The organism is Streptomyces sp. NPDC048604, assembly GCF_043199435.1.
Classification (GTDB): Bacteria; Actinomycetota; Actinomycetes; order Streptomycetales; family Streptomycetaceae; genus Streptomyces.
In genome coordinates this window covers 512,255-568,160 of record NZ_JBICVX010000002.1, presented here as the reverse complement: position 1 = coordinate 568,160, position 55,906 = coordinate 512,255, and the positions used below count along the sequence as shown (strand labels likewise).

The 55,906-nt window shown below is 71.5% G+C and carries 52 protein-coding genes and 5 tRNA genes (2 of these 57 cut by a window edge); 18 read left to right on the top strand and 39 right to left on the bottom strand.

Annotated features, from left to right (window positions below; all coding sequences use genetic code 11):
- The 9 genes from mutM to ACGFMM_RS06395 all read right to left on the bottom strand — a co-directional run.
- Positions 1–487 carry the 5' portion of a bifunctional DNA-formamidopyrimidine glycosylase/DNA-(apurinic or apyrimidinic site) lyase gene (mutM, locus tag ACGFMM_RS06435; protein WP_393643663.1) on the bottom strand. It extends 365 nt beyond the left edge of the window, so only the first 487 of its 852 coding nucleotides appear in the window; its start codon is at positions 485–487; the stop codon falls past the left edge of the window.
- A 111-nt stretch (positions 488–598) separates the two neighbouring features.
- On the bottom strand, positions 599–1,402 hold the full coding sequence (rnc, locus tag ACGFMM_RS06430) for a ribonuclease III (protein ID WP_393643661.1): 804 nt from the start codon (positions 1,400–1,402) through the stop codon (positions 599–601).
- Between the two features lie 19 nt (positions 1,403–1,421).
- The gene (gene rpmF / locus ACGFMM_RS06425) at positions 1,422–1,595 is read right to left on the bottom strand and encodes a 50S ribosomal protein L32 (RefSeq protein WP_030496967.1); all 174 of its coding nucleotides are present in this window, start codon (positions 1,593–1,595) and stop codon (positions 1,422–1,424) included.
- A gap of 2 nt (positions 1,596–1,597) precedes the next feature.
- Complete coding sequence (locus ACGFMM_RS06420) at positions 1,598–2,251, bottom strand: YceD family protein (RefSeq protein WP_393643773.1); 654 nt, start codon at positions 2,249–2,251, stop codon at positions 1,598–1,600.
- Between the two features lie 135 nt (positions 2,252–2,386).
- Positions 2,387–3,406, bottom strand: coding sequence for a cell division initiation protein (locus tag ACGFMM_RS06415; protein WP_393643659.1), 1,020 nt, complete (start codon positions 3,404–3,406; stop codon positions 2,387–2,389).
- Between the two features lie 110 nt (positions 3,407–3,516).
- Positions 3,517–4,008 (bottom strand): pantetheine-phosphate adenylyltransferase, encoded by a 492-nt coding sequence (gene coaD / locus ACGFMM_RS06410; protein WP_393643772.1) that lies wholly within the window; start codon positions 4,006–4,008, stop codon positions 3,517–3,519.
- Positions 4,009–4,034: 26 nt separating this feature from the next.
- A complete protein-coding gene (gene rsmD, locus ACGFMM_RS06405; RefSeq protein WP_393643657.1) occupies positions 4,035–4,616 on the bottom strand; it encodes a 16S rRNA (guanine(966)-N(2))-methyltransferase RsmD in 582 nt (193 codons plus the stop codon).
- A gap of 50 nt (positions 4,617–4,666) precedes the next feature.
- The gene (gene recG / locus ACGFMM_RS06400) at positions 4,667–6,784 is read right to left on the bottom strand and encodes an ATP-dependent DNA helicase RecG (protein WP_393643771.1); all 2,118 of its coding nucleotides are present in this window, start codon (positions 6,782–6,784) and stop codon (positions 4,667–4,669) included.
- Positions 6,785–6,919: 135 nt separating this feature from the next.
- The gene (locus ACGFMM_RS06395; protein WP_393643655.1) at positions 6,920–8,524 is read right to left on the bottom strand and encodes a DAK2 domain-containing protein; all 1,605 of its coding nucleotides are present in this window, start codon (positions 8,522–8,524) and stop codon (positions 6,920–6,922) included.
- Between the two features lie 250 nt (positions 8,525–8,774).
- On the opposite strand from ACGFMM_RS06395, the gene rpmB reads away from it, so the two are divergent.
- Positions 8,775–8,960, top strand: a complete 186-nt coding sequence (gene rpmB, locus ACGFMM_RS06390) for a 50S ribosomal protein L28 (protein WP_003957616.1) — start codon at positions 8,775–8,777, stop codon at positions 8,958–8,960.
- A 104-nt stretch (positions 8,961–9,064) separates the two neighbouring features.
- Here rpmB and thiD read toward each other — a convergent pair whose 3' ends face one another.
- A complete protein-coding gene (gene thiD / locus ACGFMM_RS06385; RefSeq protein ID WP_393643653.1) occupies positions 9,065–9,883 on the bottom strand; it encodes a bifunctional hydroxymethylpyrimidine kinase/phosphomethylpyrimidine kinase in 819 nt (272 codons plus the stop codon).
- Positions 9,880–10,842 carry a thiamine-phosphate kinase gene (locus tag ACGFMM_RS06380; RefSeq protein WP_393643652.1) on the bottom strand — a complete coding sequence of 321 codons (963 nt, stop codon included), beginning with the start codon at positions 10,840–10,842 and terminating at the stop codon, positions 9,880–9,882. The genes thiD and ACGFMM_RS06380 overlap by 4 nt, the downstream gene beginning before the upstream one ends.
- A 260-nt stretch (positions 10,843–11,102) precedes the next feature.
- On the opposite strand from ACGFMM_RS06380, the gene ACGFMM_RS06375 reads away from it, so the two are divergent.
- Positions 11,103–11,336 (top strand): Lrp/AsnC ligand binding domain-containing protein, encoded by a 234-nt coding sequence (locus ACGFMM_RS06375; RefSeq protein WP_318102882.1) that lies wholly within the window; start codon positions 11,103–11,105, stop codon positions 11,334–11,336.
- A 23-nt stretch (positions 11,337–11,359) separates the two neighbouring features.
- Entirely contained in the window at positions 11,360–11,842 is a 483-nt protein-coding gene (locus ACGFMM_RS06370) for a DUF3515 domain-containing protein (RefSeq protein WP_393643769.1), read from the top strand.
- Positions 11,843–11,868: 26 nt separating this feature from the next.
- Here the strand turns inward: ACGFMM_RS06370 and ACGFMM_RS06365 are convergent, their stop codons facing one another.
- The 3 genes from ACGFMM_RS06365 to ACGFMM_RS06355 form a co-directional block, all read right to left on the bottom strand.
- Positions 11,869–13,008 (bottom strand): D-alanine--D-alanine ligase family protein, encoded by a 1,140-nt coding sequence (locus ACGFMM_RS06365; protein ID WP_393643650.1) that lies wholly within the window; start codon positions 13,006–13,008, stop codon positions 11,869–11,871.
- A gap of 74 nt (positions 13,009–13,082) precedes the next feature.
- The gene (locus ACGFMM_RS06360; protein ID WP_393643649.1) at positions 13,083–14,093 is read right to left on the bottom strand and encodes an NAD(P)H-dependent glycerol-3-phosphate dehydrogenase; all 1,011 of its coding nucleotides are present in this window, start codon (positions 14,091–14,093) and stop codon (positions 13,083–13,085) included.
- Positions 14,090–14,842, bottom strand: coding sequence for a lysophospholipid acyltransferase family protein (locus ACGFMM_RS06355; RefSeq protein ID WP_393643648.1), 753 nt, complete (start codon positions 14,840–14,842; stop codon positions 14,090–14,092). The genes ACGFMM_RS06360 and ACGFMM_RS06355 overlap by 4 nt, the downstream gene beginning before the upstream one ends.
- A gap of 138 nt (positions 14,843–14,980) precedes the next feature.
- Between ACGFMM_RS06355 and cofC the strand changes: the two genes are divergently transcribed.
- Together cofC and ACGFMM_RS06345 are read left to right on the top strand one after the other, a co-directional pair.
- Entirely contained in the window at positions 14,981–15,628 is a 648-nt protein-coding gene (gene cofC, locus ACGFMM_RS06350; RefSeq protein ID WP_393643646.1) for a 2-phospho-L-lactate guanylyltransferase, read from the top strand.
- Between the two features lie 10 nt (positions 15,629–15,638).
- Positions 15,639–15,842 carry a hypothetical protein gene (locus ACGFMM_RS06345; protein WP_393643645.1) on the top strand — a complete coding sequence of 68 codons (204 nt, stop codon included), beginning with the start codon at positions 15,639–15,641 and terminating at the stop codon, positions 15,840–15,842.
- A gap of 103 nt (positions 15,843–15,945) precedes the next feature.
- On the opposite strand, the gene ACGFMM_RS06340 is transcribed toward ACGFMM_RS06345, so the two are convergent.
- The 4 genes from ACGFMM_RS06340 to leuC form a co-directional block, all read right to left on the bottom strand.
- Entirely contained in the window at positions 15,946–16,599 is a 654-nt protein-coding gene (locus tag ACGFMM_RS06340) for an HU family DNA-binding protein (protein ID WP_393643644.1), read from the bottom strand.
- Between the two features lie 143 nt (positions 16,600–16,742).
- Positions 16,743–16,970: a hypothetical protein gene (locus ACGFMM_RS06335; RefSeq protein ID WP_393643642.1), complete on the bottom strand. Its 228-nt coding sequence runs from the start codon at positions 16,968–16,970 to the stop codon at positions 16,743–16,745.
- A 104-nt stretch (positions 16,971–17,074) separates the two neighbouring features.
- Positions 17,075–17,668, bottom strand: a complete 594-nt coding sequence (leuD, locus tag ACGFMM_RS06330) for a 3-isopropylmalate dehydratase small subunit (protein WP_393643640.1) — start codon at positions 17,666–17,668, stop codon at positions 17,075–17,077.
- A gap of 6 nt (positions 17,669–17,674) precedes the next feature.
- A complete protein-coding gene (gene leuC, locus ACGFMM_RS06325; RefSeq protein ID WP_393643639.1) occupies positions 17,675–19,099 on the bottom strand; it encodes a 3-isopropylmalate dehydratase large subunit in 1,425 nt (474 codons plus the stop codon).
- Positions 19,100–19,240: 141 nt separating this feature from the next.
- Here leuC and ndgR point away from each other — a divergent pair, with 141 nt between their 5' ends.
- Complete coding sequence (ndgR, locus tag ACGFMM_RS06320; protein WP_393643637.1) at positions 19,241–19,957, top strand: IclR family transcriptional regulator NdgR; 717 nt, start codon at positions 19,241–19,243, stop codon at positions 19,955–19,957.
- Positions 19,958–20,095: 138 nt separating this feature from the next.
- Here ndgR and ACGFMM_RS06315 read toward each other — a convergent pair.
- The 9 genes from ACGFMM_RS06315 to ACGFMM_RS06275 all read right to left on the bottom strand — a co-directional run bounded on the left by ACGFMM_RS06315 (position 20,096) and on the right by ACGFMM_RS06275 (position 23,974).
- Positions 20,096–20,171 (bottom strand) — tRNA-Glu (locus ACGFMM_RS06315).
- A gap of 43 nt (positions 20,172–20,214) precedes the next feature.
- Positions 20,215–20,286: transfer RNA gene (locus ACGFMM_RS06310), tRNA-Gln, on the bottom strand.
- Positions 20,287–20,304: 18 nt separating this feature from the next.
- A tRNA-Glu gene (locus ACGFMM_RS06305) sits at positions 20,305–20,380 on the bottom strand.
- 61 nt (positions 20,381–20,441) lie between these two features.
- Positions 20,442–20,514, bottom strand: a tRNA-Glu gene (locus tag ACGFMM_RS06300).
- A gap of 41 nt (positions 20,515–20,555) precedes the next feature.
- Positions 20,556–20,627 (bottom strand) — tRNA-Gln (locus ACGFMM_RS06295).
- A gap of 93 nt (positions 20,628–20,720) precedes the next feature.
- Positions 20,721–21,443 carry an HAD family hydrolase gene (locus tag ACGFMM_RS06290; RefSeq protein ID WP_393643635.1) on the bottom strand — a complete coding sequence of 241 codons (723 nt, stop codon included), beginning with the start codon at positions 21,441–21,443 and terminating at the stop codon, positions 20,721–20,723.
- A gap of 10 nt (positions 21,444–21,453) precedes the next feature.
- Positions 21,454–22,926 (bottom strand): glutamate--tRNA ligase, encoded by a 1,473-nt coding sequence (gene gltX, locus ACGFMM_RS06285; RefSeq protein ID WP_393643633.1) that lies wholly within the window; start codon positions 22,924–22,926, stop codon positions 21,454–21,456.
- Complete coding sequence (locus tag ACGFMM_RS06280; RefSeq protein WP_393643631.1) at positions 22,919–23,695, bottom strand: fumarylacetoacetate hydrolase family protein; 777 nt, start codon at positions 23,693–23,695, stop codon at positions 22,919–22,921. The genes gltX and ACGFMM_RS06280 overlap by 8 nt, the downstream gene beginning before the upstream one ends.
- Positions 23,696–23,788: 93 nt before the next feature.
- Positions 23,789–23,974, bottom strand: coding sequence for a hypothetical protein (locus ACGFMM_RS06275; protein WP_393643630.1), 186 nt, complete (start codon positions 23,972–23,974; stop codon positions 23,789–23,791).
- A gap of 551 nt (positions 23,975–24,525) precedes the next feature.
- Between ACGFMM_RS06275 and ACGFMM_RS06270 the strand changes: the two genes are divergently transcribed.
- The 8 genes from ACGFMM_RS06270 (at position 24,526) to ACGFMM_RS06235 (ending at position 34,785) form a co-directional block, all read left to right on the top strand.
- Positions 24,526–28,104: a nitrate- and nitrite sensing domain-containing protein gene (locus ACGFMM_RS06270; protein WP_393643628.1), complete on the top strand. Its 3,579-nt coding sequence runs from the start codon at positions 24,526–24,528 to the stop codon at positions 28,102–28,104.
- Between the two features lie 5 nt (positions 28,105–28,109).
- Positions 28,110–28,523, top strand: coding sequence for a roadblock/LC7 domain-containing protein (locus ACGFMM_RS06265; protein WP_393643627.1), 414 nt, complete (start codon positions 28,110–28,112; stop codon positions 28,521–28,523).
- 130 nt (positions 28,524–28,653) lie between these two features.
- On the top strand, positions 28,654–29,061 hold the full coding sequence (locus ACGFMM_RS06260) for a DUF742 domain-containing protein (RefSeq protein ID WP_393643626.1): 408 nt from the start codon (positions 28,654–28,656) through the stop codon (positions 29,059–29,061).
- Entirely contained in the window at positions 29,042–29,632 is a 591-nt protein-coding gene (locus ACGFMM_RS06255; protein WP_393643624.1) for an ATP/GTP-binding protein, read from the top strand. Before ACGFMM_RS06260 ends, ACGFMM_RS06255 begins: the two co-directional genes overlap by 20 nt.
- A gap of 337 nt (positions 29,633–29,969) precedes the next feature.
- Complete coding sequence (locus ACGFMM_RS06250; RefSeq protein ID WP_393643622.1) at positions 29,970–33,140, top strand: nitrate- and nitrite sensing domain-containing protein; 3,171 nt, start codon at positions 29,970–29,972, stop codon at positions 33,138–33,140.
- Positions 33,141–33,150: 10 nt separating this feature from the next.
- The gene (locus ACGFMM_RS06245; RefSeq protein WP_148006640.1) at positions 33,151–33,564 is read left to right on the top strand and encodes a roadblock/LC7 domain-containing protein; all 414 of its coding nucleotides are present in this window, start codon (positions 33,151–33,153) and stop codon (positions 33,562–33,564) included.
- A 110-nt stretch (positions 33,565–33,674) separates the two neighbouring features.
- Positions 33,675–34,223: a DUF742 domain-containing protein gene (locus ACGFMM_RS06240; RefSeq protein WP_393643621.1), complete on the top strand. Its 549-nt coding sequence runs from the start codon at positions 33,675–33,677 to the stop codon at positions 34,221–34,223.
- A complete protein-coding gene (locus ACGFMM_RS06235) occupies positions 34,204–34,785 on the top strand; it encodes an ATP/GTP-binding protein (RefSeq protein WP_017235983.1) in 582 nt (193 codons plus the stop codon). The genes ACGFMM_RS06240 and ACGFMM_RS06235 overlap by 20 nt, the downstream gene beginning before the upstream one ends.
- A gap of 68 nt (positions 34,786–34,853) precedes the next feature.
- Here ACGFMM_RS06235 and ACGFMM_RS06230 read toward each other — a convergent pair whose 3' ends face one another.
- A complete protein-coding gene (locus tag ACGFMM_RS06230) occupies positions 34,854–35,729 on the bottom strand; it encodes a sigma-70 family RNA polymerase sigma factor (RefSeq protein WP_393643619.1) in 876 nt (291 codons plus the stop codon).
- A gap of 84 nt (positions 35,730–35,813) precedes the next feature.
- On the opposite strand from ACGFMM_RS06230, the gene ACGFMM_RS06225 reads away from it, so the two are divergent.
- The gene (locus tag ACGFMM_RS06225; RefSeq protein ID WP_393643617.1) at positions 35,814–36,272 is read left to right on the top strand and encodes a carboxymuconolactone decarboxylase family protein; all 459 of its coding nucleotides are present in this window, start codon (positions 35,814–35,816) and stop codon (positions 36,270–36,272) included.
- A gap of 56 nt (positions 36,273–36,328) precedes the next feature.
- Here ACGFMM_RS06225 and ACGFMM_RS06220 read toward each other — a convergent pair whose 3' ends face one another.
- The 5 genes from ACGFMM_RS06220 to ACGFMM_RS06200 all read right to left on the bottom strand — a co-directional run bounded on the left by ACGFMM_RS06220 (position 36,329) and on the right by ACGFMM_RS06200 (position 45,228).
- The gene (locus tag ACGFMM_RS06220) at positions 36,329–36,529 is read right to left on the bottom strand and encodes an acyl-CoA carboxylase subunit epsilon (protein WP_393643615.1); all 201 of its coding nucleotides are present in this window, start codon (positions 36,527–36,529) and stop codon (positions 36,329–36,331) included.
- A 15-nt stretch (positions 36,530–36,544) separates the two neighbouring features.
- A complete protein-coding gene (locus tag ACGFMM_RS06215; RefSeq protein ID WP_393643613.1) occupies positions 36,545–38,128 on the bottom strand; it encodes an acyl-CoA carboxylase subunit beta in 1,584 nt (527 codons plus the stop codon).
- 152 nt (positions 38,129–38,280) lie between these two features.
- Positions 38,281–40,623, bottom strand: a complete 2,343-nt coding sequence (locus tag ACGFMM_RS06210) for a polysaccharide lyase 8 family protein (protein ID WP_393643611.1) — start codon at positions 40,621–40,623, stop codon at positions 38,281–38,283.
- Between the two features lie 97 nt (positions 40,624–40,720).
- Complete coding sequence (locus tag ACGFMM_RS06205) at positions 40,721–44,587, bottom strand: endo-alpha-N-acetylgalactosaminidase family protein (RefSeq protein WP_393643609.1); 3,867 nt, start codon at positions 44,585–44,587, stop codon at positions 40,721–40,723.
- A 131-nt stretch (positions 44,588–44,718) separates the two neighbouring features.
- Positions 44,719–45,228, bottom strand: coding sequence for a hypothetical protein (locus ACGFMM_RS06200; RefSeq protein WP_393643608.1), 510 nt, complete (start codon positions 45,226–45,228; stop codon positions 44,719–44,721).
- 269 nt (positions 45,229–45,497) lie between these two features.
- Here ACGFMM_RS06200 and ACGFMM_RS06195 point away from each other — a divergent pair, with 269 nt between their 5' ends.
- Positions 45,498–46,109 (top strand): YceI family protein, encoded by a 612-nt coding sequence (locus ACGFMM_RS06195; protein WP_393643606.1) that lies wholly within the window; start codon positions 45,498–45,500, stop codon positions 46,107–46,109.
- A 175-nt stretch (positions 46,110–46,284) separates the two neighbouring features.
- Positions 46,285–46,725, top strand: a complete 441-nt coding sequence (locus tag ACGFMM_RS06190) for a hypothetical protein (protein WP_393643604.1) — start codon at positions 46,285–46,287, stop codon at positions 46,723–46,725.
- On the opposite strand, the gene ACGFMM_RS06185 is transcribed toward ACGFMM_RS06190, so the two are convergent.
- Both ACGFMM_RS06185 and ACGFMM_RS06180 read right to left on the bottom strand, forming a co-directional pair.
- Positions 46,722–47,003, bottom strand: coding sequence for a hypothetical protein (locus ACGFMM_RS06185; RefSeq protein WP_393643602.1), 282 nt, complete (start codon positions 47,001–47,003; stop codon positions 46,722–46,724). The two genes, ACGFMM_RS06190 and ACGFMM_RS06185, sit on opposite strands and share 4 nt — an antisense overlap.
- A complete protein-coding gene (locus ACGFMM_RS06180; RefSeq protein ID WP_393643601.1) occupies positions 47,000–47,554 on the bottom strand; it encodes an RNA polymerase sigma factor in 555 nt (184 codons plus the stop codon). Before ACGFMM_RS06180 ends, ACGFMM_RS06185 begins: the two co-directional genes overlap by 4 nt.
- Positions 47,555–47,803: 249 nt before the next feature.
- Here ACGFMM_RS06180 and dnaN point away from each other — a divergent pair, with 249 nt between their 5' ends.
- Positions 47,804–48,901, top strand: coding sequence for a DNA polymerase III subunit beta (gene dnaN, locus ACGFMM_RS06175; protein WP_393643599.1), 1,098 nt, complete (start codon positions 47,804–47,806; stop codon positions 48,899–48,901).
- 23 nt (positions 48,902–48,924) lie between these two features.
- Here dnaN and ACGFMM_RS06170 read toward each other — a convergent pair whose 3' ends face one another.
- The 4 genes from ACGFMM_RS06170 to ACGFMM_RS06155 form a co-directional block, all read right to left on the bottom strand.
- Positions 48,925–50,277 carry a hypothetical protein gene (locus ACGFMM_RS06170; protein ID WP_393643597.1) on the bottom strand — a complete coding sequence of 451 codons (1,353 nt, stop codon included), beginning with the start codon at positions 50,275–50,277 and terminating at the stop codon, positions 48,925–48,927.
- 57 nt (positions 50,278–50,334) lie between these two features.
- Positions 50,335–52,671 carry a glycoside hydrolase family 3 N-terminal domain-containing protein gene (locus ACGFMM_RS06165; protein ID WP_393643595.1) on the bottom strand — a complete coding sequence of 779 codons (2,337 nt, stop codon included), beginning with the start codon at positions 52,669–52,671 and terminating at the stop codon, positions 50,335–50,337.
- A gap of 65 nt (positions 52,672–52,736) precedes the next feature.
- The gene (gene cimA / locus ACGFMM_RS06160) at positions 52,737–54,353 is read right to left on the bottom strand and encodes a citramalate synthase (RefSeq protein WP_393643593.1); all 1,617 of its coding nucleotides are present in this window, start codon (positions 54,351–54,353) and stop codon (positions 52,737–52,739) included.
- Between the two features lie 283 nt (positions 54,354–54,636).
- Positions 54,637–55,906: the 3' portion of an MFS transporter gene (locus ACGFMM_RS06155; RefSeq protein WP_393643591.1), read on the bottom strand. It continues 62 nt past the right edge of the window; only the last 1,270 of its 1,332 coding nucleotides appear in the window; its start codon lies off the right edge, out of view; it ends in the stop codon at positions 54,637–54,639.

Sequence of the window (55,906 nt, the reverse complement as noted above, 5' to 3'; positions counted from 1 at the left end):
TCGTACGCCGCGCGCGCAGCGCGGTCTGGAACGCGCCGTCGTCGAACGCCGGGTCCAGCGGGTCGCGGGCGATGTGCGCGATGACGTCCGGCAGTCCGTCCGGGGTGTTGTCGTGCAGGGAGAGCCCGCCGAACGTCCGCTGGTCGACGAAGCGCAGCTCCGTGCCCCGGTCGTCGTCGAACCGCACCCTGATCCGCAGGTGCTTCTCGTCGGGCGCGTCGTGCGGCTGCACCAGCAGCTGGCCGCTCATGCCCAGATGTCCCAGCACGGAGGCGTCCGTGTCCGCCAGCGGGATCCACAGGTACTTGCCCCGGCGCATCGCCGTCCCGAGCCGGTGGCCGGTCAGCCGGGCCGCGAAGTCCACGCCGCCCGCCGGATGCCGGCGCACCGCGCGCGGGTGCAGGACCTCGACCTCGGCGACGGTCCGTGCGGCGACCCAGCGTTCGAGCCCCCGGCGGACGACCTCGACCTCGGGCAGCTCGGGCACGACACACTCTCCTCACCGGGGAACGGATGTCCGCAGCCTACCGCCGCCCCGCGAGCCCCCGGAAACGAGTCCGCCCGCCCCTCGGAAGGGGCGGGCGGATGGTTCGAAGGATCAGGCCGAGGGAAGGTCGGCGGGCTTCGGCGCCCCGCCGTCCTGCTCCGGCCCGGCGGACTCGGCCGCGGCCTTGGCCGCCGCCTCCCGCTCGGTCGCGGCGGCCTTGATGGCCGTCCAGGCCGACTCTGCGGCCTGCTGCTCCGCTTCCTTCTTGCTGCGGCCGGTGCCGGTGCCGTACGAGACACCACCGACGCGGGCGGCAGCAGTGAAGGTCTTCTCGTGGTCCGGACCCTCCTCGCTGACGAGGTACTCGGGAACGCCGAGACCCTCCGCGGCGGTGAGCTCCTGGAGGCTGGTCTTCCAGTCCAGGCCGGCACCGAGGTTCGAGGACTTCTCGATCAGCGGGTCGAAGAGCCGGTGGACCAGCTCGGACGCCGCGTCGAGGCCCCGGTCGAGATAGACCGCGCCGATCACCGCTTCGAGGGTGTCGGCGAGGATGGACGCCTTGTCCCGGCCCCCGGTGCCCTCTTCGCCCCGGCCGAGCCGGATGAAGGAACCGAGATCGAGGCCGCGGCCGACCTCCGCCAGCGCACGCGAGTTGACCACCGCGGCCCGCAGCTTGGCCAGCTGGCCCTCGGGCAGGTCGGGGTGGGTCTGGTACAGCGTGTCCGTGACCACCAGGCCGAGCACGGAGTCCCCGAGGAACTCGAGACGCTCGTTGGTGGGCAGACCGCCGTTCTCGTACGCGTAGGAGCGGTGCGTCAGCGCACGCACCAGAAGGGCGGACTCGAGCTGATACCCGAGCCGCCCTTCCAGAAGCGTGTGGGACGAGGCGTGGTCCGTCTTGTCGGACTCAGACATCGTGCCTCTCACCAGCCACTCAGACCGAGAGGACCTGGCGCTTGTTGTAGGTGCCGCAGCTCGGGCACGCGATGTGCTGCTGCTTCGGCTCCTGGCAACGCTCACACGAAACCAGGGTGGGGACCGCAGCCTTCCACTGCGACCGGCGGTGGCGCGTGTTGCTGCGCGACATCTTCCGCTTCGGAACAGCCACGGCTACTTCTCCTGCTTCTCGGCGGCGCTTCGGACGTCCCCGTCAGAGGCTTTGCCGCTCATGTTGTCCTTCTCATCGGTTCCCAGCGAACCGGCGAGTCCCTGCAGTGCCGCCCAACGGATGTCGACGGCGTCGTGGTGGTGGTCCGGGTTGTCGTTCAGGTTGATTCCGCATTCGGAACACAGACCTTCACAGTCCTCCCGGCACACCGGCTGCATCGGCAGTGCGAGCACCACCGCATCGCGCAGCACGGGTTCGAGGTCGAACATGCCGTCCTCGAGGGGGATCATGCTCTCGTCGTCCTCGGTCTCCTCGTCCGCGGCCGCCCTGGAGCGGCCCCGGTCGTCGGAGTCCGGGTACGAGAACATCTCCTGGAAGTCCACGTCGAGGTCGAGCTCGACGGGCTCCAGACACCTTACGCACTCCCCCTCGGCCGATGCACGGGCGGTGCCTGTGACGAGCACCCCTTCCATGACCGACTCCAGGCGGAGTTCCAGCTCGACGGGCGTGCCCTGCGGCACCCCGACGACTCCTTCGACACCGAGGTCGCGAGGGGCCTCGACCGTCCGCGAGAGCCGCTGCAGGGCACCAGGACGCCGCCCCAGCTCGTGTGTGTCGAACACGAGGGGGTTGCGGTGGTCGAGGCGCGTGCTCAGGGCTCTTCCTGCTTTCGGTTCGTGAGGAGACTGCCGCGTTCGAATCCGGGGACGAAGCGGGCAGCGCGGATCGCGGGCATACGCGCGACCGAACAGCCAGGATACTGGACGCTTCGCTCAGGGCCCAATCCGGGCTCAGTGCCCCTGTTCGTAACGGCGCAGCTGCTCCAAGTCGATCATGCTCGTGTCGAAGAAGCTGGTCTCGTCGAGCGCGGCGGGCTGCTGCTGGGGCTGCTGGTAGTACTGCTCCGGCTGCTGCTGGTACGCGTACGGGTCCGCGGTCTGCTGCTGGTACGCATAGGGGTCCTGCTGGTACCCGTACTGGGGCTGCTGCTGGTAGCCGTACGGATCGGCCTGCACGGGGATCTGCGCCACGGGCTGAGGCTGCTGCTGTGACTGAGGCTGCGGCTGCGACTGCGGCTCCGGGTCGGCCAGCTGGGCGAGCTGCGACAGATAGTCCGCGTCGCTCGTGTGCACCGGGTTCCCGGCCGCGTCCTGCAGGGCGATGTGCTCGCCGAGCGCGTCCGTGGCGATCCGCCCGTGCAGCTTCTGCCGGCCCCGGCCGACCGCCTCCAGGGTCTTGCTGAGCACCGCCTCGAACGCGGCCAGCTTGGCGTCCACGTAGTCGTCCGCGCGCTGGATCAGCGTCTGCGGGTCGGAGCTGTACTCGGGGGCGTCCTCGTCGGCGTACCCGTGCTCGTCGAGGCCCGGGCCGCGGCCGAGCAGCTTCTCGCGGCCGCGGTCGACGGAGCCGATGGTCTTGTTGAGCACGACCTCGAAGTTGGCCAGCTTGGAGTCGACGTAGTCGTCGGCCTCGGTGCGGATCTCCTCGGCCTCCCGGCGGGCCTCGGTGAGGATCCGGTCGGCCTCGCCCTGGGACTCCCGGGCGATGTGGGTGTCGGAGACGAGCGAGCCGCGCTCGGCGTGCGCCGCCTCGATGATCCGCTCGGCCTCGTGACGGGCCCGCTCGACCATCAGCGCGCTGTCGCCGATGACCTCCTGGGCCTGCGCCAGGGAGTTCGGCAGGGCCTCCCGCACCTCTTCGAGCATGGCGAGCAGTTCGGCGCGGTTGACCACGCAGGACGCCGACATGGGCATGGAGCGGGCGCTCTGTACCGCCGAGACGATCTCGTCGAGCTTCTTCTGCACGTCCACCTGGTGCTCGCCATTCTCTACAGCCGGTTGGAGACGGACGGGACGACTGTAAGCGCAGTCGCCGCCGCTCCGACACCGAGTGACGGACTGTCAGCGTCCGTGGCGCAAGGTCACTCCTGCGAGCGCCGCTCGGCGAGCCGCGCGGTGAGCCGCGAGAGCACGGCCGGCGGGACCAGGTGGGCGACGTCGCCGCCCCAGGCCGCGACCTCCTTGACCAGCGACGACGACAGGAAGCTGTACGTCGGGTTGGTCGGCACGAACAGGGTCTCGACGCCCGTGAGCCCGTTGTTCATCTGCGCCATCTGCAGCTCGTAGTCGAAGTCGCTGACGGCCCGCAGTCCCTTGACGATGGCGGGGATGTCGCGCTGCTTGCAGAAGTCGACGAGCAGTCCGTGGAAGGCCTCCACCCGGACGTTGCCGAAGCCGGCGGTGACCTCACGGATCAGCTCGATCCGTTCGTCGACCGTGAACAGGCCCTTCTTGGACTGGTTGATCATCACGGCCACGTACACCTCGTCGTACAGCTTGGAGGCGCGGGCGATGATGTCGAGATGTCCGTTGGTGATGGGGTCGAATGACCCCGGACAGACGGCGCGGCGCAACTTGGGTCCCTCGCTCTCCGGTCCGGTCATGGCGCGTCTTCGCACGTGGCGGCGGCGCGACCGTACCAAAACGTTCCCTCGCCGTAGCGACGGGACCGCAGCGGCTCGAAGCCGGCCGGCCAGACGAACTCACCGCCCCTGGTGCTGCGCTCCACGGTGACGAGAGCATCTTCCGTGAGCCAGCCCCCCGAGCGCAGTGTGAGCAGAATCTCTCGAAGATCGTCGTCCGAGACGGCGTACGGCGGGTCGAGGAACACGACGTCGTACGGCTCTCCCGGGGCCCCGGCCACGACCTGCTCGGCCTTCCCGGCCCGTACGTCGGCCCCCGGAAGCCCGAGCGCCCGCACGTTCTCCCGCACGGTCCGCACGGCCCGCTGGTCGGCCTCCACCAGCAAGGCGTGCGACGCGCCCCGCGAGAGGGCCTCGAGGCCCACCGCACCGGACCCGGCGTACAGATCGGCGATCCGCGTCCCGGCGAGGCTCCCCAGGAACGACTCCCAGGTGGAGAACAGGCCCTCACGCGCACGGTCGGAGGTGGGCCGGGTGCCGTTGCCCGGGGGCACGGCGAGGCGGCGTCCGCCGGCGGCGCCGGCGATCACGCGGGTCATCTGGGGGTCCTGTCCTTCGCGGCGGTCTGTGCCTCAACGATAGGACGAGGTCACCCCTTGTCCAGGTACTCCTCCCGCTCCTTGTCCAGCAGCGCGTCCAGCGCGACCCGTAGTTCGGGGTGCCGGTCGAGCTCCGGGTCCGCCTCGACGACCGCCGTCGCCTCCTCGCGGGCGGCGGCGATGACCTCCTCGTCGTCGATCACGGCCAGCATCCGCAGACTGGACCGCACCCCGGACTGGGCCTGCCCCAGCACATCGCCCTCCCGCCGCTGCTCCAGGTCGATCCGCGACAGCTCGAACCCGTCCAGAGTGGCGGCGACCGCGCTCAACCGCTGCCGGGCGGGGGTGGCCTCGGGCATCTCGCTGACCAGCAGACACAGCCCGGGCGCGGATCCACGGCCGACCCGCCCCCGCAGCTGGTGCAGCTGGGAGACGCCGAACCGGTCCGCGTCCATGATCACCACGGCGGTGGCGTTGGGCACGTTCACGCCCACCTCGATGACGGTGGTGGCGACCAGCACGTCGACGTCCCCCGCGGCGAAGCGCCGCATCACCGCGTCCTTGTCGTCGGGATGCATCCGCCCGTGCAGCACCTCGACCCGCAGCCCGGCCAGCGGGCCTGCGGAGAGCTTCTCCGCGACCTCCAGGACGGCCAGCGCGGGCCGCTTCTCGGCCTCGTCCTCGGCGGACTTCTTCTTCGGCTCCTCCTCGTCGCCGATCCGCGGGCACACCACGTACGCCTGATGCCCGCCCTCGACCTCCTCCCGCACCCGCTCCCAGGCGCGGGCGAGGAAGTGGGGCTTGTCGGCGGCCGGGACCACATGACTGGCGATGGGCGACCGGCCGGCCGGCAACTGGTCGAGCACGGAGGTCTCGAGATCGCCGAAGACGGTCATGGCCACCGTCCGCGGAATGGGCGTCGCCGTCATCACCAGCAGATGCGGCGGCTGCTTCCCCTTGCCCCGCAGCGCGTCCCGCTGCTCCACACCGAACCGGTGCTGCTCGTCGACGACGACCAGCCCCAGGTCGTGGAACTGCACCTTGTCCTCGATGAGCGCATGGGTGCCGATGACGATCCCGGCCTCACCGGTGACCAGATCGAGCAGCGCCTGCCGCCGCGCGGCGGCTCCCATGGACCCGGTCAGCAGTACGACCTTGGTCGCCTGCTCCGCGCCCCCCAGCATCCCGCCCTCGGCGAGCTCCCCCATCATCTCGGTGACGGACCGGTGGTGTTGCTGCGCGAGCACCTCGGTGGGCGCCAGCATCGCGGCCTGCCCCCCGGCGTCCACCACGGCGAGCATGGCCCGCAGCGCAACCAGGGTCTTGCCGGAGCCGACTTCTCCCTGGAGCAGCCGGTGCATCGGGTGCTCGGCGGCGATTTCGTCGAAGATCTCCCGGGAAACCCTCTGCTGTCCCTCGGTGAGGGTGAACGGCAGCTTGGCGTCGAAGGCGTCGAGCAGTCCGCCCTCGACCGGGCGACGGGCCACGGCGGGCAACTGCCCGTCGGCATGCCGACGTCGCGCCAGCGCGACCTGGAGCACGAAGGCCTCGTCCCACTTCAGCCGCTGCCGGGCGTCCTCGATGTCGGCCTTGGTCCGCGGCCGGTGGACCTTCTGCAGCGCCTCGCTCAGCCCCACAAGACCCCGCCCGTCCCGCAGCGCCTCGGGCAGCGGGTCGACGGCCTCGACGGCGCTGGGCAGGGCGGCGTCCACGGCCTTGGCGATCTTCCACGACTCCAGCTTGGTGGTGGCGGGATAGATCGGAATGAGGGCCCCGGCCCAGGCGTCCACGGCGTCGTCCCCGTCGCCCCGGAGCAGTTCGTACGCGGGATGGGCGAGCTGGAGCTTGCGGTTGAACAGCGACACCTTGCCGGCGAACATGGCCCGCGTCCCGGGCAGCAGGTCCTTGTGCGGTTTGTGGACGCCCTTGCCGAAGAAGACGAGCTGCAGCCGCCCGCTGCCGTCGGTGATGGTGACCTCGAGCCGCTGCCCGCGCCCCTTGGCCGAGTTGAAGGTGTGGACCCGGGCGTCGGCGACCTGGGCGACCACGGTCACGTGCTCGTCCAGCGGCAGCTCGGACAGGGCGGTCAGCTCACCGCGCTCCGCGTACCGCCGCGGATAGTGGTGCAGCAGATCGCCGACCGTGTGCAGATCGAGAGCCTCGGCCATGACCTTGGCGGTAGGCGGGCCGAGGACCTTCTTCAGGGGTTCGTCGAGCGCAGGCACGGATCCATTGCACACCACGGCACCGACAAGGGCGTACGGCGGCGCGGCCGACGGCGGACTGCTCCCGCCCCTGCCCGGCTACTCGACCCCGATCAGCAGCGGCGCCCCGCCGGCCCCGGCGTCGTACACGGCCGTGTCGACGGCCAGGTAGCGGCGCCGCACATGGGCCTCCAGGGACGCGGCCAACTCCTCGGGCGCGTTCTCCCCGACGATCAGCGTCACCAGCTCGCCACCCGCCGACAGCATCCGGTCGAGGACCGTCACCGCCGTGGCGCCCAGCTCCTGCCCGATGACGGCCACGTCGCCCTCGATGAGCCCAAGCACGTCCCCGGCCTGGCACACCCCCGCCGAGGTGAACGACTGCCGTTCCGCCACGGCGAGTTCGGCGTACCGCGTCGCGCCCGCGGCCGCCGTCATCGCGACCACGTCCTCGTCGAACCGCCGGTCCGCCTCGTGGACGGCCAGCGCCGCGATGCCCTGCACGGCGGCCCTTGTCGGGATCAGCGCGACCCGCACGCCCTCCGCCCGCGCCCGCTCGGCGGCCGCGGCCGCGGTGGGCCGCAGGTCGGCGTCGTTGGGCAGCAGCACGACCTCGCGCGCGTGCGCCCGCAGGATCGCGTCCACCAGTTCGCCGCTCGCCGGCGGCCGCCCGGCCTTCGCCAGGACGGTCGTCGCCCCGGCCTCCCGGCACAGCTCGGCCAGTCCCTCGCCGGGCAGGACGGCCACGACCGCCCGCTGGACCTGCTCCACCCGACCCGCGTCCCCGGCCGCGAAGTGCGTGATCCGGATCCGGTACGGCCGGCCCGCCTCCACGCCCGCCTCGACCGCGGCGCCCGCGTCGTCGACGTGCACGTGGACGTTCCAGAGCCCGTCCCCGCCCACCACGACCAGGGACTCGCCGAGCCCGTCCAGCCGCTCCCGCAGCCGCGCGACCGCAGCATCCTCGGCCTCCAGGAGGTAGATCACCTCGAACGCGGGCCCGCCCTCCTCGGTGCAGGCGTCGTCGTCGGCGGCCGCGACCGGCCGGTGCAGCGCCGCGAGCGGGCTCTGCGCCTCGCCCGACAGCGCCTCGACCAGCGCGCCGAGCACCATGACCAGACCGCGTCCACCGGCGTCCACGACCCCGGCACGCTCCAGCACGGCCAGTTGTCCGGGCGTCGCCTCCAAGGCCGTCCGCGCCCCCTCGTACGCCCTCCTGGCCACCGCCACGAGGTCCCCGCCCCCCTCGGCCGCGTGCGAGGCGGCGGCCGACGCGGCCGTGGCCACGCTCAGGATCGTGCCCTCGACGGGATGCGCCACGGCCTGCCGGGCCGCGTCCGCGGCGCTCGTCAGCGCCTGCGCGAGGTGACGTCCGTCACGCCCGCCCGCCAGCACGGAGGCCATGCCACGCAGCAGCTGCGACAGGATGGTCCCGGAATTCCCCCGCGCCCCGATCAGCGCCCCGTGCGCCATGGCCTTCACGGCCTCGGGCGCATCGGGCACGTCGCCGTCCTCGAACGCAGCGTCCAGCGCACGGGCGGCGGACTCCACCGTCAGATAGAGATTGGTCCCGGTGTCCCCGTCCGCCACGGGATAGACGTTGATCGCGTCGATCGCCTCGCGCTCGCGCCCGAGCGCCGCCAGTGACAGGGAGCACCAGGTCCGGACCGCTGCGGCGTCGAGGTTCTGCGCGGTCTGCGGCACCTGGTGATCCTCCTGCTGGGTGGCCTGGGGCGGCGGCGGGGCTGCACCGCAGGTTAGACCCGGCCGCCGAGGAGACCGGGGGCGGGGCCCGGGGACGACATGGTAGTTTCGTTCCACGGGAGCAGCCGTTGTATGCTGCTTCGGTTGCCCGGCACCGTCCGGGCCATTCCCCCGGCAAGCCACTTCAGATCACTGATCCGATTCCGGTGCGCCGGATTTCACTGTAAATCTGAAGTCTTTGGAGTGACCCGTGGCTGCCAACTGCGACGTCTGCGGCAAGGGGCCGGGCTTCGGCAACAACATTTCGCACTCGCACCGCCGCACGTCCCGTCGCTGGAACCCGAACATCCAGCGCGTGCGTGCCGTGGTCGGTCGGACGCCGAAGCGGCTCAACGTCTGCACCTCGTGCATCAAGGCCGGCAAGGTCTCGCGCTAACGCCGACGTTTCGTCGTAGCGCAGCCCCTGCGGTTGCCTTGAAGGCCGGTTCACCTCGGTGAACCGGCCTTTCGCCATGTCCGGGACGGGTTCGGCGGCGCGGTTCAGCGGCGCAGTTCCCACCCGTGGTCCACGGGGCCGATCCCGCCGCCCAGTGCGAAGCCGGCCGCGATCGCGCCCGTCACGTACTCCTTGGCCTCTCGTACGGCCTCCGGCACGGTCAGGCCCTTGGCCAGCCCCGCCGCCACCGCGGAGGCGAGCGTGCACCCGGTCCCGTGGGTGTGCCGGTTGTCGTACCGGGGCGCCCGCAGCCAGTGCTCCTCGGCCCCGTCCGTCAGCAGGTCGACGGCCTCGGCGGCGCCGGGCAGATGCCCGCCCTTGATCAGCGCCCACCGCGCCCCGTACGCCAGCACGGCGTCGGCCGCGGCCCGCATGTCGCCCTCGTCCCGCACCCGCACCCCGGTGAGCTGTGTCACCTCGTCGAGGTTGGGCGTGGCGACGGTGGCGAGCGGCAGCAGCTTCGTCCGCACCGACTCCAGCGCGGACGCGGCCAGCAGGGCGTCCCCGTGCTTGGAGACGCCCACGGGATCGACGACCACCGGGGCGGAGCCGGCCGCGAGCAGCTCGGCCACCGTCTCGACCAGCACCGCCGACGCCAGCATGCCGGTCTTCACGGCCTGGACGCCGATGTCGTCGACGACGGCACGGTACTGGGCCCGTACGGCCTCCTCGGGCAGCTCCCACGCGCCCTGGACGCCCAGCGAGTTCTGCGCGGTGACGGCGGTGATCACGCTCATGCCGTGCGTTCCCAGCGCGAGCATGGTCTTGAGGTCGGCCTGGATCCCGGCCCCGCCGCCGGAGTCGGACCCGGCGACGGTCAGCACGAGCGGCAGCGGGCCCGCGCCGGGGGGACGCGAGGTCACTCCGTTCCCCCGAAGTGGTCCCAGCCGCCCTTCGTGTGCCACGGCGCGCCGTCCACCGTCACCTGCGGCAGCGCGGACGGGTTGAGGACCTCGCCGATCACCTTCCACCGCGCCGGCAGCTTCACGTCCGGCGGGAAGGTGGCCACGATGGCGTGGTCCTCGCCGCCGGTGAGCACCCACTGCAGCGGGTCGACGCCGACGGCCTGGCCGATGTCGTTCATCTGGCTCGGGATGTCGATGAGCCCGGACCGCAGGTCGATCCGGACCTTGCTGGCCTCGGCGATGTGCCCGAGGTCGGCGATGAGCCCGTCGCTGACGTCGCACATGGCGGTCGCGCCGAGCCCGGCCGCGGCGGGGCCCGCGTGGTACGGCGGCTCGGGCCGCCGGTGGGCCTCGACGAAGGCCCGCGGCGAACGGAAGCCCCGGGAGAGCACCGCGTAGCCGGCGGCGGACCAGCCGAGCCATCCGGTGTACGCGACGACGTCGCCGGGCTGGGCGCCGCCGCGGGTGACGGGCTCGTGGTTGCGCAGGTCGCCGAGCGCGGTGATCGACACGGTGATCGTGTCGCCCCGGACGACGTCGCCGCCCACCACGGCCGCGCCCGCGACCTGGCACTCGTCCCGCAGCCCGTCCATGAGCTCGACCGGCCAGGTCACCGGCAGTTCGGCCGGGACGACGAGCCCGAGCAGCAGCGCCGTCGGCACGGCGCCCATGGCCGCGATGTCCGCGAGGTTCTGCGCGGCGGCCTTGCGGCCGACGTCGTAGGCCGTCGACCAGTCGCGGCGGAAGTGCCGTCCTTCGAGCAGGATGTCCGTGCTGGCCACCACGCGCCGGTCGGGCGCGGAGACGACGGCCGCGTCGTCGCCGGGTCCGATCCGTACCGCCGGGGTGGCGGTGAGCCGCGAGGTGAGCTCCTTGATGAGCCCGAACTCCCCCAGCTCGCCGACTGTGCCCTTCACCGCGCCTCACCTCGTGTCGTCGTGCTCGTGTCCCCCGCGCCCGTACCGGGGCCGAAATTGGGGTCGCGAGCCGTCACTGCCATGGGTACGGTCGAGTAGACCGTCAACTTCTGTCGTGCGTACGCCACACCGCGCGCCCCCACGGCCGCGCGGGTCTCCCCGCTGCGCTCGGGGACGCGGTAACGTGGCGAACCTTTACATCGGGTTCTGCTCCCCGCAACGAGCCTCGTCATCATTTTCGCGGCCGCCCTGGAGGTTCCGTGGTACAGGCGTACATCCTCATCCAGACCGAGGTGGGCAAGGCGTCGCTCGTCGCCGCAGCCATCTCCGAGATCCCGGGGGTGATCCAGGCAGAGGACGTGACGGGCCCGTACGACGTGATCGTCCGCGCGCAGGCCGACACCGTCGACGAGCTCGGCCGGATGGTGGTGGCCAAGGTCCAGCAGGTGGAGGGGATCACCCGTACCCTGACCTGTCCGATCGTGCATCTGTAGCCCCCGTCTACCCTTGGCCGGTGATGACTTCCCACCGGCCCTTCGCTCTGCCCGTCGCCGCGCTGGCCGCCGCCGTGCTGCTGCCGGCCGTCGCGGGCTGCTCCCCGACGGACGCGGCGGCGTCGGTCCCGGTTCCCAGCCCGCCGGCCGAGGAGGCCGGCTACTGCCGTGCGCTGCACGACGCGCTTCCGCAGACCCTGTCGGGTTTCGACCGGAGCGAAGCGGAACCGGAGTCGGACCTGACCGCGGCCTGGGGGGACGGGGCGATCGTACTGCGCTGCGGGGTTCCGCGGCCCGAAAAGATGAGCGATCCCCAGGCGTCGGGTCTCGACGTGAACGGGGTCGGCTGGCTGCTGGAGGTGCAGCGGTCCGGTGCTCCCCGTTTCACCTCGACGTACCGGAAGACGTACGTCGAGGTGACGCTGGACGAGCGCTTCACCCATGACTCGGGCCCGCTGATCGGTCTCGCGGAACCGGTCGCGAAGACGGTTCCGAAGAGCCTGTAACTCCCCCCGCGGGCCTTCTCGCGGCTCTAGCGCAGTCCGGTGGACCGCGTCAGCGCCGCCTGGATGAGGCGGTCGACGAGCTCCGGGTACGAGACCCCGCTCTCCTGCCACATCCGCGGGTACATGGAGATCGGCGTGAAGCCCGGCATCGTGTTGATCTCGTTGATGACGAACTCGCCGTCCTCGGTGAGGAAGAAGTCCGCACGGACCAGGCCCTCGCAGGACACGGCCTCGTACGCGGCGACGGCGAGACGCTGGATCTCGGCGGTGGCGTCGTCGCCGATCGGCGCGGGGACGATGCCGGAGGCCGAATCGATGTACTTGGCCTCGAAGTCGTAGAAGTCGTGGTCGGTGACCGGCGGGATCTCGGCGGGCACACTGGCGCGCGGGCCGTCCTCGAACTCCAGGACGCCGCACTCGATCTCACGGCCGCGGATCAGCGACTCGACGACGACCTTCGGGTCGTAGCGGCGGGCCTCCTCGATCGCCTCGTCCAGGCCGCCCAGGTCGTCGACCTTGGTGATGCCCACGGACGAACCGCCGCGGGCCGGCTTCACGAAGAGCGGCCAGCCGTGGTCGGCGGCGAACTCCACGATCTTCTTCCGCGCCGCGGCCGGGTTCTGCTCCCATTCGCGCGGCCGCACCACGACGTACGGGCCGACCGGCAGGCCGAAGGAGACGAAGACCCGCTTCATGTACTCCTTGTCCTGGCCGACGGCGGAGGCGAGCACGCCCGCGCCGACGTACGGGACGCCGGAGAGCTCAAGCAGGCCCTGCAGGGTGCCGTCCTCGCCGTACGGGCCGTGCAGCATCGGGAAGACGACGTCGACCTCGCCGAGCGCCTTCGGCACGGTGCCGGGCTCGGTGAGCACGACCTCGCGGTCGGCCGGGTCGACGGGCAGGACCACGCCGCCGGTCTCGGACTCGGCGAGTTCGCCGACGCTCGGCAGCTTGCGGTCGGCGATGGCCATCCGCTCGGGGGCGTCGGCCGTCAGGGCCCAGCGCCCCTCCGTGGTGATGCCGATGGGCAGCACGTCGTACTTGTCCCGGTCGATGGCGCTCAGGACGGCGCCGGCGGTGACGACGGAGATGGCGTGCTCCGAGCTGCGGCCGCCGAAGACGACGGCCACGCGCGGCTTGCGGGGGCTCTGGATGTTCTCGCTCATAACGCGATGAGCGTACCTTGACGGTCCTCCCCCGGCCGAGAAGGCCGTGCGAGCCTCCACGACCCCTCCCCCGGTCAGCGCCTTTCGGCCTTGGCGCTGCGGGACATGAGCTCCTTGAGGCCGACCACCGGCGGCTTGCCCTCGTGGACGATGGAGACGACCGTCTCGGTGATCGGCATGTCGACGCCGTGGCGGCGGGCCAGATCGAGCACGGACTGGCAGGACTTGACGCCCTCGGCGGTCTGCTTGGTGACCGCGATGGTCTCCTCCAGGCTCATCCCGCGCCCCAGGTTGGTGCCGAAGGTGTGGTTGCGGGAGAGCGGCGAGGAGCAGGTGGCGACGAGGTCGCCGAGGCCGGCCAGTCCGGAGAAGGTCAGCGGGTCGGCGCCCATGGCGAGGCCGAGCCGGGTGGTCTCGGCGAGGCCGCGGGTGATGAGCGTGGCCTTGGAGTTGTCACCGAGGCCCATGCCGTCCGCGATGCCGACGGCGAGGCCGATGACGTTCTTGACCGCGCCGCCGAGTTCGCAGCCGACGACGTCGGTGTTGGTGTACGGGCGGAAGTACGGGGTCATGCAGGCGCTCTGGAGCCGCTGGGCGACCGTCTCGTCGGCGCAGGCGACGACCGAGGCGGCGGGCTGCCGGGCGGCGATCTCCTTGGCCAGGTTGGGGCCGGTGAGCACGGCGACGCGCTCGGCGGGCACCTCCGCGACCTCCGTGATGACCTCGCTCATCCGCTTGGCGGTGCCGAGTTCGATGCCCTTCATCAGGGAGACGAGCACGGTGTGCGGGGCCAGCTTCGGCGCCCAGTCGGCGAGGTTGGCGCGCAGGGTCTGCGAGGGCACGACGAGGACGGTGAAGTCGGCGTCGCGGGCGGCCTCGGCGGGGTCGGTGGTGGCCCGCAGGTTGGCCGGGAGGGCGATGCCGGGCAGATAGTCCGGGTTCATGCGGGTGGTGTTGATCGCGTCGACGGGCTCGGCGCGGCGGCCCCAGAGGACCACCTCGCAGCCGGCGTCGGCGAGGACCATGCCGAACGCGGTGCCCCACGAGCCCGTGCCGAAGACCGCCGCCTTGACGGGACGACTCACTTGCTTCCCTCTCCTGCGGCCTTGCGCCGCTGCTCCAGCCTGGCCTGGCGGTGGTCGTACGGGCTCTCGGGCGCCTGCTCGCCGCGGACCTCCTCCAGGAGCGCGGTGATCGCGGCCATGATGACCTCGGTCGCCTCCCGCAGGACCTCCGGCGTGGGCTCCTCGCCGTAGAACCGGGAGAGGTCGACCGGGGGTCCGGCCTGCACGATCAGCGTCTTGCGCGGGAAGAAGTTGAACTTGTCCTCCCTGGCGTACGGCGGCATCGCCAGGTTGGCGCCCCACTGGGCGACCGGGATCACCGGGGCCTTGGTCATCAGCGCGACGCGGGCGGCGCCGGTCTTGCCGGCCATGGGCCACATGTCGGGGTCGCGGGTGAGGGTGCCCTCGGGGTAGAAGGCGACGCATTCGCCGCGCTCGATGGCGTCGACGGCGGCGCGGAAGGCGTCGAGGGCGTTGGTGGTCTCCCGGTAGACGGGGATCTGGCCGGTGTTGCGCAGCATCATGCCGACGAACGAGCCCTTGAAGAGGGCGGCTTTGGCGAGGAAGCGCGGGACCCGGCCGGTGTTGTACTGGTAGTGCGCGTAGGAGAGCGGGTCCAGATACGAGTTGTGGTTCACCGCGGTGATGAAGCCGCCGTCGGCGGGGATGTGTTCCGTTCCGCGCCAGTCCCGCTTGAACAGAACCACCAGCGGCGGTTTTGCGATGGCCGCCGCCAGGCGGTACCAGAAGCCGATTCTGCGGCGGGACACTCGAACACCTTCCTCTGGGACTGGGCGTGCAGGGGGTCAAGTGTCGCCCCATGCTCCTGGTCTGTCGAGAACACCGTACGCCCCGGTTCGGAGCCCGGCCCTCCGGGTCACGCGGCCGTCGCGACAGAATGGACGGCGATGAACACCGATCCGGACGGGGGCTGGTCCCTGGTCGTGCCGTTGAAGCCCCTTGCGCTGGCGAAGAGCAGGCTCGCCGCGGTGTCCGGGGAGCGGCTGCGGCCGCGGCTGGCGCTGGCGTTCGCGCAGGACACGGTGGCGGCGGCGCTGACCTGCCCGCGGGTGCGGGATGTGGTGCTCGTCACGGACGACCCGGTGGCCTCGGTGGCGCTGGCGGCGCTGGGCGCGCGGATCGTGCCGGACTTCCCCGGGGCCGGGCTCAACGCGGCGCTGGCGCACGGGGCGCGCGAGGTGCGGCGGGGGCGGCCGGGTGCGCGGGTGGCGACCCTCAACGCGGATCTGCCGGCGCTGCGGCCGGCCGAGCTGGACCGGGTCCTGGCGGCGGCCGAACAATTCCCCCGGGCATTTCTCGCGGACGCCGCGGATATCGGTACGACTTTCCTTTCGGCCGATTCCGGGTTCGAATTGCGGCCCGCTTTCGGGGGTGCGTCGCGCCGCCGGCATTTGTCGTCGGGGGCGGTGGAAATCCGGCTCGCGGGGGTGGATTCGGTGCGCCGGGACGTGGACACCGGCGAGGATCTGGCGGCGGCGCTCGCACTGGGCGTCGGCCCGCGGACGGCGGCCCGCTGGGCGCCGACGAACGGTTAGGCTGCGGCCCATGCAGGCGACCGCGTACACGTACGACCCCGAGACCCACAGCGGCAGTGTGCTGCTGGACGACGGCACCCCGGTGGAGTTCGGCGCCGCGGCCTTCGAGGCGGGCGGCCTGCGGCTGCTGCGTCCGGGGCAGCGGGTCCGGATCGAGACCGAGGGCAAGGGCGCGGGGCTGCGGATCACGCTGGTGACGCTGCTGACGTTCTGACGCGTCCACCCGTCCTGACCTGCGAGTCTTCGGACGCGCCGCGGGCCGGGCTCCCAGAGGGAGCCCGGCCCGGCGCGTGAGTGGCCTGGTGCCGCTGTGCCGCTTACTTCCTGGCGGCGGTCTTCTTGGCGGCGGTCTTGCGCGCCGTCGCCTTCTTGGCGGGCGCCTTCTTCGCGGCGACCTTCTTGGCCGGCGCGGTCTTCTTGGCGGTGGCCTTCTTGGCCGCGGCGGTGGTCTTCTTCGCCGGGGCGGCCTTCTTGGCCGTGGTCTTCTTGGCGGCCGCGGTCTTGGCGGCGGTCGTCTTCTTGGCGGCGGTGGTCTTCTTCACCGCCGCCTTCTTGGCGACCGTCTTCTTGGCGGCGGCCTTCTTGGCGGCGGTCGTCTTCTTGGCCGCGGCCTTCTTCACGGTGGCGGAAGCGCCGCCGGTCAGGCTGCCCTTGGGGGCCTTCTTGACGGAGACCTCGCCGCCCTTGGGGAGCTTCTTCGAGCCGCTGACCAGGTCCTTGAAGCCCTGACCGGCCCGGAAGCGGGGCACGGAGGTCTTCTTGACCCGCACCCGCTCACCCGTCTGCGGGTTGCGGGCGTAGCGGGCCGGGCGGTCGACCTTCTCGAACGACCCGAAGCCGGTGACCGAGACCCGGTCGCCGCCCACCACGGCACGCACGATGGCGTCGAGCACGTGGTCGACGGCCTCGGCGGCCTGCTGGCGACCGCCCACCTTGTCAGCGATCGCTTCTACGAGCTGCGCCTTGTTCACGTCTTCCCCTTCGGAGACATTGCCAGAACGAAAGTGTTCAAGCGTTTTCGCACGTTAGGCAGATATATACCGCAAATCAAACACGAAACGGTCTAATCACCCTAGTGCCGCAACGCTGTGCAGATGTTGCGGAGTTCCGGTGGTCAGTCGCCTTCAGGGAATCGGCCCTCGTCGAGGTCCTTCATCAACCGGTCGAGACGCGCTGCCGCGTCCGCGAGATCGTGCTTCGCCGCGGCCGTGACGACCAACAGCTTCCGGGACAGCGCCATCCTTACGCCCTCCGGGACTTGCAGTTCGCGCACTTTCGTGTGCGCTTCCTTCAATCGGTCGGCGACTGCCTCGTAGAGCTCGAGTTGGCTGTCGCGTTCCATGCACCGATTGTGCCATCTAGGGCGAGTTGTCGCCCGACGGGGGCTCAACATGGCACTGCGCCCCCCACCCGGAGGTGGAGGGCGCAGTGCTGGAAAACCGCTGCTCAGGCCGTAATTGTGCGGGGCTTGAAGGACGGCCGGGCGGCCTCGTAGGCCGCGATGTCGGCTTCGTTCTGAAGGGTGAGGCTGATGTCGTCCAGGCCGTTCAGGAGCCGCCAGCGGGCGTTCTCGTCCAGCTCGAAGTCGGCGTCGATCCCGGCCGCGAGGACCTTGCGGGCCTCCAGGTCGACGGTGACCTCGGCGGTCGGGTCGGCCTCGGTCAGCTCCCACAGGGCGTCCACCGTCTGCTGCGGCAGGACGACCGTCAGCAGGCCGTTCTTCAGCGAGTTGCCGCGGAAGATGTCGGCGAAGCGGGAGGAGATCACGGCCTTGAAGCCGTAGTTCTGCAGCGCCCAGACGGCGTGCTCGCGGGAGGAGCCGGTGCCGAAGTCGGGGCCGGCCACCAGGACCGAGGCGCCCTGCCGCTCGGGGCGGTTGAGGACGAACTCGGAGTCCTTGCGCCAGGCCTCGAAGAGCCCGTCCTCGAAGCCGTCGCGGGTGACCTTCTTCAGCCAGTGGGCCGGGATGATCTGGTCGGTGTCGACGTTGCTGCGGCGCAGCGGGACGGCACGGCCGGTGTGCGTGGTGAAAGCTTCCATGGTTCCTCAGACCCCCGCGGTGGTGGCGACGTCGGACAGATCGGCCGGGGAGGCCAGGTGGCCCAGTACGGCGGTGGCGGCGGCGACCTGCGGGGAGACCAGGTGGGTGCGGCCGCCCTTGCCCTGCCGGCCCTCGAAGTTGCGGTTGGAGGTGGACGCGGAGCGCTCACCGGGAGCCAGTTGGTCGGGGTTCATGCCCAGACACATCGAGCAGCCCGCGTGCCGCCATTCGGCGCCGGCCTCCTTGAAGACCTTGTCCAGGCCCTCCTCGACCGCCTGCAGGGCGACCCGGACGGAGCCCGGGACGACCAGCATGCGGACGCCGTCGGCGACCTGGCGGCCGTCCAGCAGCGCCGCGGCGTTGCGCAGGTCCTCGATGCGGCCGTTGGTGCAGGAGCCTACGAAGACGGTGTCGACCTTGATGTCGCGCAGCGGCTGGCCGGCGGTCAACCCCATGTACTCCAGGGCCTTTTCGGCGGCCAGGCGCTCCGAAGCGTCTTCGTACGAAGCCGGGTCGGGGACGTTCGCCGAAAGCGGCGCGCCCTGGCCGGGGTTGGTGCCCCAGGTGACGAACGGCGCCAGCGCGGCGGCGTCGACGACGACCTCGGCGTCGAAGACGGCGTCCTCGTCGGACTTCAGGGTCTTCCAGTACGCGACGGCGGCGTCCCAGTCCTCGCCCTCGGGGGCGTGGGCGCGGCCCTTCAGGTACGCGAAGGTGGTCTCGTCGGGGGCGATCATGCCCGCGCGGGCGCCGGCCTCGATGGACATGTTGCAGATGGTCATCCGGGCCTCCATCGAGAGCTTCTCGATGGCGGAGCCGCGGTACTCCAGGATGTAGCCCTGGCCGCCGCCGGTGCCGATCTTCGCGATGATCGCCAGGATCAGGTCCTTGGCGGTGACGTCCTCGGGCAGCTCGCCGTCGACGGTGATCGCCATGGTCTTCGGGCGGGCCAGCGGCAGCGTCTGGGTGGCCAGCACGTGCTCGACCTGGCTGGTGCCGATGCCGAAGGCCAGCGCGCCGAACGCGCCGTGCGTGGAGGTGTGCGAGTCGCCGCAGACCACGGTGGTGCCGGGCTGGGTCAGGCCCAGCTGCGGTCCCACGACGTGGACGACGCCCTGCTCGACGTCGCCCAGCGGGTGCAGCCGGACGCCGAACTCGGCGCAGTTCTTCCGCAGGGTCTCCAACTGGGCGCGGGAGACCGGGTCGGCGATCGGCTTGTCGATGTCGAGGGTCGGGGTGTTGTGGTCCTCGGTGGCGATGGTGAGGTCGAGGCGGCGGACCTGGCGGCCGTTCTGGCGCAGACCGTCGAAGGCCTGCGGGCTGGTCACCTCGTGCAGCAGGTGCAGATCGATGAAGAGGAGGTCGGGCTCGCCCTCGGCGCGCCGGACGACGTGGTCGTCCCAGACCTTCTCCGCGAGTGTCCTACCCATCGCTTTCCCTCCGGCCGGCGAGCTGCACCGGCACTGCTAGAGACCCGTTTCGCGGGCCGTTGTGCGGCCGCTCCACCAGAGTGGCAAGTTCCTCGGAAAATTGAACTTGCGTTTCACAGAGTGAGACGCGAATATCGTTGCATGGACAACTCTAGCGGCGTGGGCGTTCTCGACAAGGCAGCCCTTGTCCTGAGCGCCCTGGAGTCCGGTCCGGCCACCCTCGCAGGTCTGGTCGCGGCGACGGGACTCGCACGACCCACGGCACACCGACTGGCCGTGGCACTGGAACACCACCGGATGGTGGCCCGCGACATGCAGGGCCGGTTCATCCTCGGACCGCGGCTGTCGGAGCTCGCCGCCGCGGCCGGCGAGGACCGTCTGCTCGCGACCGCCGGGCCGGTGCTGACGCATCTGCGCGACGTCACCGGCGAGAGCGCGCAGCTCTACCGGCGCCAGGGCGACATGCGCATCTGCGTGGCGGCCGCCGAGCGGCTGTCCGGCCTTCGGGACACCGTCCCGGTCGGCTCCACGCTGACCATGAAGGCCGGCTCCTCGGCGCAGATCCTGATGGCCTGGGAGGAGCCCGAGCGGCTGCACCGCGGCCTCCAGGGCGCCCGCTTCACGGCGACGGCCCTGTCGGGCGTACGACGCCGCGGCTGGGCCCAGTCGATCGGCGAGCGCGAGCCGGGCGTGGCGTCCGTCTCGGCGCCCGTACGGGGCCCGTCGAACCGCGTGGTGGCCGCCGTCTCGGTCTCCGGACCGATCGAGCGCCTCACCCGCCACCCGGGGCGCATGCACGCCCAGGCGGTGATCGACGCGGCCGGCCGCCTCACCGAGGCCCTGCGCCGCAACGGCTGACGCTGTTCAGTTCTCTCCATCCGTTCATCCCGGCCCACCGCTCCAACGCCGCAGCGGTGGGCCGGAGTTGTGTCCGGACACGGGAGCACGGGACGAACAGCGAAGAAGCCCTCCCCCGAAGGGAAGGGCTTCTTCGTTTGGTACCCCCGACCGGATTCGAACCGGCGCTACCGCCTTGAGAGGGCGGCGTGCTAGGCCGCTACACAACGGGGGCAAGATCAAAAGCCACGCGACGGTAGTCGCATGTCTCACAGTCGCTGGCCTACCTGGACTCGAACCAAGACTAACTGAACCAGAATCAGTCGTGCTGCCAATTACACCATAGGCCACTGGTGGTATAGACCAGTTGGTACCCCCGACCGGATTCGAACCGGCGCTACCGCCTTGAGAGGGCGGCGTGCTAGGCCGCTACACAACGGGGGCCCTAGCGATCCTGCATCGAGTTCACCGGGTGCGACCCTGGTGATCCCGCGGGAAGGATCTGTACCCCCGACCGGATTCGAACCGGCGCTACTGCCTTGAGAGGGCAGCGTGCTAGGCCGCTACACAACGGGGGCTTTGCGGATCAGATCCGCGAGTTGCAGATGAGCTCTGCGAGCTGGCCTACCTGGACTCGAACCAAGACTAACTGAACCAGAATCAGTCGTGCTGCCAATTACACCATAGGCCACCAAAACTCGATCCCCGTCGAGGGGATCTTGTTCGGGTTGTGCTCCGGTGGGTCTCGGCCTTTCGGCTTGCTCCCCTCGGCGCAGGAAGAACATTACCCGAAGGTGTCCGGCGCTCCAAAACGGGTATCCCCGCGCAGCAACGCGGGGAGCTGGTGGAGGTCGGTGATGCGGGTCAGCTCCGGCCGTCCGCCCACCTCGGAGCGGTCCAGCCAGATGCCGGCGAGCCCCGCCTCGTCGGCCCCGCGGGCGTCGATGTCCGGGTGGTCGCCGACGTACGCGACCTCGGCCGGGGGCAGGCCCAGGGCAGCACAGGCGGCGTGGAAGGCCTCGGGGGCGGGCTTGGCGACGCCAAGCTCCACGCAGCACAGGACGGCCTCGAAGCGGTCCCGTACGCCGAGCGCCCGCAGCTTGGGCTCCTGGACGCGGCTGCTCGCGTTGGACAGCACGGCGTGCCGGTACTCCCCCGCGAGCAGGTCGAGCACCGGCAGGGCGTCCGGGAACAGCTCCCAGGCGGCCTCGTAGTGGGCCACGTACCGCTGCAGCCAGCCGTCGACCGCGGCCCGGCCGAGTTCCGGTTGCCCGAGGAAGTCCCGCACCCGCTCGCGCCGGTGCTCCTCGTAGTCCCCGCCCTGGGCCTCGAACCGCCGCCAGTGCAGCGTGGTGAGCTCCTGCCAACGGCGAAGGGCCTGGTCGACGGAGTCGAATCCGTCCACCAGGCCCTCGACCGTGAGATGGTCCCGCATGCCGGCCAGATCGGCCGTGGCGTAATCGAAGATCGTGTCGTCCACATCCCAGACCACGGCCCTGATCGTCATGGGGCCGACCCTACGCCGCCAGCTTCTCCAGGGTGGCGTCAATGCGGGAAAGCGTCTTCTCCTTGCCCAGGATCTCCAGGGACTCGAAGAGCGGCAGGCCCACCGTGCGGCCGGTGACGGCGACGCGGACCGGGGCCTGGGCCTTGCCGAGCTTCAGGCCGTGCTCCTCGCCGGCGGCCAGGACCGCGTTCTTGAGGGACTCCGGGTCGTTCCAGTCCGCGGCCTCCAGGGTGGCGCGGGCGGTGCGCAGCAGGGCGTCGGAGCCCTCCTTCATCGCCTTCTGCCAGGAGGCCTCGTCCGCGACCGGCTCCTTCAGGAAGAGGAAGTCGACGTTGGCCGTGATGTCCGAGAGGACGGTGAGGCGGGTCTGGGCGTACGGGGCGATCCGCTCCCAGGCGGCGCGGTCGAAGTCCTCGGGCGCCCAGTTCGCGTGCGGGGCCTGCAGCCAGGGCTCGCAGGCCTCGGCGAAGGTCTTCACGTCCAGCATGCGGATGTGGTCCGCGTTGATGGACTCGGCCTTCTTGAGGTCGAAGCGGGCCGGGTTGGCGTTGACGTCCGCGATGTCGAACTTCTCGATCATCTCGGGGATGGTGAAGATGTCCTGGTCCGCGGAGAACGACCAGCCCAGGAGGGAGAGGTAGTTCAGCAGGCCCTCGGGCAGGAAGCCGCGCTCCCGGTAGAGGTTGAGAGAGGCCTGCGGGTCGCGCTTGGAGAGCTTCTTGTTGCCCTCGCCCATCACGTACGGCAGGTGGCCGAACTGCGGGATCTCCTTGGCGACGCCCAGCTCGATCAGCGCCTTGTAGAGCGCGATCTGGCGCGGGGTGGAGGAGAGCAGGTCCTCGCCGCGCAGGACGTGGGTGATCTCCATCAGGGCGTCGTCGACCGGGTTGACCAGCGTGTACAGCGGGGCGCCGTTGGCGCGCACGATGCCGTAGTCCGGGACGTTGTCCGGGGTGAAGGTCAGCTCGCCGCGGACGAGGTCGGTGAAGGTGATCGGCTCGTCGGGCATCCGGAAGCGGACGATCGACTCGCGACCCTCGGCGCGGTAGCGCTCGATGCGCTCGGCGCTCAGGTTGCGGCAGGTGCCGTCGTAGCCGGAGGGCTTGCCGGCCAGGCGGGCCGCGTCGCGGCGGGCCTCCAGCTCGACCGCGGTGCAGAAGCAGTGGTACGCGTGGCCGCCGGCGAGCAGCTTCTCGGCGACGTCCCGGTAGATGTCCATCCGCTGGGACTGGCGGTACGGGGCGTGCGGGCCGCCGATCTCCGGGCCCTCGTCCCAGTCGAGGCCCAGCCAGCGCAGCGAGTCGAGCAGCTGGCCGTACGACTCCTCGGAGTCGCGGGCCGCGTCGGTGTCCTCGATGCGGAAGACCATGGTGCCCTGGTTGTGCCGGGCGAAGGCCCAGTTGAACAGGGCGGTGCGGACCAGGCCCACGTGGGGGTTGCCGGTCGGGGACGGACAGAAACGGACGCGGATCGCGTTAGCCACGCTTGATCACCTTGTTGGTGAGAGTGCCGATGCCTTCGATGGTGACGGCGACCTCGTCGCCGACGTTGAGGGGGCCGACCCCGGCGGGGGTGCCGGTGAGGATGACGTCGCCCGGGAGCAGCGTCATGGCCTCGGTGATGTGGACGACCAGGTCCTCGATGGAGCGGATCATGTCGCTCGTACGACCCAGCTGGCGTTGCTCGCCGTTGACGGTGCACTGGATGGTGACGTCGGCGGGGTCGAGGTCGGTCTCCACCCAGGGCCCGAGGGGGCAGGAGGTGTCGAAGCCCTTGGCGCGGGCCCACTGCTTCTCGCGCTTCTGGACGTCGCGGGCGGTGACGTCGTTGGCACAGGTGTAGCCGAAGACGACGTCCTTGACCCGCTCGCGGGGCACCTCGCGGCACATGCGGCCGATGACCACGGCCAGTTCGGCCTCGTGGTGCAGCTCGTCGGAGAAGGAGGGGTACTCGATGGCGTCACCGGAGCCGATCACCGAGGTGGTGGGCTTGAAAAAGGTGATCGGCGCCTCGGGGACCTCGTTGCCGAGTTCGGCGGCGTGCTCCGCGTAGTTGCGGCCGATGGCCACGACCTTGTTGGGGAGCACGGGAGGCAGAAGCCGTACCTTGTCGAGGGGGACCTTGGTCCCGCTGAGCTCGAAGTCGGTGTACGGGATGCCCTTGATGATGTCGAGAACGAGGCCGTCCGGGCCCTCGCCCTCGACGGCGCCGAAGGCGACATTGCCGTCGATGGAGAATCTGGCGATGCGCACGAGTGCTGTCGCCCCTCACTGATGCTGGCTGGAGTCTGACGCTCCAGGCTAACGCGGCGAGAGGGGCGGCCTGCTGAAATACGGCGCTGCGGACTACTCCGCGACGGCGGGCACGGGCGCGACCATCAGGACGGTGCGGCGCGGGTTGGCGGTCTGGGTCGGCAGCTCCGCGGCGTACTCGGACTGTGCGCCCCGCTCCAGCTGCTCGGCGTCCTCCAGGTGCGCCAGCGTGGTGCGGCGGGGGTTGGCGATCTTGCGCAGCAGCGTGGTGGTCTTCATCGCGGGTGTCAGGCCCTCTACAGAGTCGCGTCACTTGTAAAGCGTCAGGCTAAACACTCGCTTCCCTTCGAATACATGGAAGAGACACCGATCAAGGTGTGAGTTTGCTCACCACTCAAGGGATGATTCCGGCATTGCGGACCACTATCCAGGGCCCATGAAACGGACATCTCGTACGTGAATGCGTTATTCCGCTCCTGATCATGGCGACTGGGACACTCGCCCACCGTCGCCACTTGATAGGGAAAAGTCCGGTTCGCCCCTGATCATCTTCTACGGCCGGTGACGTATCGTGCACACGTTGTCATGCGCTCCGGCACGCGAGACGCGGCTCTTGTTGGAGATCCGGCACTGTGCTGGAATTCCACGCACCGCCGCGGGTTCGCAGGACCGGCGCGCAGGGTGGCGCATCACCGCGCCGAGCGAGCGGCGGGGAAGGGGGAACTGCGCCGGTCGAAGACGACCACCATGGGGTGCATCTGCATCTCACGACGCCCGACACCGTCCGTCCGTTCGCGCGGGGGACGCCTGGTCCAGAGGTTGCGACGCTAGTGCAGGGACGATTCAAGAGGGATGGCAGCAGCGCGGCGGAACAGGAGCCGCGCGGCGGGAACGACCGTGGCTCCTCGCCCCAGCACACTCCGAACCCGGCTCAGGGTGCGGCCGGTGAGGGCGGTGACTCCGCGGTGCGCAGCACGTCCGCCGGCGGCCCGGCGCCCGAGCCCGCCGCCGCACCGAAGGCCAAGTCACCCAACGATGCCGGGCCGCGAATAGCCCTGCGGAACTGGCGCATCTCGACGCGTCTGGTCTCGCTGCTCGCCCTGCCCGTGGTCGCGGCCACCACCCTGGGCGGGATTCGTATCAACGAGTCCCTCCAGGACATGGAGCAGCTGGAGCACATGCAGCTGCTGACCAAGCTCACCAAGGAGGCCACGGACCTCGCCGAGGCCCTCCAGGCCGAGCGCGACCTCTCCGCCGGCCCCCTGTCGAACGGCGCCTCGCCCAGCGAGTTCAAGGTCGCCGACCCCCGCAAGAAGACCGACCGTGCCCGCACGGCCTTCCTGGACGCGACCGGTGCCATCGGCGACACCATGGGCGACGACGCCCTGGAGAGCATCCGCACCAACGCCAACCAGATCGCCCAGCAGGTCGTCACGCTCGACACCCTGCGCCAGACGGCGTACAAGGGCAACGAGCCGACCTCGCAGACGGTCGAGCAGTACAGCCGCATCATCAACTCGCTGCTGAGCCTCTCCCAGGACATGGCGCAGGCGACCAGCAACCCCGAGATGATCAAGCGGACGCGTGCCCTCGCCGCGTTCTCGCAGGCCAAGGAGTACGCCTCCATCCAGCAGGCGATCATCGCCGCCTCGCTGCCGCCGACCGACCAGCAGCTGGGCAAGCTGGACCGGCAGGACCGGCTGTACGCGGAGGCCGCGCGCAGGGCGGAGAAGACGGCCCGCACCCGCTTCGAGACCATCTACGAGTCCACCGGCGGCAACGCGCAGGAGCTCACCGAGTCGCTGGAGTCCGGCAACTCGTCGGTCGAGGCCGCGAACGCCTACGCCGAGCGCGTGCTCAGCACCGACTCCGGCCTGTCGACCTCCGCCAAGCGCGGTTACCTCGACTTCACCGACGAGTACGGCACCAAGATGCAGGCCATGAGCCGCATCGAGGGCGACCTGCTCGGCAAGATGGAGACCGAGGCCCGTGAGCTGAAGCAGGAGTCGCAGCGCGACGCGCTCATCAACGGTGCGCTGATCCTGCTCGTCCTCGGCGTCTCCCTCGTCGGCGCGTTCGTCGTGGCCCGGTCCATGATCCGCTCGCTGCGCCGGCTCCAGGACACCGCGACCAAGGTCGCCCAGGAACGCCTGCCCGAGCTCGTCAAGCAGCTCTCCGAGGCCGACCCGCAGGACGTCGACACCTCCGTCGAGTCCGTCGGCGTCCACTCCCGCGACGAGATCGGCCAGGTGGCCGAGGCCTTCGACGAGGTGCACCGCGAGGCGGTCCGCCTCGCCGCCGAGCAGGCCATGCTGCGGGGCAACGTCAACGCGATGTTCACCAACCTCTCGCGCCGCTCGCAGGGTCTCATCCAGCGTCAGCTCTCGCTCATCTCCGAGCTGGAGTCCCGCGAGGCCGACCCGGACCAGCTGTCCTCGCTGTTCAAGCTCGACCACCTCGCCACCCGTATGCGCCGGAACGGCGAGAACCTCCTCGTCCTCGCGGGCGAGGAGCCCGGCCGCCGCTGGACCCGCCCGGTCCCGCTGGTCGACGTGCTCCGCGCCGCCGCGTCCGAGGTGGAGCAGTACGAGCGCATCGAACTGGCCGCGGTCCCGGCGACCGAGGTCGCCGGCCGTGTCGTCAACGACCTCGTGCACCTCCTCGCCGAGCTGCTCGAGAACGCCACCTCGTTCTCCTCGCCGCAGACCAAGGTCCGCGTCACCGGTCACGCGCTGCCCGACGGCCGGGTGCTCGTCGAGATCCACGACACCGGCATCGGCCTCTCCCCCGAGGACCTCGCCGCGATCAACGAGCGGCTCGCCTCGCCGCCCACCGTGGACGTCTCGGTCTCCCGCCGCATGGGTCTGTTCGTGGTCGGCCGTCTGTCCCTGCGACACGGCATCCGCATCCAGCTGCGCCCGTCCGACTCCGGCGGCACCACCGCGCTCGTCATGCTGCCCGTGGACGTCGCCCAGGGCGGCCGGAAGCCCGCGCCCAAGCAGGGCGCCGGCGGCCAGGGCCAGGTCCCGCAGGGCCAGGGCGCCCCGGGCGGCCGGCTGGCCGCCGGTCCCGGCGCCGCCGCGGGCCTCGGCGGGGCGGGCCGGCTCGGTGCCGGCTCCGGCCCGCGCGCCGCGCTGCCCGGCCGGGACGGCGCGCGTCCGAACGGTCCGCAGAACCCGCAGAACCCGCAGGGCCAGTCGCCGCAGGCGCCCCAGGCCCCGCAGCGTCAGGGCGCCGGCTTCGGCGGCGGCGCGAAGAGCGCCATCCCGTCCCGTACGGACGTCTGGCAGAACTCCGGCCCGGGCCAGAACGCCCCGGCCGCGCCGAACCCGCAGGCGCCCCAGGCTCCGCAGCCCGCGCACAACGGTTTCCAGGCCCCCGCGCCGGCCCGCCCCGACCAGGGCCGGCCGCAGCAGGGCCAGGGCGGTCCCGCCGACGGCGGTCGCCGTCCCGGCCTCCCGGGCGGCCCGCGCGCCGAACTCCCGGGCGCCGGGCAGCCGCAGCGTCCGCAGACCCCGAGCTGGGGCAACGACCGGACGCAGCCGCCGCAGCGGCAGTCGACCCCGCTGGACGCCCCGCGCGGTCACGAGGAGCCGGAGACCACGGGTCCGTACACCCGCTCCGCGGCCCCTCAGGGCCCGCACGCCACCGGGCAGTTCGCCCGTCCCGAGCTCCCGCAGCCGCAGGGCTACCAGACCGGCCGGCAGGACCCGGCGGCCACCGCCGCGTTCCAGCGCCCGGACTTCAACGCCCCGCAGCCGCCCGCGCCGCGTCAGCGCGCGCAGGAGGCGGACTTCGGCGCACCGCGTCCGGCCGCCGGTCTGCCCGCCGCGCCGCAGCCCGAGGCGCTGCCTCCGGCGAGCGGCGGCGGTGACGGCCGTACGCCGCTGTACGACACCCTGGAGACGAACTGGTTCCGCGGCCAGCAGGCCGAGGCGCAGCGCGTCCCCGAGGTCGAGCAGACGATGCCGACGCCGGTGGTGCCGCAGCAGCCCCAGCAGCAGCGCCAGGCCCCCGCGGCCCCGCGCCGCCCGGCCGCGCCGCAGCAGCAGGCGCCGCAGTCCGCCCCGCAGCAGCAGGCGCCTCAGGGCACCCCGCAGCAGCAGGCGCAGTGGCGTACCTCGCCCAACGACGACCTGGTGCGTCAGGCCGAGCGGGCCCGCAAGCCCTCGGCCGGCGGCGTCACCACCTCCGGGCTGCCGCGACGGGTACCGCGCGCCAACCTCGTGCCCGGGACCGCGCAGGAGCAGGCCCAGACGGCCGGCCCGCAGGTCTCCCGTGCACCCGACGACGTCCGCGGCCGACTCACCAACCTGCGCCGCGGCATCCAGCAGGGCCGACAGGCGGGCAACTCGAACACGGGTAGCTTCAACATAGGCCCCACTCACCAGCAGGAGCGTGAGTTTTGAGCGCCATGAGCCAGGCTGCACAGAATCTCAACTGGCTGATCACCAATTTCGTGGACAACACCCCCGGGGTGTCCCACACCGTGGTGGTCTCCGCCGACGGACTCCTGCTGGCGATGTCCGAAGGATTCCCCCGCGACCGCGCCGACCAGCTGGCGGCGGTCGCGTCCGGACTGACCTCGCTGACCGCGGGCGCGTCCCGGATCTTCGAGGGCGGTCCGGTCGCCCAGACGGTGGTGGAGATGGAGCGCGGCTTCCTCTTCATCATGTCGGTCTCGGACGGCTCCTCGATGGCCGTGCTCGCACACCCCGAATGCGACATCGGCCTCGTCGGCTACGAGATGGCGCTGTTGGTCGACCGGGCCGGCACCGTTCTCACCCCGGACCTCCGCGCGGAGCTCCAGGGCAGCCTGCTCCACTGATCCGCCCAGCACGCCGAGCGGTGCGCCCCTCCGCACCGCTTAGTCCCACCTACCGTCCGGCCGCTCCACGGCCCCCCCACCGGCCCCACCAGACGGCAGTCGACCGCTTGCTGTCCCGCCCGGAGGATTCATGACCCCGCCCACCGCCTCTCACGATCCGTACGGCGCCTCCCTCGACGAGCCGTACGGACATGAGGGCGACCAGCCGCTGGTGCGTCCCTACGCGATGACCGGCGGCCGGACCCGGCCGCGCTACCAGCTCGCCATAGAGGCGCTGGTCAGCACCACGGCGGACCCGGCGAACTTCGCCAGTCTGCTCCCGGAGCACCAGCGCATCTGCCACCTCTGCCGTGAGGTGAAGTCGGTGGCGGAGGTCTCGGCCCTGCTGTCGATGCCTCTGGGCGTGGCCCGGATCCTCGTCGCCGACCTGGCCGAGGCCGGCATGGTGGCCATCCACCAGCCGGGCAACGGCGAGGCCGGCGGCACGCCGGACGTGACTCTGCTCGAAAGGGTGCTCAGTGGACTTCGCAAGCTCTAACGGAGGGGCCGGCGCCTCCGGTCGTTCCACCACCAGCGCGAAGATCGTGGTGGCGGGCGGCTTCGGCGTGGGCAAGACCACGTTCGTCGGCGCCGTCTCCGAGATCAACCCGCTGCGCACCGAGGCCGTCATGACGTCCGCCTCGGCGGGCATCGACGACCTGACCCACACCGGGGGCAAGACCACCACCACGGTGGCGATGGACTTCGGCCGCATCACCCTGGACCAGGACCTGATCCTGTACCTCTTCGGTACCCCGGGCCAGGACCGCTTCTGGTTCATGTGGGACGACCTGGTGCGCGGTGCCATCGGCGCCGTCGTCCTCGTCGACACCCGCCGCCTCGCCGACTGCTTCCCCGCCGTCGACTACTTCGAGAACAGCGGCCTGCCGTTCGTCATCGCCCTCAACGGCTTCGACGGAGATCAGCCGTATCAGCCGGAGGAGGTCCGCGAGGCTCTCCAGATCGGGCCGGACACCCCGATCATCACGACTGATGCCCGCCACCGCGCGGACGCCAAGAGTGCGCTCATCACGCTCGTCGAGCACGCACTCATGGCACGACTCAAGTAGAAATGCGCCTACGGCAGTTGTCGTAGAGATCTTGGGGGCGGCCTGTGTCCTTTGACACGGTCCGCCCCCGTGTTCATAACATTTCGACAGAGAATCGGGGCCCTTCGGACACCCGACGCATCCGCCCGGTGTCGCTGCGCTCACATGAGCCCCGCCTTTTGACGGGGCTCGCTCTTTATGCCCGTTTTATCAACGGTCCCGACCACGAAAAAGCGGCCGCTCAGGCTGTTTGGAACGGACACCCATCACGTGCTGCAATTCATGAACTCCCGAGTAGTACGGCCCTGAACGAAACACGGCACAACGTAGGTGCCGACGCCGAGAGGTTGTTGGTCGAGTGAGGCGAAGCAACGAAAGCTCCGCAGAGCTGCAGGCGCGGGGCAACTTCACCCCGCCGCCGCGCGCTGCGGCATCGCCTGCGGACGAGCCCGGAACTCCCCAGTCCGGCACCGGCAGGGCCGGCAGCTCCAGCAAGCTGTCCCCGCGCAACTGGCGGGTGCCCACCCGCCTGAACGCGATCCTGCTCATACCCGTGCTGGTCGGCCTCGTCATGGGCGGCTTCCAGGTCAAGGGTGCGATCGACACCTGGCAGGAAGCCCAGGACGCCGAGAAGACGGCGCTCATCGTGCGCGCCGCCACCGAGTACGGCAACGCGCTCCTCAACGAGCGCGACCTGACTGCCGGCCCGATGCTCGCCGCCGCCTCCCCCGAGGCCGGCGCGGAGCACCCGCAGGTCAAGGAAGCCCACGCGGCGACCGACGCGGCCAAGGTCAAGTTCGACGAGGCCATCAAGGACCTCCCCTCCGGCCAGGGCCTGGAGCGCCGCCTGGACCTGTTCCAGCGCGAGGAGCCCAAGCTCCAGGAGCTGCGTCAGAAGGCCTACGCGAAGGCCCTCGACCCGGTGCAGACCGAGCTCGCGTACGTCGGCGTCCAGCACTACCTCATGGAGTTCTCCAACGAGCTCGGCCTGGGCACCGGCAACGTCACCAGCTACGGCCGTACCGTCTACGCCGTCTCGCTGGGCAAGGCCGCCTCGTCGCTGCAGCGCTCCATCGGCACCCACCTCCTGGTCCGTCCCAGCAAGGACAAGGCCAAGTTCGCCGAGCAGTCGGTGGCCTTCAAGTCGTACAACTACCTGGAGCAGATCGCCCTCGGCGAGTTCCAGTCCGGCGGCACCGAGGCGGACGTGCAGCGCCTGCGGGAGCTCATGACCAAGGCGGCGAAGGACGGTGGCGCGAGGCTGCAGGCCGCCGGTCTCAACCCGCCGCGGGGCCAGGCGGACGGCTCCGTCTACACCGGCATGGCCACCGCGATCGGCCGGGCGGCCGACCCGGACGAGATCAAGGACCTGAAGAAGCAGGACATCACCGTCCAGACCTGGATGGGCGCCTCGACCGCCAAGTTCGAGGCCTACAGGACGATCGAGACCGAGCTCGTCGACAAGGCCGTGAACGAGGCCTCCGACATCGCCGACGAGGCCGCGACCGACGCCTACGTCATCGGTGGCGTCACCGTCGTCGCGCTGCTCGCCGCCTTCATCATCGCCGGTCTCATGGCCCGCCAGATGAGCCGCTCGATGCGCGAGCTGCGCACCGCCGCGTTCGCCGTCGCCGAGCAGCGCCTGCCGATGCTGGTCGACCAGCTCTCCCGTACCGAGCCGGGCCGTGTGGACACCCGTGTCCAGCCGATCCCGATCGACACGCAGGACGAGATCGGCGAGGTCGCCCGGGCCTTCGACCAGGTCCACCGCGAAGCCGTCCGGCTCGCCGCCGAGCAGGCTCTGCTCCGGGGCAACGTCAACGCGATCTTCACCAACCTCTCCCGCCGCAACCAGTCGCTGATCGAGGGCCAGCTGACCCTGATCACCGACCTGGAGAACAACGAGGCGGACCCGGACCAGCTGGAGAACCTCTTCAAGCTGGACCACCTGGCGACCCGTATGCGCCGCAACGGCGAGAACCTCCTCGTCCTCGCCGGCCAGGAGCCCGGCCGCCGCTGGGACCAGCCGGTGCCGCTGGTGGACGTCATGCGCGCCGCCGCCTCCGAGGTGGAGCAGTACGAGCGCATCGAGCTGGCGGGCGTCCCGGACGCCGAGATCCACGGCCAGGCCGTGACCGACCTCGTGCACCTGCTCGCCGAGCTCCTGGAGAACGCCACCACGTTCTCCTCGCCGCAGACCAAGGTCCGGGTGACCGCGACCCGTCTGCCCGACGGCCGCGTGATGGTCGAGATCCACGACAAGGGCATCGGCCTGACCGCCGAGGACTTCGCGGACATCAACCACAAGCTGGCCAACCCGCCGACCGTGGACGCCGCCGTCTCGCAGCGCATGGGCCTGTTCGTGGTCGGCCGGCTGGCCGACCGGCACGGCGTCCGCGTCCAGCTGCGGCCCTCGGGCGAGCAGGCCGGCACGACCTCGCTGGTCATGCTCCCGGACGCCATCACCCACGGTGGCGGTGGCGCGGAGCTCCCGCAGGACGACTTCACGGTCTCGCAGATCATCCCGCAGCAGTCCTCCTTCGAGGCCACCCCGATGCGGACCGCGGCCGAGCTCGGCTTCGACGACTCGCGCTACGACCAGCCGGGCGAGGAGCGCCAGCTGGACCCGGTCAACCGCTCGCTGATGCGCGGGGAGCGGCGCGCCGCCCTCGAGGCGCAGGCGCACGGCGGCGAGCGCCCGCTGTTCCGCGACGAGGTGGACCCCGCTCAGCAGGGCTACGCGCCGCAGGAGCAGGGCGGTCAGGGCTACGCCCCGGACTACGGTCAGGACTACGGGCAGCAGGCCCCGCAGCAGGACGGCTACGCGTACCCGCAGGACGGCTACGAGGGCTATGACCAGCCGACCGGCGGTTACCCCGAGCAGGCCTATGCGGAATCCGGTTACGACAGCCGTGAGCCCTCCGCCCCGCAGTACGGGAACTCGTTCGACCCCCAGCCTCACCAGGGCGAGTGGGCCGACCAGGGTACATACCAGGGCAGCTACGAGCAGCCTTACGGAACGGAACCGGAATCTTCCCAGGGCGCTCCCGAACAGGCCCACGAACGCGTAGGCTTCGACCGTCCGGGTCCCACCCCGAGCGCCGGTCACCAGCTGACCGACGCCGGGCTGCCGCGCCGCGGCAGCACCGCGCCGCGGACCCCACAGCCGCAGCAGCAGCCGCAGGCCTCGCCGGTGCACCAGTCGCAGCCGGTGCAGAACGAAGCCGACGGTACCGAGGACTGGCGCTCGACGAACGACGAGCGCTGGGAGCGGGCCGAGAAGCTCCGCAAGCCGAAGGCGGGCGGAGTCACCTCGTCCGGTCTCCCCCGGCGGGTTCCCAAGGCCAATCTGGTCGAGGGCACCGCGGAGCAGACCCCGCAGGGCGGCCCCCAGGTCTCCCGCGCGCCGGAGGACGTACGGGGCAGGTTGAGCAACCTGCGCCGCGGCGTCCAGCAGGGGCGCAGCGCGGGAACGGACACGAACGGATCGGGCCTCGGCCCGGGTAATACCTACAACCAGGAGCGTTAGTGTGAGCCCGATGAGCCAGGCGGCGCAGAATCTGAACTGGTTGATCACCAACTTCGTGGACAACACCCCCGGGGTGTCCCACACGGTGGTGGTCTCCGCCGACGGACTCCTGCTGGCGATGTCCGAGGGCTTCCCCCGGGACCGCGCCGACCAGCTGGCGGCGGTCGCCTCCGGTCTGACCTCGCTGACCGCGGGCGCGTCCCGCATCTTCGAGGGCGGCGCGGTCAACCAGACCGTCGTGGAGATGGAGCGCGGCTTCCTCTTCATCATGTCGATCTCGGACGGCTCGTCGCTGGCCGTGCTCTCCCACCCGGAGGCCGACATCGGCCTGGTGGGCTACGAGATGGCACTGCTGGTCGACCGGGCCGGCACCGTCCTCACCCCGGACCTCCGCGCGGAGCTCCAGGGCAGCCTGCTCAATTAGAACTGTTCTCAACAAGCAGACAGACTGTGCGTTTCACGCCACCGCACCATAGGGTGCGGTGGCGCGGTTCCACAGGGACTTGGACCGCGACGGCAGTCGGAGGAGGAGACGTGGGAACACCCCCGGGCGGACGCCCCTATGACGGTTTTGATGCACATCAGCCGCTGGGAGACACCGCGCAGAACCGGTTCAACTTTCCCTCCACGCCCAGCAGACAGGGCGGCCAGCCCTATCAGCAGCCGCCGCAGGCCCAGCCGTACGCCCAGTCGGTGCCGCACCGCCGCGCGGAGCCTGCCGCGCCGGCGAAGGGCAGCACCAACAACCCGCTGGTGCGTCCCTACGCGATGACCGGCGGCCGGACCCGGCCGCGCTACCAGCTCGCCATCGAGGCGCTGGTGTCCACCACGGCCGATCCGTCCCGGCTGCAGGGGCAGTTGCCCGAGCACCAGCGGATCTGCCGGCTGTGCTTCGAGATCAAGTCCGTTGCGGAGATCTCGGCGCTACTCTCCATTCCTCTTGGCGTGGCCCGGATTCTCGTCGCCGACCTGGCGGAGGCCGGACTCGTCGCGATTCACCAGCCCGGCGGCGACGAGGCCGCCGGCGGCCAGCCAGACGTGACACTGCTCGAAAGGGTGCTCAGTGGACTTCGCAAGCTCTAGCGGCGGCGCGGCCCGTTCTACCACCAGCGCGAAGATCGTGGTGGCGGGCGGCTTCGGCGTGGGCAAGACCACGTTCGTCGGCGCCGTCTCCGAGATCAACCCGCTGCGCACCGAGGCCGTCATGACGTCTGCGTCCGCGGGCATCGACGACCTCACGCACACCGGCGACAAGACGACGACGACTGTCGCCATGGACTTCGGCCGCATCACCCTGGACCAGGACCTGATCCTGTACCTCTTCGGTACCCCGGGCCAGGACCGCTTCTGGTTCATGTGGGACGACCTGGTGCGCGGTGCCATCGGCGCCGTCGTCCTCGTCGACACCCGCCGCCTCGCCGACTGCTTCCCCGCCGTCGACTACTTCGAGAACAGCGGCCTGCCGTTCGTCATCGCCCTCAACGGCTTCGACGGACACCAGCCGTATCAGCCGGAGGAGGTCCGCGAGGCCCTCCAGATCGGGCCGGACACCCCGATCATCACCACCGACGCCCGCCACCGCGCGGACGCCAAGAGCGCGCTCATCACCCTCGTCGAGCACGCCCTCATGGCCCGCCTGCGGTAGTCCCCGGACGGTCGTCCGTACGAAGGCCCCCGCACCGATCCCGGTGCGGGGGCCTTCGGCCGTCCCGGTCAGACCCGGTGCGGCAGGTCCATGCGGGCGAGCTCGGCCGGATCGACGACTGCGGTGATCTCGGTGATGCGGCCGTCGGCGACCGTGAAGGCGAGCAGGGCGGACGGGGTGCCGTCCTCGCTCCAGGCGAGGACGCCGGGGTGACCGTCGACGGTCACCGCCTGTCCGCGTGCCGCGCCACCGGCCAGGCGCGCACGGGTGGCGACCTCGGTGGCTCCGATGGTGACGAACCTGCCCCCCGGGGTGTGGACGGTGAACTTCACCTCGGGATGGAGGACCTGCAGCAGGTCCTCGAACCGGCCGTCGCGAGCCGCGGCCAGGAAGGCCCGGGCCACCTCGCGTTGCTGCCGTCCGGCGCTCGCCGGCTGCCGGGCGCCCTGTACCTTCCTGCGGGCACGGCTGGTGAGCATCTTGGTCGCGTCGGCGGACTTGCCGAGGATCGTGCCTATCTCCGCGTGGGGCACGGCGAACACGTCGTGCAGCACGAACGCCAGTCGTTCGTCCGGACGCAGCGAGTCGAGCACCGTGAGCAGCGCGAGGCCGACGGAGTCCCCGAGCGCCACGAGGTGTTCCGGAGCGTCGGCGTCGTCGAGCGTCACGGTGCTCTCGGAAAGCCGGTCGTCGAGGGCGACTTCGGGGCGGGTCCGGCCCGACCGCAGGACGTCGAGGCTGATGCGGCCGACCACGGTGGTCAGCCAGCCGCCGAGGTTGTCGATGGTGCCGGCGTCCTGGCGGGAGAGTCGCAGCCACGCCTCCTGGACCACGTCCTCCGCGTCGGCCTGTGACCCGAGCACGCGGTGGGCGACGGCCCGGAGCCGGTCGCGGTGGGACTCGAAGGCTTCGACGATCGGATCCGTGGGATCAGTGCCGGGCATGTTGTTACCTTCCTCAGGAGTGCTCCGTCATAGGGGTGACGGTCGACGGCCGTGCGACGTAACCGATGAAGGAGAGCACTCCCGATGCAGAACCGACTGAAGAACAAGCAGGCGAACAGCGCCGATGTGTGGACCGCGATCCAGCACCTCCAGAAGGCGATCGCCGCCGGGGGCGTCGACCCGAAGCTGCTCGCGCTGGTCCACCTGCGCGTCAGCCAGATCAACAGCTGCTCGGCGTGCGTCTACGCCGGTGTCGCCGGGGGGAAGAAAGCCGGTGACACCGACGAGCGGCTGCACAACGTGGCGGCGTGGCGTGAGGCGCCGTTCTTCACCGACGCGGAGCGTGCGGCGCTGGCGCTGGCCGAGGCCGCCACCCGGCTGCAGGACGGTGCGGAGGGAGTCACCGACGCGATCTGGGAAGAGGTCAACGGCCACTTCACCGAGGAGGAGATCGGCGCGCTCAACCTGGAGATCGCGCTGACCAACTTCTTCAACCGGATCAACCGCACCGTCAAGGAGCCTGCCGGCCGGACCTGGGGCTGAACGCCGCAGGGCCCCGCTCCTGGGGAGGAGCGGGGCCCTGCGGGTGTTGTAAGGCGTCAGCGCCAGCTGTGCGGGGCGCGGAAGCCGTTCTCGCGCTCCAGGCGGCGCCAGCCGGCCGTGGAGCGGCCGCGGTGGGCGGTCTCGGACGGCTGGGCGGCGGCGCGGGCGAGCAGGACCGCGGTGATCGCGGCGAGCTCCTCCGGGTCGGCTTGGCCCTTCTCCACCCGGAGAAGGTTGTCTGCGGCAGGCGTGGTCACGTGAGTGGGCTCCTCTTACTGAGGCGGGTTGCCGTGCTTGCGGGACGGCAGGTCGGCGTGCTTGGTGCGGAGCATGGCGAGGGACCTGACGAGGACCTCGCGCGTCTCGGCGGGGTCGATCACGTCGTCGACGAGGCCGCGCTCCGCCGCGTAGTACGGGTGCATGAGCTCGGCCTTGTACTCCTTGACCATGCGCGTCCGCATGGCCTCGGGGTCCTCGGCCTCCGCGATCTGCTTGCGGAAGATGACGTTGGCGGCGCCTTCGGCGCCCATCACGGCGATCTCGTTGGTGGGCCACGCGTACGTCAGGTCGGCGCCGATGGACTGGGAGTCCATCACGATGTACGCGCCGCCGTAGGCCTTGCGCAGGATCAGCGAGATCCGCGGCACGGTCGCGTTGCAGTACGCGTACAGCAGCTTCGCGCCGTGCCGGATGATTCCACCGTGCTCCTGGTCGACGCCGGGCAGGAAGCCGGGTACGTCCAGAAGAGTGATGATCGGGATGTTGAAGGCGTCGCACATCTGGACGAAGCGCGCGGCCTTCTCGGAGGCCTCGATGTCCAGGACGCCGGCCAGCGTCTGGGGCTGGTTGGCGACGATGCCGACGACCTGGCCGTCGAGCCGGGCCAGGGCGCAGACGATGTTGCGGGCCCAGCGCTCGTGGATCTCCAGGTAGTCGCCCTCGTCGACGAGCTCCTCGATGACCTTGTGCATGTCGTACGGGCGGTTGCCGTCGGCGGGCACCAGGTCGAGCAGCACGTCCGAGCGCCGGTCGGCCGGGTCCTCGGAGGCGACGGTCGGCGGGTTCTCGCGGTTGTTCTGCGGCAGCATCGACAGGAGGTAGCGGACCTCCGCGATGCAGGTCTCCTCGTCGTCGTACGCGAAGTGGGCGACGCCCGAGGTCTCCGCGTGGACGTCGGCGCCGCCGAGGCCGTTCTGGGTGATCTCCTCGCCGGTGACCGCCTTGACGACGTCCGGGCCGGTGATGAACATCTGCGAGGTCTCGCGGACCATGAACACGAAGTCGGTCAGCGCGGGGCTGTAGGCCGCGCCTCCGGCGCACGGGCCGAGCATGACGCTGATCTGGGGGATCACGCCGCTCGCCCGGGTGTTGCGCTGGAAGATGCCGCCGTAGCCGGCGAGCGCGGAGACGCCCTCCTGGATACGGGCGCCGGCGCCGTCGTTCAGGGAGACCAGCGGCGCACCGGCCGCGATGGCCATGTCCATGATCTTGTGGATCTTGGTGGCGTGGGCCTCGCCCAGCGCGCCGCCGAAGATCCGGAAGTCGTGCGCGTAGACGAAGACCGTGCGGCCCTCGACCGTGCCCCAGCCGGTGATGACACCGTCGGTGTACGGCTTGCGGGCCTCCAGGCCGAAGCCCTGCGCGCGGTGCCGGCGCAGCTGCTCGACCTCGTTGAACGAACCCGGGTCGAGCAGCAGCTCGATCCGCTCCCGCGCGGTCAGCTTGCCCTTGGCGTGCTGCGCCTCGGTCGCTCGGTCGCTCGGCCCGCGCCGCGCCTGCTCGCGCAGGGCGTGCAGCTCGGCCACTCGGCCTCGGGCGTCGGTCGGCTCGCTCGGGATCTGGTCCACAACGGTCATGTACCGACCCTACGAACAGGCACAAGAAAATCCCGCCGTCGACTCCGTACAGTCTCGCGCGTCGAATCCTGGTGGAGCTGGACAGAACCAGCGACGGGGGGACCCGATACGACAGTCGGGTACCCCCCGGCCTTGTGGGGTTCCTCCAGAAGTCAGCTCAGGGACACCCGGCAGTGGTGGGTGGCGCCCGCGGTGCCCGGAGTGATCCGCAGCCGCAGCGAGCGGCCGGTGCCGAGCACCTCCACGGAGGGGTCGTGGGCGAGCACCCGGGCGACCGGGCGGTCCCAGACCAGCTCCAGCGGCTGCCCGGTCCGGGGCGGCTCGGCGATCTTCAGTACGGCTTCGGCGCGGTGCCGGCGGAGCAGCACGCTCGCGGGGGCGCTCGCGCCGAGGCGTCCCACCGTACCGGCCCGCCAGAAGTTCGCGGCGCTCAGCCCCAGCGAGGGCACGGCGACCGCCTGCCGGTCGGCGGTGTTGTCGAGGATCTCCAGCCACCGCGGGTCGGCGGCACGGCGCGCGAGGGTGCGCGCGGAGGCCCCCGGCATCACCAGATAGGCGTACTCCGCTCGGGTGGGGTCGACGCCGTGGTCGAGCCACAGGGTCTGATAGCGGCGGGTGCGGCGCTCGGTGGAACTGGTGGTGTTGATGTCGCTCCACGCCCCGGTGCGGTCCTCGCGCAGGGTGCGCAGGGCGGCCGTGCCGCCGGGCAGGATCCAGCCGCCGTGGCCTTCCAGATGGGCCCAGCGGTCGCCGACGGTGAGCCGGTCCGTCCCCCCATCGCCGAGGCAGCGGTTGTCGACGATCGTCTCGACGGGCACGCCGTCGGCTGCGGTGATGCCGGCCCCGAGGCAGATGATCGCGTCGGCGACGCAGAACCAGGACTTGCGGGCCTCCAGGGTGGAGCCGAGGCCCTTGAGGTGCTGGCCGATCGCGGCGTACTCGCCGTCGGTGGTGCCGCCGACCCACTGCACGGCCGGCTTGGGCGCGCCCCACTCTCCGCCCGCCTTGTCGGCGAGCCGCTTGGTGGAGACGGTGGTGCCGGGCAGCCGGTAGGGGTCGACGGTGGGCCAGTACCAGTCGGTGTACTGGGCGCCGGCCCGGCCGCCCCCGGGGGCCCACCAGGAGAGCATGCCGGAGCCGGTGTGCCAGCCGCGCGGGTTCTCGCCGTTGCCGCACTCGTAGTGCGAGATCCGCTCGGAGGCCATGGAGACGTTGGCGGCCCAGCCGGGGCCGCGGTGGACGGCCCGGTCCATGGAGGCGAAGAGCCGGTGGCCGACGGGCTCCGGCGCGGCGGGGACGGGGTCGGCGGCGACGGCGTGCAGCCGGGCCAGGTCGGCGACGCCGAACTGGGGCGCGGTGAGGATCGGGGCGACCGTGTCCCGTTCGATCCAGCCCTTCACGCGGGCGTGCCAGCGGGCGCGCTCGGCGGGGCTCGCGCCGCCGGCGAGCAGCGCGATCGCGGCGATCACGCCCTGGCCGTGGAAGTGGTCGGAGCGCATCACGTTGCGGGGGTCGTTGCGGGGCATCCCGCGGCTGATGGCGCGGCCGTTGACGCTGTCCATCATCAGGCCGTCGAAGATCAGCGGCGCGTACGCGCGCTCGACGCTGTCGAGCACGATCTGCCGGTTCGGGTCGGTGACGGCCCAGGTGGAGCCGGCGAGCAGGGCGAAGAGCCGGCCGAGGCCGTCCAGCATGACCTGGCCGTAGGTGCCCGAGTAGGCGACCCAGGTGTGCTGGACGAACGAGCCGTCGGCGTAGAGGCCGTCGCCCTTGGTCACGTACGGGAAGACCGGACCGAGGGCGTCGCGGGCGAGGGCGGTCTTGGCGGGGTTCGCGCCGAGGATGCCGCGCAGCACGACCGAACGGCACAGGTCGACGCGGTTGGCGCCGGTGGAGGTGCCGCTGTAGTTCGTGAGCATCGAGTCGGGGACGAAGTGGTCGACGGCGGCGCAGGCGGCGGCGATCCGGTCCGCGCCGAGGTGCTCGTACAGGGCGGCGACGATGTCCATGAGCAGGCGCGGGCTGCCGATCTGCCACTCCCACCAGTTGCCGTAGCGGGTGGTGGCGGGGTGGTAGATCCGCGCGGAGAGGTGGTCGAGGCCGCCGATGGTGTCGGCGAGCAGGCCGGGGTCGCCGGTGAGCCCGGTGCCGGGCTGGACGTACGCCTGGGCCATGGTCCACAGCCGGCTGTAGCTCGCCGTGATGCCGGAGGGCGGGTCGAAGGCGAGGCCGGACCAGAGGGACGTGGCGGTCGGGGCCATGGTGGCGCGGAAGGTACGGGCGAGCTCGCCGGTCTCACGGAGCCGGGAGGCGTACGGTTCGGCGCCGGCGTCGAAGCCGGCGCCGAGCTGGATGTCGAGCCAGCGCCGCCGCAGCGCCTCGAACTCGCCCTGGCCGTCGGCCGCGTGGGCGCGGGAGGCGTCGGGGACGAGTGCGAGGGCGGCTGCGGCGGCTGTTGCCGTGGTCAGGAAGGTGCGGCGGGACCAGACGGACACGGGAGCCTCCTGGAGGGGACGGGGGGAGACCGCTTGGCGCCCGGTTCTAGCGCCCGTCCTCCGACGCAATCAATAAGCACGGCAAGCGCTTACTGCATCAACCCCCGCACCGGAAGCGGGCATTGCCCCAGTCGGCGTGGTCGTTGCCGTTCCCGTCGCCGCCGTCGCCGACGACCAGGTCGACGTACGACGCTCCGGTGACGTCGGCGGTCAGCGCCCAGGCGGCGTCGGTCGCCCTGAGCACCGGGGACGCGACCTTCTGCGTCCCGTCGGCGAGCACGCTGAACTGCACGGTGCCGCGGCTGGTCTGGACGTCGTCCACGCCCACCTCGGCGGTGACGGAGGTGCACTTCCCGCCCAGGTAGTAGCGGACCTTGGCCGGGGCGTGGGTGCCCAGGCCCTTGGCGTACGTCACTCCCCCGATCCGCAGCGGGCCGCCGTCCCCGGTGCCGGTCTCGCCGTTGGAGACGTCCCGTTCGACGGGTCCCCAGCCGTTGGTGGCGGAGGTCCAATCCAGGTCGCTCGCCCAGGCGTCCGCGGTGGGCGGCGGGGGCAGGGTGCGGACCGAGGAGGCGGCGGTGAGCTTCCGCTCCTCTCCCCCGACGGTGTACGTGACCGTCGCGCCGAGCGGGTACGCGCGGTACGGCGCGTCGACCGGCGGGGTGACCTTCCAGGTGGCGGTGGCCTTCCCGCCGGCCGGGACGGAGCCGAGCGCGACCGGGGCGGCGGGCTCGGCGGTCCAGCCCTCGGGCAGGGCGAGGGCGGCGGTGGCCCCGGCGACCGCGCCGGCCTCGTCGTTGGCGAAGACGGCGCTGATCTCATTGGCCCGGCCCGGCTCCAGGGTCTCCGGGGCGGTGATGCCGAGGGTGCCGCAGGCGGCCTTCTCGGGGGCCGGACCGAGGTCGGTCACGGTGAAGGCGTCGAGGACGAAGTCCGCGCCGTCGGGGGCGTCGGCGCGCTTGCGCAGACCGGTCCAGGTGTCGCCGCAGCCGGCGGTCACCGTGTCGGAGAAGTGGCCGGTGCTGTGCTGCTGCCCGATGGGCGTCCGCCGGGTCTCCACGCTGCCGTTTCCGTTGGCGCGGTCGTAGCCGGTGATCCACTCGTACGCGCCCGCGTGGCTGGACTGGTAGTCGTACGCGACGCGGTAGCGGTGTCCGTCCTGCATCGGGACGGTCCAGGGCGCGGTCCGGTAGACCAGGCCGCTGTTCTCGTCGTGCGACTTCAGGGACTCCGCGCCGCCGAGGACGTCGTCGATCAGCTTCCCGTTCCAGCCGGCCCGGGTGTACGGGGCGTGCAGCTGGGCGATGTGGGTGCGCGGGTCGGTGGTGCCGCCGGAGTCGCCCTTGAGGAAGGGGCCCCAGCCCTGGTCGACGGCCTCGAAGTCCTCGTACACGGCCGCTCCGGCCTTCGTCGCCGGGTCGTTGGCGACGACGCGGACGTCGTCGATCCGGACAGCTGCGGCGCTGCCTGCGGACGTCTCGATCCTGAGCGCGGTGGTCCCGTTGGCCGGCGCGGTGAAGGTGACCTTGGCGCGCTGCATGCGGGTGCCGTTCCAGTCGGAGGCGGCGACGCGGTCCTCCAGGGCGGAGCGCTGGACGGTGACGGACTTCCCGCCGATCGAGAGTGTCGTCGCACGCGTCTTGCCGGGCTCGACCTCGATCAGCGCGGAGGCGGTGTAGCGGGCGCCGGGGGTCAGGCCGGTGAGCTGCTGACGGACCGAGGCGGCGGCGGAGCCGGTCAGCTTCGCGCTGTTGCGGCCCTGGTCGTCGGTGTCACGGGCGACGGCGCCCGACTTCGACCAGGAGGCGAGGGCCGCGTCGTTGAAGCCGGGGTCCCGGACCGGGGTGCCCTGGCCCCAGCGCGGGTCGCGGGCCTCGGGGGCGGCGGCGGGGTAGAGGACGTACGGCTGTCCGGCGGCGGCGGTCAGCGTCACCTTGCCGCGGCTGGGCCTGACCGTCCCGGTCTTGACCCTGCCGTTGTCGGTGAGCTTGTACACCGTGTACGTGCCGGTGCCGGGGACGTCCCAACTCGTCTTCCCGCCGGCCTTGTTGTAGTGGTACAGCTTCGTGCCGCCGTCCCACGGGAGCAGGTAGGTCTCGCCGTCGAGGACCTTCCGGCCGTTCTCGTGGAAGGTGCGGCGGCCGTTCTCGACCGTGCCGCGGACGCCGCCGGTGAAGGAGAGTTCGTTGCCCTCCCAGCGGGTGATGCGCTGCTGCTGGAGGTACTTGGCCGGCAGGTTCTTCTGCCAGATGTTGTCGTAGAAGCGGTTCCAGTCGGTCTCGCCGGTCCAGCCCTCGAAGTCCTCCAGGGCGGTCTGGCCGAGGACCGGGTGGTTGTTCCAGACGTCCTTCTCGCCGTTGCGGATGAAGCGGATGATCTGCGAGTTGAGGCCCTTGTTGGTCGCGCCGCCGTAGTTCAGGTCGTTGGCCCAGTGCGACCAGAGAGAGGCCCGCTCGAACTTCTCGGACCATTCCGTGGCGACGTTCCAGCCCTGGGCCTGGACGGCCTGCAGGGTCTTGTCGGCGATCCAGCCGTGCGTGGAGTAGACGTCGACGTAGAGGGTGGAGAGGTTGGGGTCGGTCTCGTCGCGCAGCTGCTGGAAGCGGCGGGCCAGGTCACCGCTGTTGATGTCGCGGCGCTGGTCGATGTAGTAGCTCTGGTTGAGCCAGTTCCAGCCGGGCTTGGACTTGTCGACCAGGGTCTCGCTGAAGTTCTTCGCCTCGGGGTACGACTCGGTGGCGTTGACGTGGACGCCGAAGCCGGCGCCCCACTTCTTGCCCTCCTTCAGGAGGGTGTTGAGGTCGGCGAGGCCGCCGGCCCGCTTGTTGTAGTTGCCGCCGTAGTCGGGGTGGGCCGAGTCGTGGCCCTCGGAGCCGTACCCCTTGAGCAGGGCGAACTGGCCGAGCCCGTCGGTGGCGAGGGAGATCCGCTTGACGTCGTCGAGGGTGCGCAGGAAGGGGTGGGTGGCGTTGGAGGCGAAGTTGAACGGGATGTGGGCGATCACCCGGTCCGGGGTCTGGTCGCCGCCGGGGGCCTTGATCCCGATGGCGGGGAAGGCGAGCGCGCCGTCCTGCCAGTCCGTCTTCCCGTCGGCGTTGGCGTCGGGGGTGACGACGACCTTGGCCCAGGGCAGGTCGTCGCCGGTCTCGGGCCGCTCCGCGCCGGCGCCCCGGTAGGTCCACTGGCCTGACCAGACGCCGACGCGGGTCTCGGCCCCGGTCTTGCGGGCCTGGTGCCAGAAGCGGGCGCCGTCGCGGGCGCTCGCGCCGGAGGGCTTGTCGTAGGTCGAGTTGGACTCGACGGCGGCGGCGAGGCCGGCGGTGTTGACGAGCGCGTAGCTGGCGCCGACGGGGGCGGGCTCGGCCGCGGTGGCGTCGGTGATCTTCGCGAACACGTCGGCGGTGCGGGTGGAGTCGGGGTCGAGGCGGGTGAAGGCGGTCGCCGCGCCGGGGTCGGCGGAGCCGACGGAGACCAGGTCGTGGCCGGGGATGTCGATCGTGCCGACGCGGAAGGCGTTGGTGTCGCGGACGGCGGTCACCCGGAAGGTCACCGCCCGGCCGGAGACGCTCAGCCGCGCGTCGAGCTCGACGCCGGGCAGGTCCGGGAAGACGAGGGTGTACGCGGCGGAGGACGCGGTGACGACGGGGGCGCCCTGGGCCCGTACGGCGTACGCCGTGCCGTTGAGGACGACCTGGGCGACGGGGTTCGTGCTCCCGAGGAGGCGGGCGCCGGTGCCGCGGTCGGTGTACGAGAGGACCCGGGGGAAGTCCTCGGCGACGGAGACGGTGAGCCGGTCGGAGGCGATGACGGCCTCGGCGGCGGCCCCGGCGGGCGTGGCCCCGGGGGCGGCGGGTCCGCCGGGCGCGGGCCCGGCCAGCGCGGGTCCGGCGAGGGCGAACACGGCGGCAGCGGCGGTGGCGAGCGCGCAGGCCGTACGGAGTCTTCGCGAGTTGGGGAGGGACATGGGGACCAGTTGGCCCGCCCGGCGGGGCACCGTCAACGAGATCGCGCCCCGGCGGCCCCGCCAGTCCAAGAACCCCCTCCGGTAAGTCCAAGTGACCACCGGAGGGGGCGCGTCGGACTACCGCGGGGCCGTCAGCACCCGCCGCAGTTGTAGTAGGTCACGTCCCAGTGGTTGCCCTCGTCGGCGTAGACGTTGCCGGAGCCGGAGCGCCACTGCGGGGCGCCGTCACCGCGGACGCCGATGTAGGTGAACGTGTTCTTGATGTAGTTCCCGACGCACGTGTACTTGCTGTAGTCGAGTTTGTAGCCGTTCCAGTGCGAGTACGTGCCGCCGGCGTGGCCGGTCTCGGTGCCGCCGGTGATGTTGAGGGCGCAGCCGCTGGCGCGCTTGAGGGTCTGCGCGCCCTGGGCGGTGGCGAGGTTGAGCTGGTCGAAGGACGTGCAGGTCGGGTTGTTGCGGTTGGAGCAGTTGCCGGACGACGACCAGGTGATGCCGACCTGGCGGAACATCGAGGTCGCGGTGGCGTGGCTGATCTTGGTGGCGGCGTGGGCGTCGCCGGCGCCGGTCAGGACGCCGACGCCGGGGGCGAACAGGGCGCCGAGGACGAGCGCGAACGCGGTCAGGACGGAGCGGAGCTTCATCGGGGGTGCCTCCTGCGGTGGACCGTGACGGACGGGACGGCTGTGCAGGTGGTGCGGGACGCGCAGGGAGATGGTGCCGCAGTTCTACGCGCGTCCGCCAGAGGGCGCGGGGGCCGGGCGGATGTCGCTTGCGCGCCGCCGGGGTGAACCCCTGGGATCCCTCGACCCAAGATGTTGAAACTTGAACGGAATAGGTCTATGGTCGATGTCGTTGAAGGTTCAACCGAACCGGAAAAGCGCCCCCGCGCACCGTCCCCAAGGAGCACGTCATGGGTCTGTTCAACCGCAAGAGCACCGACACCGCCGTCGCCGTCGCCGACCTCCCCGTCGACCCCGCGCTGGCCGCCCTGACCGGCGAGTACACCATCGACCCGGCCCACAGCAGCATCGGCTTCACCGTCCGCCACGCCATGGTCACCAACGTCCGCGGCACCTTCGGCGAGCACGAGGGCGCGCTGAAGCTGGACGGCTCCGACCCGGCCAAGTCCACCGCCGAGATCGACGTCAAGATCGCCTCGATCGACACCGGCATCGGCGACCGCGACAATCACCTGCGCAGCGACGACTTCTTCGCCGCGGAGCAGTTCCCCCTGATGAGCTTCCGCTCCACCGAGGCGCAGCAGCTCGGCGGCGACAAGTACCGCGTCACCGGCGACCTCACGATCAAGGACGTCACCAAGCCGCTCGCCATCGACCTGGAGTTCAACGGCACCGCGACGGACGTCTACGGCAACGAGCGCGTCGGCTTCGAGGGCTCGGCCGAGATCCTCCGCTCCGAGTGGGGCCTGACCTGGAACGCGGCCCTGGAGACCGGCGGCGTGATGGTCAGCGACAAGGTCAAGCTGAACTTCGACATCTCCGCCGTCAAGAAGGCCGCCTGACCCACCCCGGCCGCCTCGGCCACCCACCCGGCCACGGGGTCACCCGGCTCGACCCGGGCACCCGGCACCACCCGAGCGCGCCCGCCTCTCCGCACCCCCTCCGCGGAAGGGCGGGCGCTCGGTGTACCGCGAAAACCCCTGGTCACGGCCGCGGACGCCGTGTCAGCCTGCGGTCATGCCGATTCCGCACCCCGCCGGTGACTACGCGATCACCACCCTGTACTCCGTCCCCGACGACGCCTGGTACCTGGAACTCGACCGCGTCGACACGGGGCACACCCTGGTCATCGCGATCGTCCCCGACGAGGACCCGGACCGCGAGCCCACGATCTCCCTCACACCAGGCGACGACCACTACGACATCCCGTACGACGTCATGCGCTGGTTCATCGACCACGTGGACCGCGAGATCGAGACGTCCCGGGCCTGGATGCGGCTGCGCCCCGAGCTCGTCGCGGTGATCCGCGAGCTGCGCGAGGAGCACCTCGGCACGATCGACGACGAGCACTTCCCCGCGGTGCTCGCCGAACTGCGCGCCAGGGTGCCCGAGCCGGACCTGCCGGCCGTCCTGGCGGAGGCGTTCGGCCGGAGGCCCGACGGGAGCTCTTGCGCCTAGTCGGAATGGGGCCTGGCGGTGAGGGAGCAGACGCCGCCCTCGCAGGTGCGCTGCAGGCGGTTGCGGGAGACGGTCTGGATAAGGCCGACCATCCAGCAGGTGGGGCAGCCGCGGAAGGCGATCAGGCTCAGCGGGGCGACCAGCAGGGCGATCGGGCCGACGACGGGGATCAGGGCGAGCGAGCCGACGATCAGACCGAAGCCCAGGACGCCGCGCGCCAGATGGCGGGAGACGGACTTGCTCGCGTAGTTCGGTTCGGGTGTCGTGGTGGTGCTCACGGCGGGCACTCTCCTTCGGGTGCTGGGTCGGTCTCCAAGGTGCGGCGCAGGGCCGCCCGGGCGCGGTGCAGGCGTGACTTCATCGCGGCGGTGCTCAGTCCGAGCGCGCGGGCGACGGTCTTGCCCGGCAGGCCCTGGATGTCCCGCATGACCAGGACCTGCCGAAGGTCGCGGGGCAGGGCGCCGACCGCGGCCGCGATCCGCTCCACCTCCAGGCGGTGCAGCACCGCGTCCTCGGCGGACTCTTCCGCCCGTGCCTCGTCGCCGCGGGCGACGACCAGCCGTATCTGCCGCAGGCATTCGTTGCGGACGATGCGGAACATCCACGAGGCGAGCGCCCCGGTGGCCCGCAGGGTGCCGATCTTCCGGTAGAGCACGATCAGCGCCTCCTGCGCCGCGTCCTCCGCGTCCTGCGGTGAGGCGCACAGCGACCTGGCGAACTTCCGCACATGCGGCTGCGATTCGAGGACCACGGTGGTGAGCGAGGTGACGTCGCCGTCCTGGGCGGCCTTGATCAGCCGCTCGTCCGGCCACGCGAAGCGTCGGTTCATGAGTGAATCCTGCTAGCCCCGGCTCTTGTAGCGCTTGGTGAGGTGCCAGACGCACGCCCCCACGAGCAGGGTGCCGAGCACGGCGATACCGACGACCATCATGGTGCTGTCCTCCTGAAGTCCCCGGCCCGGTCGGCCGGTTGCAGGGATAAGAGCCGGGCCGGCCCGAAAAGGATTCACCTCCCTGCCACATTCGATCTCTTCGCAGGTCAGCGGCCGCTGTCAGTGGCGCCTGCCAGCATCGGGGGCATGGAACTCCGTATCGACAGCAGTGTGTTGACCGATGTCGTCGCCTGGGCCGCGCGCGTGCTGCCCGTGCGTCCGGCCGTTCCCGTGCTCGGGGGGCTGCTGCTGGAGGCCCAGGGGGACGCAGTGGTCGTCTCGGGGCTCGACCACGAGGCGGCCGCGCGGATCGGGGCCGCTGCCGACGTCGCCGTGCCGGGGCGGGCGCTGGTGCTCGGGCGGCGGCTGCTCGACATCTGCAACGTGCTGCCCAAGGGCCCGGTGGAGCTGGCCGTGGAGGGCAGCCGGCTCTCCGTGACCGGTGGCGACGTCCGGTTCGGGCTCTCGCTGCTGCCCCTGGACGACTACCCGGCGCAGCCCGCGCTGCCGGAGCAGCGCGGTGTCGTGGACGCGGACGCGTTCGCCGACGCCGTGGCGCAGGTGGCGGTGGCCGCCGGACGGGACGAGTCGCTGCCGGTGCTGACGGGGATACGGCTGGCGCTGGACGGCGACACCATGACCCTGGCCGCCACCGACCGGTACCGCTACGCGCTGCGGACCCTGGAGTGGAAGGCCGAGTCCCCGGCCACGGCGGACGTCGTCGCGCCCGCCCGGCGGCTCACCGAGATCGCCCGGTCCCTCGCCGGCGCCGGAGCCGTCCGGCTCTCGCTGGACGCGGGTTCGGCGGGGTTCGAGAGCGGTTCGATGCGGACGTCCACCCGGCTGCTCGACGGGCGGCTCCCCCGGCACGACAAGCTGTTCGACCTCGGCGAGCCGGTGACGGCCGTGACGGACCGCGGCGCGCTCCTGGAGGCCGTGAAGCGGGTCGCGGTGGTGGCCGACGGCGGCAGCCCGCTCCAGCTGGAGTTCACGGGCGACGCCGTCCGGCTGCGCGCGGGGTACGAGGACGACGTCGCCTTCCAGCGGCTGCCGGCCGTCCTCTCGTCCGGGGAGCCGGTGACCGTGGCGTTCAACCCCGGGTATCTCCTCGACGCCCTGGGCTCCTTCGACGTGCCCGAGATCAGGTTCCATCTCCTCGGGCCCGGTCAGCGCGCGCTGCTCACCGACCCGACGGGCACGGCCCACCGCCATCTGCTGATGTCCGTGAAGCCGCCGCTCGTCTAGCTCGTCCAGCTCGAAGCCGCCGGCTAGAAGCCGCCGCCCCCGCCGAAGTCGCCGCCGCCGAAGCCGCCGCCGAAGCCGCCGCCGTCGAAGCCTCCCCCGCCGCCGAAGTCGCCGGAGCTGAAGTCGGCGCCGGAGAAGTCACCGCCCTCGAACTCGTTGCCGCCGTACTCGCCGGCGTACGCGGGGGTGGCGAGCATCGAGCCGAGCAGGGTGCCCATCAGCAGGCCGGGCAGCAGGCCGCCGCCGAAGTAGCCGCCGGCCCAGGGGCCGTAGGCGGGGCCCGCCTCCCAGTACGGGCGGCGGCCGGTGGCGGTCTCGACCGTACGGGCCTCGGGGTCCTGGCCCGCGTCGAGACGGGCCGCGTCGGCGGAGCAGACCGGGACCTCCCGGGACGAGCCGCCTGCCGGGGACCAGGTGCGGTCCTCGGTGGAGGGGCCGTGCCGCGGGTCGAAGAAGCAGGGCGGCCGGCGTTCCGGCAGCGGCCGGCGCTCCCGCCGGGCCGCGAGCACGGCCAGCGCGAAGCGACCGTCCGCCACCTGCTCGGTCACCGGCCGCACGTCGTGCGGGTGCCGCGCCGAGCCCATCAGGGACTTCGCCTTGTCGTAGGCGTCGAGGGAGCGCTCGTAGTCGGCGCGCATCGCGTCGTCCGCGCCCTTCTCGGAGGGGTGGAAGTCCAGCCGTTCGAGCTCCTCGCCGAAGGCGGTGATGTCCTCGTCGACCACGACCCGGAGCTTCTCCAGGGCCTCCTGCTCCTCTTCCTCCTTGCGCTTCCGGTTGCGCCGCACGACCGCGTACGCGCCCGCGCCGCCGGCCACCACGACCGCTCCGAGGGTGATCAGGCCGCCGACCGGCACGCCGTCGGTGCCGGCGGAGGAGCCCCCGCTCCAGGAGGCGGGCGCGGAGCCGCCGACCACCGGCAGGGCCTGGTCGACGAAGTTGTTCAGCTGGGTGTTCGCGTCCACACCGGGGCCGGAGACGGAACTCACCAGGTTCTGCACCGCGTCCCGTGACATCACGGAGCGGTCCGCGCCCGCGTCGAACGCGTCGCCGAGCCGAATCCCGTACAGCCCGGTCACGCCGGTCTGGGTGCGCAGATCGCGCAGCAGGTTCTGCTCGGGGAACTCGGAGGTGTCGGGCAGCACGGCCACGAAGACCGGCTTGTCGGCGTTCTCGATCTTCTGCGCGAGCGCGTCCGCCTGGGCCTCGGTGAGCTGGTCGGACGCGTCCGGGTGGACGTAGACCGGGCCCTGTTTCAGGGCCGCGGCCGCGTCCTGGATGCCCGTGGCCCTGGCGCCCGCGGAGGGCGCCAGGAGCACGAGCAGCAGCAGGGCCAGCCCGGCGAGGGCCGCCAGTACGGGTATGCGGCTCGTCCTCATACCCCCGAGTTACCCCAAATGGAGCTGTTCAGACATTCCGGGCGGGGATCGGAGGGCTCAGCTCGCCGTCGCCCGCGTCGTCAGGCCCCAGTCGTACGGGAACTGCGGCTCGTACGGATGGCGGTCGGCGGTCAGCGGCAGCGCGCTGGTCGACTTCGGCCAGCTCAGCGGGAGCCGGCCGGTGAAGGCGCGGCGGCCGTACAGCACGTCCGCGACGCCGTCGCCCTCGCTGCCCGGCAGCCAGGAGGCGACCAGCGCGTCGATCCCCGCCAGCCGGTCGTCGACGAACTGCGGGCGGCCCGAGACGACCAGGACGGCGCACTTCATCGCCGCGCAGACCTTGTCCACGGCCTTCTTGTCCGCCGCCGACAGCTCCAGGTCGTGCCCGCCCACGCCGACGTCGCCGCGGCCCTCCGCGTACGGCGTCTCGCCGACGACGACCACGCCCACGTCGTGGCCGGCGGTCGGCGCCGCGGCCTTCTCCGAGTACGTGATCCGGGCGCTGGGGGCCGCCCTGCGCATGCCCTGCAGGATCGTGGTGCCCGGGATCGCCCGGCCCCTGGTGCCCTGCCAGCCGACGGTCCAGCCGCCCACCTGGTGGGACAGGTTGTCCGCGTTGGAGCCGGCGACGTACACCTGCTGCCCGGTGCGCAGCGGCAGCACGTTCCCGTCGTTCTTCAGCAGCACCTGCGACTTCGCGACCGCCTCGCGGGCCGCGGCGCGGTGCGCGGCGGAGCCGACGGAGGAGAGGTGCGCGGTGTCCGCGTACGGCTTCTCGAAGAGGCCGAGCCGGAACTTCTGCTCCAGGATCCGGCTCACCGCGTCGTCGATCCGCGACTGCGCGATCCGGCCCTTGGCGACCTCGTCGCGGACGATCCGGCCGAACTCCTTGTACGTCAGCGGCGCGGTGTTCATGTCGATGTCGGCGTTGACCGCGTTCCGCACGTCGGTGACCGCGTCGCCGTCCATCTGGTCGACGGCCTCCCAGTCGCTGACGACGATCCCGCGGAAGCCGAGGTCCCGCTTGAGCAGGCCGCCGATCATCTCCTGGTGCGCGTGCATCTTCACCGGCCCGCTGCGCTCGCCGGTGAGTTCCAGGGAGGAGAAGGAGACCATGACCGAGCCCGCGCCGTGGGCGATCGCCTCGCGGAACGGGGCGAGGTGGAGGTTCTCCAGCTCGCCGCGGTCGATGCGGGTGACGCCCTGGTCGATGACGTACGGCGGACGGCCGGAGCCGTACGCGGCACCGCCGTCGCCGACGAAGTGCTTGGCGGTGGCGAGGACCTTGTCGTTGCGGGCGAGGTCCCGGCCGTCCGCCGCGCCCTGGAGGCCGCGGACGGCGACCGACAGCTCCGAGACGAGGTCGGGGCTCTCGCCGAAGGACTCGTAGACGCGGCCCCAGCGCACGTCGCGCACCACGCAGACGCAGGGCGCGAAGTTCCAGGAGATGCCGGTGGCCCGGGCCTCCTTCGCGGTGATCGCGGCGAGCCGTTCGACGAGGGCGGCGTCGCGGGTCGCGCCGAGGCCGATGTTGTGCGGCATGACGGTGGCGCCCTTGACGAAGGCGTGGCCGTGCACGGCGTCGGCGGCGAGCATCAGCGGGATCTGCAGCCGGGTGGCGCGGGAGTACTTCTGGTAGCCGTCGGTGACCGCGCGCCAGCCGGCCGGGGTCTGCGCGGGCCTGTCGTCGGGCTCGCCCTCGTAGATGACGGAGCCGAGGGCCCGGTCGGCGATGTCCTGCGGGGCGGCGAGGGTGTTCCGGCCGGCCTGGGTCATCTGGCCGGCCTTCTCGGCGAGGGTCATCCGGCCCAGCAGGTCGGCGACCCGCTGCTTCACCGGCAGGCTCCGGTTCAGGTACGGCAGCCCGTGGGCGTTCACCACGACCTCGGGCTCGGCGGCGGGCCGGGCCGCGCCGGTGACGGCCAGCGCGAGGCGTACCGTCTCGGCCGTCTCGGCGGCGCCGTCGCGGAGGGTGCGGACGGGCACGGTCCGTACGGCGCCGGGGGCGCTGCCCGCCGGGAAGGTGACGCTGCCGGAGCCCGCCCGGTAGTCCCGGCCGGAGACCGCCGCGGCGGCGGCGACCGTGTGCCGGACCGGGGCGGCGGTGCGCCAGCGCACCGTCACCGGGCGCTTCAGCCGCCCGGCGGTCTTCAGGACGAGGCGGACCTGCGCGGTGCCGCCCTCGGCGACCGTGGTGACGGCGGGCGCGGTGACCCGTACCGGGGAGGCGGCGGCGCGGGCCCCGGTCGTGGCGGCCGTCGTGGTGGTCGTGGCGGTCAGACAGCCGGTGAGGACGGCGGCGACGGTCGCGCCGGCGGCCACGGTGCGCGCCCGCCCCGCGAGGGGGGTTCGTGGATCGGGCGATACCGCGCGGAACGTATGACTACTACCCATACCGCACATGCTGCGGTGTACCGGCCCCGGAGGGCCGGTACGACGCGCTGCGGGCCGCGGCCGGCCTACTCGGCGGGCTCGACTCCGGCCCGGAGGAGGCCGTAGGTGAACGCGTCCTCGAGCGCCTGCCAGGACGCGGCGATCACGTTCTCGCCGACGCCGACCGTGGCCCATTCGGCGTTGCCGTCGCTGGTGGTGACGAGCACGCGGGTGGTCGACTCGGTGCCGTGCCGGCCTTCCAGGATGCGGACCTTGTAGTCGATCAGCTCGAACTTGGCGAGCTGCGGGTAGATCCGCTCCAGGGCGACCCGCATCGCCCGGTCCAGGGCGTTGACCGGGCCGTTGCCCTCGGCGGTGGCGACGATCCGCTCGCCCTTGGCCCACAGCTTCACGGTGGCCTCGTTGGCGTGGGTGCCGTCGGGGCGGTCCTCGACGATGGCCCGCCAGGACTCGGTGCGGAAGTAGCGGCGGGCCCGGCCCTCGGCCTCGGCGCGCATCAGCAGCTCGAAGGACGCGTCGGCGGCCTCGTACGTGTAGCCCTTGAGCTCGCGCTCCTTGACCCGCTCGACGACCCGGGCGACCAGTTCGCGGTCGCCGCCGAGGTCCACGCCGAGCTCCTTGCCCTTGAGCTCGATGGAGGCCCGGCCGGCCATGTCGGAGACCAGCATCCGCATGGTGTTGCCGACGAGTTCGGGGTCGATGTGCTGGTACAGGTCCGGGTCGACCTTGATCGCGGAGGCGTGCAGCCCGGCCTTGTGGGCGAAGGCGGAGACGCCCACGTACGGCTGGTGGGTGGAGGGGGTCAGGTTGACGACCTCGGCGATGGCGTGCGAGATCCGGGTCATCTCGGCGAGCGCGCCCGCGGGCAGCACCTTCTTGCCGTACTTGAGCTCCAGCGCGGCGACCACCGGGAACAGGTTGGCGTTGCCGACCCGCTCGCCGTAGCCGTTGGCGGTGCACTGGACGTGCGTCGCGCCGGCGTCGACGGCGGCGAGGGTGTTGGCGACGGCGCAGCCGGTGTCGTCCTGGGCGTGGATGCCGAGCCGGGCGCCGGTGTCGGCGAGCACGGTGGCGACGACGGCCTGGATCTGGGCGGGCAGCATGCCGCCGTTGGTGTCGCACAGGACGACGACGTCGGCCCCGGCCTCGTGCGCGGCGCGGACGACGGCCTTGGCGTACTCGGGGTTGGCCTTGTAGCCGTCGAAGAAGTGCTCGCAGTCGACGAAGACCCGGCGGCCCTGGGCGCGCAGGTGGGCGACGGTGTCGCGGACCATCTCCAGGTTCTCGTCCAGCGTGGTGCGCAGCGCCAGCTCGACGTGCTTGTCGTGCGACTTGGCGACCAGGGTGATCACCGGGGCGCCGGACTCCAGGAGGGCGCGGACCTGCGGGTCCTCGGCGGCGCTGCCGCCGGCGCGGCGGGTGGCGCCGAAGGCCACGAGCTGGGCGTGCCGGAAGTCGATCTCCTGCCGGGCGCGGGCGAAGAACTCGGTGTCCCGCGGGTTGGCGCCGGGCCAGCCGCCCTCGATGAAGCCCACGCCGAAGTCGTCCAGGTGCCGGGCGATGGTCAGCTTGTCGGCGACGGTGAGGTTGATGCCTTCGCGCTGCGCGCCGTCGCGCAGCGTGGTGTCGAAGACGTGGAAGCTGTCGTCGACGCGTGAGGTCTCGTCGGTCTCCGTGCTCATGACTGTGTTGGCTCCTGTCGGATGTGGCTCCGGAACGTCTGGATCCACTTGCCCCCATTCTCACGCGTCGTCCGTTTCCGGCGGTGGTGGGGCCGGAAAACGAAAAAACCCCTCGCGGGTGCGAGAGGTCTGCGCGCGGGTCTGGGGCACGGTGTCCACCGGCCGCGGGGGTGGAGTCGCGGCTCAGCGGTCACTGCGGACCGGCGCGCTGCTGCCCATAATCATGGTGGTAGCAAGCACGCCGGCAGTCTGCCACACCCCCGCGGCCCTCGGGACCGCGATCTCACGATGCGGAATCGACCGCGGCCGGCTTCGGGGCCGGCGGCACGGAGGCGGTCGTGCCCACCCGCGCGAGGTCGATGTCGCGGGTCTCGCGCATCGTCAGGTAGACGACCAGCGAGACGGCGGCGCAGCCGGCGACGTACCAGTAGTAGCCGGATTCGACGCCGGCGTCCTTGAACCACAGGGCCACGTACTCGGCGGTGCCGCCGAACAGCGCGTTGGCGATGGCGTACGGCAGGGCCACGCCCAGCGCCCGGATGCCGGTCGGGAACAGTTCGGCCTTCACGCAGGCGTTGATCGAGGTGTAGCCGGTGACGACGACCAGGGCGAGCAGGGACAGGCCCAGGGCCGGCCAGAAGGAGCCGGCGTGCTTGAGCATCGTCATGATCGGCACGGTGAGGAAAGTCGAGCCGAGCGCGAAGGTGATCAGCAGCGGGCGGCGGCCGATGCGGTCCGACAGCCGGCCGGCGAGCGGCTGGAGGCAGGCGAAGACGATCAGCGCGCAGAACGAGACCAGGGTGGCGGTCTGCTTGGGCAGCCCGGCGGAGTTGGACAGGTACTTCGTGAGGTACGTGGTGTACGTGTAGTACGCGACGGTGCCGCCCATGGTCAGGGCGATGACGAGGAACGCCTCCCGCCTGTGCGCCCACAGGGCCTTCATCGTGCCCTTCTCGCCCTGCCCGACGCCGTCCTCGGCGGTCTCCTCGTAGACCTCGGTCTCCAGCATGTTGCGGCGCAGGTAGAAGACGACGGCCGCGCCGAGCGCGCCGATGACGAACGGGATGCGCCAGCCCCAACTGTGCAGCGCCTCGGCGGACATGGTGCGCTGGAGCACGATCTGCAGGCCGAGGCCGACGATCTGGCCGGCGGTCATCGACACGTACTGGAAGCTGGAGGCGAAGCCGCGGTGCCGCGGGGCGGAGGCCTCGGTGAGGTACGTGGCGCTGGCGGCGTACTCGCCGCCGACCGAAAGGCCCTGCAGCAGGCGGGCGATCAGCAGGACGGCCGCGCCGCCGTAGCCGGCGACGGCGTAGGTGGGCGCGATCGCGATCAGCACGGCGGAGGCCGACATCAGGGTGACCGTGAGGGTGAGCGCCGCCTTGCGGCCCTTGCGGTCGCCGACCCGGCCGAGCAGCCAGCCTCCGACGGGGCGCATGAAGAAGCCGACGGCGAAGATGCCGGCGGTGTTCATGAGCTTGGCGGTGTCATTGCCCTCGGGGAAGAAGGCCCCCGCGAAGTACGTGGCGAAGCTCGCGTACACGAACCAGTCG

Excerpts from the sequence above, each read along its gene's own strand:
- ACGFMM_RS06365 (WP_393643650.1), bottom strand. The coding sequence starts at position 13,008 with ATGAGCGAGAACATCCAGAGCCCCCGCAAGCCGCGCGTGGCCGTCGTC.
- ACGFMM_RS06195 (WP_393643606.1), top strand. The coding sequence starts at position 45,498 with ATGGGTCTGTTCAACCGCAAGAGCACCGACACCGCCGTCGCCGTCGCC.
- cofC (WP_393643646.1), top strand. The coding sequence starts at position 14,981 with ATGAACACCGATCCGGACGGGGGCTGGTCCCTGGTCGTGCCGTTGAAG.
- ACGFMM_RS06245 (WP_148006640.1), top strand. The coding sequence starts at position 33,151 with ATGAGCCAGGCGGCGCAGAATCTGAACTGGTTGATCACCAACTTCGTG.
- ACGFMM_RS06290 (WP_393643635.1), bottom strand. The coding sequence starts at position 21,443 with ATGACGATCAGGGCCGTGGTCTGGGATGTGGACGACACGATCTTCGAT.
- ACGFMM_RS06170 (WP_393643597.1), bottom strand. The coding sequence starts at position 50,277 with ATGAGGACGAGCCGCATACCCGTACTGGCGGCCCTCGCCGGGCTGGCC.
- ACGFMM_RS06345 (WP_393643645.1), top strand. The coding sequence starts at position 15,639 with ATGCAGGCGACCGCGTACACGTACGACCCCGAGACCCACAGCGGCAGT.
- ndgR (WP_393643637.1), top strand. The coding sequence starts at position 19,241 with ATGGACAACTCTAGCGGCGTGGGCGTTCTCGACAAGGCAGCCCTTGTC.
- ACGFMM_RS06200 (WP_393643608.1), bottom strand. The coding sequence starts at position 45,228 with ATGAAGCTCCGCTCCGTCCTGACCGCGTTCGCGCTCGTCCTCGGCGCC.
- rsmD (WP_393643657.1), bottom strand. The coding sequence starts at position 4,616 with ATGACCCGCGTGATCGCCGGCGCCGCCGGCGGACGCCGCCTCGCCGTG.
- ACGFMM_RS06205 (WP_393643609.1), bottom strand. The coding sequence starts at position 44,587 with ATGTCCCTCCCCAACTCGCGAAGACTCCGTACGGCCTGCGCGCTCGCC.
- dnaN (WP_393643599.1), top strand. The coding sequence starts at position 47,804 with ATGGAACTCCGTATCGACAGCAGTGTGTTGACCGATGTCGTCGCCTGG.
- recG (WP_393643771.1), bottom strand. The coding sequence starts at position 6,784 with ATGGCCGAGGCTCTCGATCTGCACACGGTCGGCGATCTGCTGCACCAC.
- ACGFMM_RS06190 (WP_393643604.1), top strand. The coding sequence starts at position 46,285 with ATGCCGATTCCGCACCCCGCCGGTGACTACGCGATCACCACCCTGTAC.
- cimA (WP_393643593.1), bottom strand. The coding sequence starts at position 54,353 with ATGAGCACGGAGACCGACGAGACCTCACGCGTCGACGACAGCTTCCAC.
- rnc (WP_393643661.1), bottom strand. The coding sequence starts at position 1,402 with ATGTCTGAGTCCGACAAGACGGACCACGCCTCGTCCCACACGCTTCTG.
- ACGFMM_RS06180 (WP_393643601.1), bottom strand. The coding sequence starts at position 47,554 with ATGAACCGACGCTTCGCGTGGCCGGACGAGCGGCTGATCAAGGCCGCC.
- ACGFMM_RS06165 (WP_393643595.1), bottom strand. The coding sequence starts at position 52,671 with ATGGGTAGTAGTCATACGTTCCGCGCGGTATCGCCCGATCCACGAACC.
- leuC (WP_393643639.1), bottom strand. The coding sequence starts at position 19,099 with ATGGGTAGGACACTCGCGGAGAAGGTCTGGGACGACCACGTCGTCCGG.
- ACGFMM_RS06230 (WP_393643619.1), bottom strand. The coding sequence starts at position 35,729 with ATGCCCGGCACTGATCCCACGGATCCGATCGTCGAAGCCTTCGAGTCC.
- ACGFMM_RS06370 (WP_393643769.1), top strand. The coding sequence starts at position 11,360 with ATGACTTCCCACCGGCCCTTCGCTCTGCCCGTCGCCGCGCTGGCCGCC.
- ACGFMM_RS06275 (WP_393643630.1), bottom strand. The coding sequence starts at position 23,974 with ATGAAGACCACCACGCTGCTGCGCAAGATCGCCAACCCCCGCCGCACC.
- ACGFMM_RS06225 (WP_393643617.1), top strand. The coding sequence starts at position 35,814 with ATGCAGAACCGACTGAAGAACAAGCAGGCGAACAGCGCCGATGTGTGG.
- leuD (WP_393643640.1), bottom strand. The coding sequence starts at position 17,668 with ATGGAAGCTTTCACCACGCACACCGGCCGTGCCGTCCCGCTGCGCCGC.
- ACGFMM_RS06215 (WP_393643613.1), bottom strand. The coding sequence starts at position 38,128 with ATGACCGTTGTGGACCAGATCCCGAGCGAGCCGACCGACGCCCGAGGC.
- ACGFMM_RS06260 (WP_393643626.1), top strand. The coding sequence starts at position 28,654 with ATGACCCCGCCCACCGCCTCTCACGATCCGTACGGCGCCTCCCTCGAC.
- ACGFMM_RS06265 (WP_393643627.1), top strand. The coding sequence starts at position 28,110 with ATGAGCCAGGCTGCACAGAATCTCAACTGGCTGATCACCAATTTCGTG.
- ACGFMM_RS06335 (WP_393643642.1), bottom strand. The coding sequence starts at position 16,970 with ATGGAACGCGACAGCCAACTCGAGCTCTACGAGGCAGTCGCCGACCGA.